The organism is Microbacterium suwonense, from assembly GCF_030296555.1.
Taxonomy (GTDB): Bacteria; Actinomycetota; Actinomycetes; order Actinomycetales; family Microbacteriaceae; genus Microbacterium; species Microbacterium suwonense.
In genome coordinates, this window is sequence record NZ_AP027728.1 from 862,727 (window position 1) to 920,397 (window position 57,671).

Consider the following 57,671-nt stretch of genomic DNA (forward strand, 5'->3'; position numbering starts at 1 on the left):
CTGATCGGCGAGGCGCTGGTCACCGGCGATCCCGTCGCGACCCTGAACGCATTCCTCGCCGCCGGCGATCTGCCGGTGCGCGACGGAGAGGAGTGAACGTGGGACTGCGAGACCAGCACGGCCCGTTCTTCGGCGAGTTCGGCGGACGGTACATGCCGGAGTCGCTCATCGCCGCGATCGACGAGCTCACCGAAGCGTACGAGAAGGCGATTGCCGACCCGGGCTTCCGGGGGAGCTGGCGACGCTGCTGCACTCCTATGCCGGGCGCCCTTCGCCGATCACCGAGGTGCCGCGCTTCGCCGAGCACGCCGGGGAGCCCGGGTGTTCCTCAAGCGTGAGGACCTCAACCACACCGGCTCGCACAAGATCAACAACGTGCTCGGGCAGGCGCTGCTGACCAGGCGACTGGGCAAGACGCGGGTGATCGCCGAGACCGGCGCCGGGCAGCACGGCGTGGCCACGGCCACCGCAGCCGCCCTGTTCGGCCTGGACTGCACGATCTACATGGGCGAGGTCGACACCGAGCGACAGGCGCTCAACGTCGCGCGCATGCGTCTGCTGGGCGCCGAGGTCGTGCCGGTCAAGACCGGATCCCGCACCCTGAAGGACGCCATCAACGACGCCTACCGCGACTGGGTGGCCACCGTCGAGACCACCAACTACATCTTCGGCACGGCTGCCGGCCCGCATCCGTTCCCGGCGATGGTGCGCGACTTCCAGAAGATCATCGGCGAAGAGGCGCGCGCCCGCTGCTCGCCGAGGCCGGCAAGCTTCCGGATGCCGTGGTCGCCTGCGTGGGCGGCGGGTCGAACGCCATCGGCATGTTCGACGCGTTCCTGGACGACGAGGGCGTGAAGCTCTACGGTGTGGAGGCCGCCGGCGACGGCGTGGACTCACCGAAGCACGCCGCGTCCATCGAACGCGGCCGCCCTGGCGTGCTGCACGGCGCGAAGACCTACGTGCTGCAGGACGAAGACGGGCAGACCGTGGAATCGCACTCGATCTCTGCCGGCCTGGACTATCCGGGCGTCGGCCCGGAGCACGCGTGGCTGTCCGACATCGGCCGGGCGGAGTACATCCCCGCCACCGACGACGAGGCCATGCAGGCGCTGCGGCTGCTCAGCCGCACCGAGGGGATCATTCCCGCCATCGAGTCGGCGCATGCGCTGGCCGGTGCGCTGCGGATCGGTCGCGAGCTGGGGACGGATGCCGTGATCGCGGTGTGCCTGTCCGGTCGCGGCGACAAGGACATGGACACCGCCGCGCGCTACTTCAGCCTGTACGACCAGGAGGATGCCTCATGAGCCGCGTCGAGGACGCCATCCGCAGAGCCCATGACGCCGGGCGTGGCGCCTTCGTCGGCTACCTGCCGATCGGCTTCCCCGATCTGCAGACCAGCATCGATGCGGCACTGACTCTCGCGCGGAACGGCGTCGACGTCATCGAGCTCGGTCCGCCGTACTCGGATCCGGTCATGGACGGCGAGGTCATCCAGCAGGCCACCCAGCAAGCGCTGGCGAACGGCTACCGCACGCGCGACCTGTTTCGCGCCGTGCGCGAGATCACCGCGCAGACCGATGTGCCCGTGGTCGTCATGACGTACTGGAACCCGGTGCTGCAGTACGGCGTCGACCGCTATGCCGACGACCTGCTCGCGGCGGGCGGCGCCGGGCTGATCACGCCCGACATCACCCCCGAGTCTGCGGGGGAGTGGATCCAGGCGAGCACCCGCACCGGCCTGGACCGCATCTTCCTGGCCGCCCCCACCTCCACCGACGAGCGCCTCGACCTGGTGATGTCCTCGTCCACAGGCTTCGTGTACACGGTCTCCACCATGGGGATCACGGGTGAGAGAGCAGCGCTGGATCGCGCCGCCCGAACGCTCGTCGAACGGATGCGCGCGCGCGGCGCGGTCTCGGCCTGCGTCGGAATCGGCATCTCGAACGCGCAGCAGATCGCCGATGTGGTCGAGTACGCCGACGGCGCCATCGTCGGGACGGCGCTGGTGAAGGCGCTGCGCGACGGCGGACTGGAACGCCTCGCCGAGACCACCCGAGCCCTTGCCGGCGGCACCCCGTCGGCGCGATTCGCGACAGGAAACTAGACTCTCTCTCATGTCCCTTGCGCTTCACAGCCTCATCTCGGGCGTGCCCGCCAGCATCCCGAGCCCGCCGGTCAGCACCTTCCCGATCTTCGGTCTCACGATCCACTACTACGCGCTGTGCATCATCGCGGGGATCATCGCGGCCACGCTGATCACGAACCACCGCCTCACCAAGCGCGGTGCCGAGAAGTGGGTCGTCATCGACATCGCGATCCTCGCGGTGCCGCTGGCCATCATCGGGGCGCGCATCTTCCATGTGCTCACCCACCCGAACTTCTACTTCGGCCCCGGCCGGAACACCTGGAACCCGTTCGAACCCGGCTCGGTGTGGGCGATCTGGGAGGGCGGCATCGCCATCTTCGGGGCACTCCTCGGTGGTGCCGTCGGTGCGTACTTGGGCTGCCGGTGGACCGGCATCCGATTCTGGACCTTCGCCGATGCTCTTGCTCCCGGACTGCTGCTCGCGCAGGCCATGGGCCGGTTCGGAAACTGGTTCAACCATGAGCTGTTCGGCCTGCCCACAGACCTGCCGTGGGGACTCGAGATCGAGTCGACGAATCCGGCGTTCCCCCTGGGCTTCCCGATGGCACCCTGTTCCACCCCACCTTCCTCTACGAGGTGATCTGGAATGGCCTCGGCGTGCTCGTGCTGCTGTGGCTCGGGCGCCGACTGCGCCTGCAGTGGGGCAGGCTCTTCGCCGTGTACCTGATCTGGTACGGCGCGGGTCGAATCGTGTGGGAGTCCATCCGCATCGACCCCAGCGAGGTCTTCTTCGGCCTGCGCAGCAACGTCTGGGCAGCGATTCTCGGCGTACTCGTCGGGGTGGTCATCCTGATCGTGCAGACCCGCCGTCACACGGGCTTCGAGGCATCGCCCTACCGAGATGGTCGGATTCGCGCCGACGCGGAGGTAGAATCTGAGCACGATTCCCACGATTACGTCGATCTGAGCGCCCCTCCGGCCGACGAGGTCGACGCAGGAGCACCCGCCACAAGCACGGCTCCCTAATACGCGTGCGTCATTCGACTCGCACGTGATCATCCGATACTGAACGAGCGGGCCAACGCTGTCCCCGGTTTCACTCGACTCTGAGGACGGTGACTGGTGTACTTCCAGCCTCCCTACGGCGCCTCCGGCGCCTACCCCCGAAGCAGGGGATGTACAACCCCGCGTTCGAGAAGGACGCCTGCGGCCTGGCCATGGTCGCGACGCTCCGCGGGGAACCCGGCCACGACATCATCGCGCTGGCGCTCGAGGCGCTGCGCAACCTGGAACACCGCGGTGCGATCGGCTCTGACGCCGGCACAGGCGATGGCGCCGGCATCCTGACCCAGATGCCGGACGCGTTCCTCCGATCGGTCACTGAATTCGAACTTCCGCCCGCAGGCGAGTACGCCGCGGGCCTCGCGTTCCTCCCACGGGAGTCGAGCGCACGCCGCGAGCAGAAGGCGGGCATCGAGCGCATCGCCGCTGACGAGGGCCTCACCGTGCTCGGGTGGCGCACCGTCCCCACGGCCAACGAGCACCTCGGAAAGCTCGCCGACGAGGCGCGTCCCGCCTTCGAGCAGCTCTTCGTGTCGGCATCGGGCGGGGCATCCGGGATCGCCCTGGATCGCGTCGCGTACCGGCTGCGCAAGCGCGCCGGCCATGAGCTCGACGCCTACTTCGTCTCGCTCTCCGCTCGCACACTCGGCTACAAGGGCATGGTCACCACCCTGCAGCTGGAGCCGTTCTACCCCGACCTGCAGGACGAGCGGTTCGCCTCCGAACTCGCGGTGGTGCACTCGCGGTACTCCACGAACACGTTCCCGTCCTGGCCGCTCGCGCAGCCGCTGCGGATGCTCGCGCACAACGGCGAGATCAACACCGTCGGCGGCAATCGCAACTGGATGCGGGCACGCCAGTCCCAGCTGGCCTCCGAGCTGCTCGGCGACATCACGCCGCTGCTCCCGATCTGCACCCCCGGCGCCAGTGACTCGGCGTCCTTCGACGAGGTGCTCGAACTGCTCACCCTCACCGGTCGCAGCCTGCCTCATGCCGTGATGATGATGGTTCCCGAGGCCTGGGAGAAGCAGACCGGGCTCGACCCGGATCTTCGCGCCTTCTACGAATATCACGCCAACCAGATGGAGCCGTGGGACGGGCCGGCGGCACTGATCTTCACCGACGGCGTGCAGGTCGGCGCCACCCTCGACCGAAACGGACTGCGGCCCGGGCGCTGGACCGAGACCACCGACGGCCTGGTCGTGATCGGCAGCGAGACGGGAGTGCTCGAGTTCGCCCCCGAACGCATCAAGCGACGCGGCCGCCTGCAGCCGGGACGGATGTTCCTGGTCGACACCGCGCAGGGACGCATCATCGAAGACGAGGAGATCAAGCGCGACCTCGCCAGCCTGCATCCCTGGCAGAAGTGGCTCGACGAGGGTGCGGTGCAGCTGAGCGACCTGCCCGAGCGGGAGCACATCGTGCATCCGGCCGCCTCCATCACCCGCCGCCAGCGCACCTTCGGATACACCGAGGAGGAGGTGCGGATCCTGCTCACGCCCATGGGGCAGAATGGTGCCGAACCGCTCGGCGCCATGGGCAGTGACACGCCGATCGCCGCGCTGAGCGAGCGTCCGCGACTGCTGTTCGACTACTTCGTGCAGCAGTTCGCGCAGGTCACCAACCCGCCCCTCGACGCGATCCGCGAAGAGGTCGTCACCAGCCTGCGTCTCGGACTGGGTCCGGAGCGCAATCTGCTGGATTGGGGGCCCGAGCACGCGCGCACCGTGAGCCTGGACTTCCCGGTGATCGACAACGACGAGCTGGCCAAGATCCGGCACATCGACCGGGCGCTGCCCGGTCGATCGAGCGCCACGATCAGCGGGCTCTACCACTTCGATGCCGGCCCGCACACCCTGCAGGAGCGGCTGACGCAGATGTGCGCCGAAGCCGATGCCGCGATCGAACGCGGCGCGGAGTTCCTGATCCTGTCCGATCGGGACTCGAACAAGGACCTGGTTCCGATCCCGTCACTGCTGATGGTCGCCGCGGTGCATCACCACCTGATCCGCCGAGAGAACCGCATGAAGGTCGGTCTCGTCGTCGAGGCGGGTGACGTGCGCGAAGTGCATCACGTCGCGACCCTCATCGGGTACGGGGCATCTGCCGTGAACCCCTACCTGGCGATGGAGACCGTAGAGCATCTGGTGCGCACCGGCTACATCACCGGGATCTCTCCCGAGCAGGCGGTGTACAACGTCATCCATGCGCTCGGCAAGGGCGTGCTCAAGATCATGTCGAAGATGGGCATCTCCACGGTGTCGTCCTACGCCGGGGCGCAGGTGTTCGAGGCGATCGGCCTGAGCCAGGAGCTGGTGGATGCCTACTTCACCGGCACCGAGACCAAGCTCGGCGGCATCGGGATCGAGGACGTGTTCGCCGAGAACCAGGCGCGGCACGACTTCGCCTATCCCGAGGACGAGGCCGCACGGGCCCACGAGCGCCTCTGGACCGGAGGCGAGTACCAGTGGCGCCGCGACGGATCACCGCACCTGTTCAACCCCGATACGGTCTTCCGGCTGCAGCACTCCACGCGTACCCGCCGGTACGACATCTTCCGCGAGTACACCGCGCTGGTCGACGATCAGTCCCGTGAGCTGAAGACGCTGCGCGGCCTGTTCGAGCTGCGCGTCGGAGAACGCCCTCCCGTGCCGCTGGACGAGGTGGAGCCGGTCAGTGCGATCGTGAAAAGGTTCTCGACAGGTGCCATGAGCTACGGCTCGATCTCGCAGGAGGCGCACGAGACTCTCGCGATCGCGATGAACCGCCTCGGCGGCAAGTCCAACACCGGCGAGGGCGGTGAGGATGCCGAGCGTCTGGTCGATCCGGAGCGTCGCAGCGCCATCAAGCAGGTGGCATCCGGGCGGTTCGGCGTGACCAGCCAATACCTGACCGAGGCCACCGATCTGCAGATCAAGCTCGCGCAGGGCGCCAAACCGGGGAGGGCGGGCAGCTGCCGCCGCAGAAGGTGTACCCGTGGGTGGCGCGCACCAGACATGCGACACCCGGGGTGGGACTGATCTCCCCGCCGCCGCACCACGACATCTATTCGATCGAAGACCTCAAGCAGCTCATCTTCGACCTGAAGCGCGCCAATCCCAACGCACGGATCCACACCAAGCTGGTCAGCCAGTCGGGTATCGGAGCGGTCGCCGCAGGGGTCGCCAAGGCGCTCAGCGACGTCATCCTCGTCGCCGGCCATGACGGCGGCACCGGGGCGAGCCCCTGAACTCGCTCAAGCACGCGGGCACGCCCTGGGAGCTCGGCCTGGCCGAGACTCAGCAGACGCTCATGCTCAACAGCATGCGCGACCGCGTGGTGGTGCAGGTCGACGGTCAGCTCAAGACCGGACGCGACGTGATCATCGGCGCGCTGCTGGGCGCCGAGGAATTCGGCTTCGCCACGGCGCCGCTCGTGGTCAGCGGATGCATCATGATGCGGGTGTGCCACCTGGACACGTGTCCGGTCGGGGTCGCGACCCAGAATCCGGTGCTGCGGGCGCGGTTCACCGGAAAGCCGGAGTTCGTCGTCAACTTCATGGAGTTCATCGCGGAAGAGGTGCGAGAGCACCTCGCCGCGCTCGGATTCCGGTCGCTGGACGAGATCATCGGCCGTGTCGACCTGCTGAGGACGGATGCCGCGGTGCACCACTGGAAGAGCGCTGGGCTCGACCTCGCGCCGATCCTCGAGGGCCCGGTGTTCCCCGCCGCCGAACCGCGCAAGAGCAGCCGCCCGCAGGATCATGAGCTGCACAAGCACTTCGACGCCGAACTGATCGCGATGTCCGGTGACGCGCTCGAGAACGCCGATCCGGTGCGCATCGATCTGCCGATCCGCAACACCGAACGCGCTGTGGGGACGATGCTCGGCCACCACGTGACGACCCGCTACGGCGCCGCCGGGCTGCCCAGGAGACGATCGACATCACCCTGCGGGGGACCGCGGGACAGTCCCTCGGCGCCTTCCTGCCCGCCGGCATCATCCTGCGGCTGGAAGGAGATGCGAACGACTACGTCGGCAAGGGACTCTCCGGGGGCGACATCGTGATCCGCCCGCCGCGGGAGGCCGCCTTCGAACCGCAGCTGAACGTGATCGCCGGGAATGTGATCGGCTACGGGGCCACGGGTGGTTCGATGTTCATCTCCGGGGTCGTGGGGGAGAGGTTCCTGGTGCGCAACTCGGGGGCGACCGCCGTCGTCGAGGGCGTGGGCGACCACGCGCTCGAGTACATGACCGGCGGCGTCGCGGTGATCCTGGGCCGCACCGGCCGCAACCTCGGAGCCGGCATGTCCGGCGGTGTCGCATACGTGCACGGACTGCAGGAGGAGCAGGTCAACGCAGAGGCGCTGCACAACGGCGAACTGCGCCTCGAGGGGCTGGACGACGACGATGCAGCAGCCCTGCGCGCGCTGCTCACCGAGCATGTCGAACGCACCGGGTCGCCGCTGGCATCCGATCTTCTGAACGCCGCCGACGCGCTGCGCACCGCTTTCGTCAAAGTGCTGCCGCGCGACTACGCGGCGGTGCAGGAGATCCGCCGTGAGGCGCAGGCCGCCGGCGACGATCCCGACGGCGACAGAGCATGGAACCGGATCCTGGAGGTGACCCGTGGCTGACCCCAAAGGCTTTCTGAAGACGACGGAGCGCGAGCTGCCGGCCCGCCGGCCGGTGCCGGTGCGGATCATGGACTGGAAAGAGGTGTACGAGCCCGGTGACCGCACGGTACTGCGCCGGCAGGCGAGTCGCTGCATGGACTGCGGCGTGCCGTTCTGCCATTCCGGATGTCCACTCGGCAACCTCATCCCGGAGTGGAACGACCTCACCTGGCGTGACGAGGCCCGATCCGCCAGCGAGCGACTGCATGCGACGAACAACTTCCCGGAGTTCACCGGGAGGCTCTGCCCGGCGCCGTGTGAGAGCGCCTGCGTACTGAGCATCAACCAGCCCGCGGTCACGATCAAGCACATCGAGCAGTCGATCGCCGACTACGCGATCGAGAACGGCTGGACGCAGCCGCAGCCACCGCAGCGGCTGACCGGCAAGACCGTCGCCGTGGTGGGTTCGGGACCTGCCGGGCTCGCGGCGGCCCAGCAGCTCACGCGTGCCGGGCACACCGTCGTCGTGTACGAGCGGGATGACCGCATCGGTGGCCTGCTGCGCTACGGCATCCCGGACTTCAAGATGGAGAAGCGACACGTCGACGCCCGCCTGCAGCAGATGCGCGAGGAGGGCACTCGCTTCCGTGCGGGGGTGGAGATCGGCACCGACCTGTCGTGGAGCGATCTGCGTGCACGGTACGACGCGGTCCTCGTGGCGACCGGCTCGACCGTGCCTCGCGATCTGCCGATTCCCGGCCGCGATCTGGACGGCGTACATTTCGCGATGGACTACCTCGTGCAGTCCAATCGCGTCGGTGCCGGTGACGAGATCCCTGACCAGATCACCGCGAGAGACAAGCACGTGGTTGTCATCGGCGGCGGCGACACCGGCGCGGATTGCATCGGCACCGCACATCGTCAGGGAGCGCGGAGCGTGACGAACCTTGCCATCGGGCGCCGCCCGGCATCCGAACGGACGGCGGAACAGCCCTGGCCGACCCAGCCGACCCTGTTCGAGGTGCAGTCCGCACACGAGGAGGGCGGAGAGCGCACGTATCTCGCTTCCACCGTGGAGTTCCTGGCCGATGACGCGGGCGCCCTGCGTGCGCTGCGTGTGGCGGAGACCGCCTTCGTCGACGGGAAGCGCGTGCCGCAGAGCGGAACAGAGCGGGAGATCCCGGCCGAGCTGGTGCTGATCGCGATGGGCTTCACCGGCACCGAGGCGAACGTTCTCGGCTCCGAAGCCGTGCCTGCCGTCACCCGGCGGGGCGTGTTCCAGCGCGACGCACGCTTCGCCTCATCGGAGCCCGGCGTGTACGTGGCCGGCGACGCCGGGCGCGGACAGTCGCTGATCGTGTGGGCGATCGCCGAGGGTCGTGCCGCCGCGGCGACGATCGACCGCGACCTGATGGGCACGACTGCGCTGCCCGCGCCGGTCGCTGCAACGGATGTCGCACTCAGCGTCCAGCCCGCGTAGGCTGAGCGCGGCAGCGTCGCCGATTTTTCTGTTTACCCCCTACCCTGGAGATGCCGTTGAGACGCGCGAAGATCGTGGCCACGCTCGGCCCTGCAACCTCGACCTATGAAACGGTCCGTGCACTGATCGAGGCGGGAGTCGACGTCGCACGACTCAACCTCAGTCATGGTGACTACTCCGTGCACGAGGCGAACTACGCGAATGTGCGCCGAGCAGCCGACGATGCCGGTCGTGCCGTGGCCGTGCTGGTCGACCTGCAGGGACCGAAGATCCGACTCGGCCGGTTCGAGGACGGCCCCTACGATCTCGCGGTGGGCGACATCTTCAAGATCACCACCGAGGACATCGTGGGCAACCGTGAGATCTGCGGGACGACGTTCAAGGGTCTGCCCCAGGACGTCAAGCCGGGTGACTACCTGCTGATCGACGACGGCAAGGTGCGGGTGGAGGTCGTCGAGTCCGACGACACCGTCGTGACCACCCGTGTGATCGTGGCGGGCGCTGTCTCGAACAATAAGGGCATCAACCTGCCGGGCGTCGCCGTGAACGTCCCCGCGCTGAGCGAGAAGGACGAGGACGACCTGCGGTGGGGTCTGCGCACCGGCGCCGACCTGATCGCCCTGTCGTTCGTGCGGAACGCCTCGGACATCGAGCGGGTTCACGAGATCATGGCCGAAGAGGGTGTGCGCATCCCCGTCATCGCGAAGATCGAGAAGCCGCAGGCGGTCGACGCCCTCGAAGGGATCGTGGACGCCTTCGACGGCATCATGGTCGCACGCGGCGACCTTGGCGTCGAGCTGCCCCTGGAAGCCGTTCCGATCGTCCAGAAGCGCGCGGTCGAGCTCGCCCGTCGCATGGCCAAACCGGTGATCGTCGCCACGCAGATGCTCGAGTCGATGATCTCCAGCCCCGTTCCGACCCGCGCGGAGACCTCCGATGTCGCCAACGCCGTGCTGGACGGCGCGGATGCGGTGATGCTCTCGGGCGAGACCAGCGTCGGGGACTACCCGGTCGTGGTCGTGGAGACCATGGCGCGGATCGTCGAGTCGACCGAGGAGCACGGGCTGGAGCGCATCTCGCCGCTCACGAACAAACCCCGCACCCAGGGTGGCGCGATCACGCTCGCAGCCCTCGAGGTCGCGGAGTTCGTCGAGGCGAAGTTCCTGTGCGTGTTCACGCAGTCCGGCGATTCCGCCCGCAGGCTGTCCCGTCTGCGCTCACGCATTCCGATGCTCGCGTTCACGCCCGAGCCCGGCATCCGTCGCCGCATGGCGCTGACCTGGGGAATCCAGTCGAAGCTGGTGGATCTGGTGCAGCACACGGATGCGATGTTCCACCAGGTCGACGAGTACCTGCTCGGCCAGGGACTGGCGCAGGAGGGAGATCGCGTGGTCGTGATCTCCGGATCCCCTCCCGGGATCATCGGCTCCACCAACGACATCCGCGTCCACAAGGTCGGGGATGCTGTCGGCGGAGCTGCTCCGATCTACAAGCACGGCGTCTGAGACGTGTCAGAAGGGGGCGAGCCTGCGGGCTCGCCCCTTCTCGTGCGCTAAAGTCGATCCGGGCCGGCGTGGCGGAATGGCAGACGCGGAGCACTCAAAATGCTTTGTCCGAGAGGACGTGTGGGTTCGAGTCCCACCGCCGGCACATGTACGACGTGGGCGCCCGCCGCTGACACCAGCGAGAACACGACTTCACCCCGATAGGATGTAACCCGTGACTGAAGAACAGCCTGAGCAGCCCACGGCATCTGCACCGCGACGCGTCGTCGTCGCCGAGGACGAATCGCTCATCCGCCTCGATATCGTCGAGATCCTGCGCGACAACGGATTCGACGTCGTCGGTGAAGCCGGTGACGGTGAGACCGCTGTGCAGCTGGCCACCGAACTGCGCCCCGATGTGGTCGTGATGGATGTGAAGATGCCGCAGCTGGACGGCATCAGCGCGGCCGAGAAGCTGCACAAGGCGAACATCGCCCCCGTCGTGCTGCTGACCGCGTTCAGCCAGAAGGAACTCGTGGAGCGCGCCAGCGAGGCCGGCGCGCTGGCCTATGTCGTCAAGCCCTTCACCCCGAACGACCTGCTTCCCGCGATCGAGATCGCTCTGGCTCGTCACGAGCAGATCATCACGCTCGAGGCCGAGGTCGCCGACATGGTCGAGCGATTCGAGACCCGCAAGCTCGTCGATCGCGCCAAGGGCCTGCTGAACGAGAAGATGGGCCTGAGCGAGCCCGAGGCGTTCCGCTGGATTCAGAAGGCGTCGATGGATCGCCGGCTGACGATGCAGGATGTCGCCAAGGCGATCATCGAGCAGCTCGCGCCGAAGAAGTGAATCGAGCGCAGCGCGTCGAAATCGCACTGCTCGATGACACGCTGCCTCACTTCTGAGGCAGCGGCTTAATCATGTTCGTGATGCGGATCGTCGAGCAGCGCCGCCCCTGATCGTCGGAGACGACGATCTCGTGCACCGCCATCGACCTGCCCAGGTGGATGGGTGTGCAGACGCCGGTGACGATGCCCGAGGTGGCGGAGCGGGTGTGCGTGGCGTTGATGTCGACGCCGACGGCGAGCTTTCCGGGCCCGGCGTGCAGATTCGCGGCCATCGATCCGAGCGACTCGCCCAGCACGACATACGCGCCGCCGTGCAGCAGCCCGACCGGCTGCGTGTTGCCCTCGACGGGCATCGTGGCCACGCTGCGCTCGATCGAGAACTCGGTGAGAACGATCCCCATCCGCTCCGCGAGCGCGCCCAATCCGCGCTGAGTGGCCCACTCCATGCCGGTCATCTGAACCTGATCCGTCACATATCCTCCTCGGCGAGTGTCCGTCCCGCTGGTTAGGCTTGCAGGGTGACGGACTCCGCAAAGCCTACCCTCATGGTCGTCGACGGCCACTCGCTCGCCTACCGGGCCTTCTTCGCCCTTCCGGTCGAGAATTTCACAACCAGGGACAACCAGCACACGAACGCCATCTACGGCTTCCTGTCGATGCTGGTGAACCTGATCAAGGCCGAGAAGCCCTCGCACATGGCGATCGCCTTCGACACCTCGCGGCACTCGTTCCGCACCGAGGAGTACCCCGAGTACAAGGCGACGCGCTCGGAGTCACCGCAGGAGTTCCGGGGGCAGATCCCGCTGCTGCAGGAATGTCTCGCTGCGATGTCGATCCCGGTGCTCACGAAGGAGGGCATCGAAGCGGACGACATCCTCGCCACCCTTGCCAGGCAGGGCACCGAGCAGGGCTACCAGGTGCTCGTCGTCTCGGGCGACCGTGACTCGATCCAGCTGGTGAACGACGAGGTGACGCTGCTGTACCCCTCGGTGCAGGGCGTCTCGCAGCTCAAGCGCTACGACCCGGATGCCGTGCTGGAGCGCTACGGCGTGCGCCCGGAGCAATACCCCGACATCGCTGCGCTGGTGGGGGAGACCAGCGACAACCTCCCGGGCGTTCCGAAAGTGGGGGAGAAGACGGCGGTGAAGTGGCTGACACAGTTCGGCTCTCTCGATGAGCTGCTGGAGCGCGCCGGGGAGATCAAGGGCGTTGTGGGCGGCAACCTGCGTGAGCACATCGAGGACGTACGCCGCAATCGCCGCCTGAACCGGCTGCTGAACGATGTGGAACTGCCTCTGGGGCCGGCCGAGCTCGCCGTCGCGCCCATCGATGCGCAGGCGCTGCGTGACGTGTTCGCCAGGCTGGAGTTCCGCACGCTGCTCCCACGCGTGTTCGAAGCGGTCGGCGCGACCGACGAACCCGTGCACGACGAGCCCGCCGTGTCGATCCCGGAACCGACGGAGGCCTCGGCATCCGAGATCGCCGCGTGGCTGTCCGGCCACACCGGCGAGACGGGGCTGACGCTGGTTCTCGAGGGCACCACGATCACGCGGATCGGTGTTGCGCACGGCGATGAGCTGCGCGAGGGCGATTGGAGCGATGACACCGCCGCGGCGCTGCGCGCCTGGTTGGAGTCCGATTCCCCGAAGGTGCTCAACGACGCCAAGCCGCAGGTGAAGGCGCTCCTGCGGGTCGGCATCCGTCTGGGCGGGCTGTCGTACGACACGCTGCTGGCCGGCTGGCTGATGCGCCCCAGCTTTCCCGACAAGACCCTCGCGCACCTGGTCGGACGCTATCTCGACGAGAAGCTTCCCGAGGCCGACCCCACCCAGCTCGTCCCCGAGACCGACGGCGCGACGCCCTCCCAGGAGGCGTGGTTCACGCTGCGTACCGCCGCTGCCCTGCGTGAGGCGATGCCCGCATCCGTGGCATCCGTGCTCACCGACATAGAGCTTCCCACCCTGATGACGTTGGCCGACATGGAGCTCGCCGGCGTCGCGGTCTCGCACGACGTGCTCTCCACCTTCTCCGGCGAGCTGCTCAGCCGCACCGACCGCCTCGCCGCTGAGGCGTTCGAGTTGGTCGGGCGCGAGTTCAATCTCGGCTCTCCCAAGCAGCTGCAGGAAGTGCTCTTCGAGGACCTGCAGCTGCCCAAGACCCGCAAGACCAAGACCGGGTACTCCACGGATGCCGCAGTGCTGGCCGACCTGCAGGAAACGAATCCGCATCCCTTCCTGGACCTGCTGCTGCAGCACCGCGAGGCCACCAAGCTCCGCCAGATCATCGAGTCGCTCGACACGGCGATCGGCGAGGATCACCGCATCCACACCACCTATGTGCAGACGGGCAGCCAGACCGGTCGGCTCTCCAGCACCGATCCGAACCTGCAGAACATCCCTGTGCGCACCGAGGAGTCTCGTCGCATCCGCAGCGCCTTCGAGGTGGGCGACGGCTACGAGACACTGCTCACGGCCGACTATTCGCAGATCGAGATGCGGATCATGGCACATCTCTCCGGCGACGCGAATCTGATCCAGGCGTTCAACTCGGGTGAGGATCTGCACCGCTTCGTCGGCTCCCGCGTCTTCGGCGTGCAGCCCGAGGAGGTCACCTCGGCGATGCGCACCAAAGTGAAGGCGATGTCGTACGGCCTGGTGTACGGTCTCAGCGCGTTCGGCCTGTCCAAGCAGCTGCGGATCGAGCAGTCCGAGGCCAAACAGCTCATGCAGGAGTACTTCGCCCGGTTCGGGGCGGTGCGCGACTATCTGCGCGCGTCGGTTCTCCAGGCGAAGGAAGACGGTTACACCGAGACGATCTTCGGCCGGCGGCGCCCGTTCCCCGACCTGTCCAGTCCGAATCGGGTGCTGCGCGAGAACGCCGAGCGGGCTGCTCTGAACGCCCCCATCCAGGGAAGCGCGGCCGACATCATGAAGCTCGCGCTGTTCCGCATCCATTCCGACCTGCGCGATGCGGCGCTCCGCTCACGCGTGCTGCTGCAGATCCACGACGAGCTGGTCGTGGAGATCGCCCCGGGGAGTGGGAGGCCGTCGAGGCGATCGTACGCGAGCAGATGGCGGGTGCGGCGGAGCTCTCCGTTCCGCTGGATGTTCAGGTGGGACGAGGCCGGGACTGGAACGAGGCGGCGCACTAGGCTCGAATCCATGACTGCACAACCGCGCACCCCGTCCGCGATCGACCAGGTCGCCGAGCGCTGGGTGGACACGCTCGTCGACCTGTCTCCCGTGCTGGCGACCTACATCGGACGCAACGAGGCCAACGGCAGGCTGGACGATCTGAGCCCCGAGGGGCATGAGCGCTCCGTCGCCGCCGCGCGGGAGGCTCTCACGGAACTGGATGCCCTGGATCCCGCCGACGAGATCGATCGCATCACCAAGACCGATCTGTCTGCCGAACTGCGCCTGCAGATCGAGCTGCATGAGGCGCAGTGGCACCTGCGCGACCTGAACGTGATCGCCTCGGCACCGCAGGATTTCCGCCAAGCGTTCGATCTCATGCCCACCGCACAGGCGGAGGACTGGGGTGTGATCGCCGAACGGCTCGCCGCGCTGCCGGCGGCGCTGAAGGGCTACACGCAGACCCTGCGAGAGGGCATCCGTCAGGGCATCATGCCCGCCCGGCGCCAGGTGACCGAGGTGGCCGCGCAGATTGCGCGCTACACCGCCGACGATGGCTTCTTCGCCTCGTTCGTCGCCGAGGCGGCACCTGAGGAGGGTCAGCTTCCGGCATCCCTCGCGAAGGACCTCGCCGATCTCTCCGGTGCGGCGCGCGTCGCCTACGACGAGCTGCGCACATTCCTCTCCGGCGAGCTCGCGGCCGCCGCTCCCGAGCAGGATGCCGTCGGGCGCGAGCTCTACGCACTGAACTCCCGCCGATTCCTGGGTGCCACGATCGACCTGGACGAGACCTACGAGTGGGGGCGCGAGGAACTCGATCGGATGATCGCCGAGCAGAACTCGATCGCGAACGAGATCCTTCCCGGGGCGACCGTCGAAGAGGCCGTCGCGCACCTCGAAGCCGATCCCTCGCGCAAGCTGCACGGCACCGAGGCACTGCAGCAGTGGATGCAGCAAACCAGCGACAGGGCGATCGCCGACCTGGGCGCCAGCCACTTCGACATCCCGGAGCAGATCCGCGAGCTGGAATGCATGATCGCCCCCACGCAGGAAGGCGGCATCTACTACACGGGCCCCACCGATGACTTCTCCCGTCCGGGACGGATGTGGTGGTCGGTGCCGGAGGGCGTGACCGAGTTCGACACCTGGCGCGAGCTGACCACCGTGTACCACGAGGGCGTTCCCGGCCACCATCTGCAGATCGCGCAGGCCACCTACAACCGTGCCGAGCTGAACACCTGGCGGCGGGTGCTGGCCGGCACCTCCGGACACGCCGAGGGCTGGGCCCTGTACGCCGAGCGTCTCATGGAGCAGCTGGGCTACCTCGACGACCCCGCCGACCGGCTGGGTATGCTCGACGGTCAGCGCATGCGCGCCTTGCGCGTGGTGCTCGACATCGGGGTGCACCTGGGCAAGCCGCGCCTGGAGGGCGATGGCATCTGGGACTACGACTACGCGATCGAGCTGATGCGACGCAACGTGAACATGCCCGACGAGTTCCGCCGCTTCGAGGTGAACCGCTACCTGGGCTGGCCGGGGCAGGCTCCCTCCTACAAGGTCGGTCAACGGATCTGGGAGCAGGTGCGCGATGCGGTGCGCGCGCAGGAGGGCGAGGCCTTCTCGTTCAAGGCGTTCCACAAACGCGCGCTGGACCTGGGCGGTGTGGGCCTGGACACACTTCGGTCGGCGTTCCTGGGCTGACCCTACGATGAGAGCGTGCCTGATACCTCGCTGACGAGCCGTTCGTCGCTGGCTGCCCGCCTCGACGCGCTTCCGTTCACCCGATCCCACCTGCGCGTCCTCACCGGCTCCGGCGTGGGCTGGGCCCTGGACGCGATGGACGTCGGGCTGATCTCGTTCATCATCGCGGTTCTTGCGAAGCAGTGGTCGCTGGAGCCGGCGGTCACCGGCTGGATCGCGTCGGTGGGTTTCGTGGGCATGGCCATCGGTGCCAGTCTGGGTGGCCTGCTCGCCGATCGCTTCGGTCGACGACACGTATTCGCGATCACGCTGCTGATCTACGGGGTGGCGACCGGCGCCAGTGCTCTCGTCGGCGGCGTGGCCGTGCTGCTCGTGCTGCGGTTCTTCGTCGGCCTCGGGCTGGGGGCCGAGCTGCCGGTGGCGTCCACCTATGTCAGCGAGTTCGCACCGGCTGCGATCCGGGGGCGGTTGATCGTCATCCTCGAGGCCTTCTGGGCTGTCGGCTGGACGGCGTCGGCTCTGATCGGCTACTTCGTCATCCCGGCATCCGAGAGCGGTTGGCGATGGGCGTTCGCGCTGGGGGCGATCCCGGCCGTGTATGCACTCGTCGTGCGCTGGGGGCTGCCGGAGTCGCCGCGCTGGCTGGCATCGCGCGGTCGCCTCGCCGAAGCCGAACGGGTCGTCGTGAGGCTCGAGACGGATGCCGATCTGCAGCGCACGCGGGCTCCGCAGCGGGAGCCGGTGCGCGAACCGCTCGCGGCCACGGCATCCGCGCGCATGCGGATGCTGTGGGCGCCGGAGTTCCGGATGCGCACCATCAGCGTGTGGGCGGTGTGGTTCTGCGTGAACTTCGCCTACTACGGCGCCTTCATCTGGATCCCGTCGATCCTCGTCCAGGCCGGTTACGATCTGGTGCGCTCGTTCGGGTTCACGCTGCTGATCACCCTCGCGCAGCTGCCCGGCTATGCTGTGGCGGCATGGCTGATCGAGGTGTGGGGCCGGCGCGTCACCCTGTCGGTGTTCCTCGCCGGCTCCGCCGTCTCGGCCGTGCTGTTCGGCATCGCCGACACCGAGACGATGATCATCGCGGCCGGAATGGCGCTGTCGTTCTTCAACCTCGGTGCCTGGGGTGCGCTGTACGCCGTCACCCCCGAGATCTACCCGACCTCGCTGCGGGGGACCGGTGCCGGGTGGGCGGCGGCAGTGGGTCGCATCGCCTCGATCGTGGCACCACTGGTCGTGCCGGTTCTGCTGGCACAGGGCGGAGCGCCGCTTGCCTTCGTGGTCTTCTCCGCGTTCTTCGCGATCGCGACGGTCGCGTCCTGGGGGCTGGTGGATCGCCGGGGCGAAGCCCTCGACGATCGCTGAGGTGGCGCTGCGGCATCCGCAGCGGTTCTAGGCTGGGACGATGGCAGAAGTGCGATTCGTGGCGATCGGAGACTCGTTCACCGAGGGCGTCGGCGATGAGCTGCCCGACGGCAGCGTCCGCGGGTGGGCCGACATCGTCGCACAGGGATGGGCGGATGCCGGTGGTCACACCGTGCAGTACGCCAACCTCGCGATTCGTGGAAAGCTGGCCTGGCCGATCGTCGAGCAGCAGCTCGAACCGGCGCTTGCGCTGCAGCCCACGCATCTGTCGTTCAATGCGGGTGGGAACGACATGCTCCGCCCGAATGCCGACATCGAGCACATCGCCGACGCGTTCACCCGAGTGCTGCGACGATGCGACGAGGAGGGCGTGCGGCTGATCGTGCTGTCGGGTGCGAACCCGAGTGGGCGTCTGCCGATGGGGAGGATGGTGCAGCGGCGCGGCGATGAGCTCTCCGCCGCGGTGCTGCGCAGAATCGATGGTCGCCCGGATGTCGCGCGCGCTCTGAACTGGCCGGATTCCGAGCTGTCGCGTCCGGTGTACTGGTCGGAGGATCGGCTGCATATGAACGCCTACGGGCACCATCGCGTTGCCGCCCGCGTGCTGGAAGCGCTCGGTCACGAGGCGCCGGGGGAGTGGTGGAGGGCTCCCGAGCATCCGTTTGTCGGCCCCGACGGCTACGCCTACTACCGTCAGTTCGTCGCGCCGTGGATCAGACGGCGCCTGACCGGAACCTCGTCCGGTGACGGTCGGACCGCGAAGTTCGGCGCATGGGTCGAACGGGTGCCGCAGTGAGACGTCTGACCGGACGCCGACTGTGGCGTCGGGTGCCGCAGCTGCTGGTCGGGCTGTTCCTGTACGGCATCGGCATCGCGTTCATGATCCGGGGTGTGATCGGCGCCGCTCCCTGGGATGTGCTCGCGCAGGGCATCGCCACGCACGTGCCGCTCACCTTCGGGACGATCACGATCGCTGTGAGCGGCGTGGTGCTGCTGATGTGGATCCCGCTGCGGCAGAAACTCGGAATCGGCACGGTGCTCAACGCGCTGCTGGTCGGACCGTCGGCCGATATCGGATTCCTGCTGATTCCCGAGATCGACGTGCTCTGGGTGCGCGTGGTGTTCTTCGCGATCGGCTTGACGGTGCTGGCAGCGGCGACCGGACTGTACATCGGCGCACATTTCGGGCCTGGTCCTCGCGACGGCCTCATGACCGGGCTTCACCGCGTGACGAAGCGACCGATCTGGGTAGTCCGCACAGCGCTGGAGGTCACGGTCGTCGCCATCGGCTGGCTGCTCGGCGGCAATGTGGGCGTGGGAACCGTCGCCTTCGCGCTGCTGGTCGGCCCGATGTGCCAGTACTTCATGCAGATCTTCGATGTGCGCCCGGCTCCACAACCGACACGCGCCCGCGCATGAGCGACATCTCACGACCCGGATGCGCCGTGAGGTTCTGCGGTATCGATCAGGAATCGAGAAGGACTGTGCCTGCGACGCTTCTAGCCTCGAATCATGAACATTCACAGCATCACCATCGAGGTCGCCGATAACGAGGATGTGGCGGCCACCGAGCACTTCTATCAGGACGCCTTCGGCCTGGACGACCGGATCAGAGTGGGCGTCTCATCGACGTCGACCAGTGGCTTCCGTGGCTTCGCTCCGTCGCTGATCTTCACACAGCCTGCCGACGTCGACGTTCTCTTTCACAAGGCGATCTCTGGTGGGGCTGAGGTCCTCAAACCGGTCGCAAAGAGTCTGTGGGGCTATGGCGGGTCACTTCGAGCCGCAGACGGCACGGTGTGGCAGATCGCGAGTGCGAGCAAGACCGGTGATGGGCGGCCGACGGGCACGATCGAGAAACTGGTCCTGCTGCTCGGCGTCGAGGACGTCAAGGCGAGCAAACGCTTCTATGAGGAACAGGGCGTGAAGGTGTCCAAGAGCTACGGCAGCAAGTATGTCGAGTTCGATTCCGGCCGCATCGCACTGGCGCTCTACAAGAGCGCCAACCTCGCCAAGCAGGTCGGGGTCCCGCCGGAGGGGAGGGGTCACACCGTCTCACCGTGAACGCTGACGGCACCTTCACGGACCCCGACGGTTTCGCCTGGGATCTGAGTGCTGTCGTCGCCTGACGGACGCTGCGCCGACGAATCCGCTCTGGGCTCGGCTGGGGCTGCGCCCGGACGTCAGCGGCGGCGCCGTTCGGGGTCGAGCCCCATACGGATGCGAGTCCTCTTCCGCTCGATCACGATCATCGTCATCCCGAGGGCCCACAGCGGCAACTGGGTGAAGAACGCCCAGCGGAAGGCGCCCAGCGAGTAGGTGCCGGGAGTGCCGGCGCCCTGCAGGTCGAGCGTGAGGCCGATCAGGAAGATGGCCGTGAGTGCCGCGAGGAAGCCGCCGGAGTTCGTCACGCCGGTCGCCGTGCTCAGCCGATGAGCCGGGTTGTGCGTGCGGGCGTGATCGAAGGCGATCATGGATGCCGGGCCGCCTGCGCCCAGGCAGACGACGAGCACGGTGAGCAGCCAGAGCGGAGCGGGCCCGGGCCAGAAGATCACCAGCATCCAGGCGACGACCTGCACCGCGATGCTGGGCAGCACCAGTGCCAGCGAACGTCGTGTGGGGATGCGGCGGGAGAGCTCGCCCAGGATGGGACCGAGAACCATGGCGACCACGACGTTGAGGGACACCAGTCCGGCGGCTGCCGCGCTGGATAGTCCTTCGCCCTCGGTGAGGTAGGGCATGCCCCACAGCAGCAGGAACGCCGTACCGGCGAACGGCGTGGTGAAGTGCGACCAGAAGGCCAGTCGGGTGCCCGGGTGTGCGAGTGCGGCACGGATGCCGACGCCGGTATCGATCGACGAGGTCACGACCCGGATCACACCGGTCTCGGTGTTGACCGTGACGTCTTCTTCGCGCTCGGGCGGGCGATTGCGCACGAAGGTGAAGACGAGCACTGCGAAGAGCACTCCGAGGCCCGCGATGCTGCCGAACGTGATGGTCCAGGTCGTCGAATGCAGCATGACGGCAAGCGGCAGCAGCGCCACCAGCTGCCCCGCCTGACCGGTGATCCCGGTCAGCTGCACCATCAGCGGGCCGCGCTGGGCGGGGAACCAGGTGGCAACCAGTCGCAGCACGGCCGGGAAGATCGCGGCGTCACCCGCGCCGAGCAGCACGCGTGCGACGATGGCGACGCCGATGCTGGGGGAGACCGCCATCACGAACTGCCCGATGCTCATCAGCAGCATGCCGATGACCATGATCGGGCGGGAGCCGTACCGGTCCAGCAGGATGCCGATCGGTATCTGCATGCCGCCGTACACGGCAAGCTGCACGACGGCGAAGAGCGAGAGTGTCGCGGCATCCGCGTGGAAGCGCTCTGCGGCATCCACACCGACCGCGCTCAGCGAGCTGCGGTTGGTGATCGCGAGCACGTAGGCGGCGACCGCGACCGTCCAGATCAGCCAGGCGCGCCAGCCTGATGTGGCACGGGGGAGGAGGGGATGTCACTCGTCCCAGAATAGTCTTAGAGTCGTCTGATGGTGCAGGACTCATCGCCGCGCGGCCGCATCTCGGCGGCGGCCCAGCGCTGCGGCGAGGGGCTCCTCGTGCAGCGTTGCATCGATCTGCTCTCCGGGAGGAATCCGGTCCCGGAGGCGGCTCTTCTGGACGTGCTCGGCGGCAACAGTGCTCGAGCGGTCATGGCCGGCCACGAGGGCGGCGTCGACGGGCATTGGCCGCGAGTCTGGGCTCTGCGGACCTTCCTGTACGTATGGGATCCGCGCGCCGAGCATGAGGTGGCCGCTGCCGGCGGTGATGACCACTGGCGTGTCAGGGAGATGGCGGCGAAGGTCCTGGCGGCGAGGAGAGCGACGTCGGGGGAGTCGGAGCGCCTTCTGCATCGCCTTCTGACCGACTCGCACGAGCGTGTCAGGGCAGCAGCCGCACGAGCACTAACGGTCGTCAGTCACGGGAACTGCTGAGGGCAGCAGGAGCGCGACTCTGGTTCCTGACTGGATATCTGGCTTATCGCTTCGAGGAATTATTCGCCCTCAATCGCCCGCCGGGATGAGCGTTGAATACTGAGGTCCTTCAGGATCGACGTCACCAGACCTTCGGTCGAAGCGTCGCCGCCTACGCGTGTTTCGTCGTGCCAGGGGAGCGGCTGCCACCCGTCATACCAGTCGCGGATCTTGTCCTCGCCGCACTCCTTCGACAGCGGCCGTCCTGCGTGGCGTCGGATCGTCTCGTCTAATCCGATGTCGAACTGGTAGATCCGAGTCTGGCCGCGGTGGTCGTCGTGCAGGCGTTTGAACAGCACTGAGTAGTCGCGCAGATTGAAGATTCCGTCCAAGATGACGTCGTATCCGAGGTTCAGAGCGTCGCGTGCAGCGCCGACGATCAGGATGCTTGCATCGCGGGAGCGCTGCTGCCTGTCGTCGTTGCTCAAGATCTCGCGGCGGAAGTAGTCCTGGTGGATGAGTGCGACGTTCGGCCCGAGCTTTTCGCGTAGCGCCAGCGCTGTCGTCGTCTTGCCTGAGGCAGAGTCTCCTCGAAGGATCACGAGACGAGTGGATTCGTTGCCAACGGGTGTCACGCCTTCATCTTGTCAGCTCACGGGACGGTCAAGACCGTATGTAATGGTGACATGGCCAGGCACGACGAAGATGTTCTTCCTGTTATGCCCCGAGGGGCGGCCGCCCCCGAGCTGATGCTGTTTGGTGGCGGGGTAACTGCCCATGATGCGGACAAGACCCGGCTGGGCTCGCGCGAGCGGTAGTCGGGCGCGGCGATGGTGTAGACACCAGTGGTCGACGCGTGGTCGTGTCCCAGTTGGATCCGGACAAAGCCGACGTCAAAACCGAGCTCGGTCTGCAGGTGGGTGGTGTATGACCGGCGGAGGGAGTGAATGTCCAGGCGGAAATCCCAGCTCATCGACAAGCGCGTGAAACTTGCGGCGCAGTGCGCCGCTGTCGGCCATGGTCTCGTTGTCGGTCGGGAACAGGGCAGCGGCGCGGTGTCCGCCGAAGCGGGGAGTCTGACTCTGGACCAATGCTCGAGCACGTCGACGGACCAATCGAACACCGTCAGGGTTGTGCGTTGCTTCGGCGGTGAGCACTTCTTAGCCCTTCCATGGCGAACACGTAACAGACCCCGTTCGCCGAAGCCGGGGCGGCGAGTATTGCGAGAGAAGTCTGCGGGGATCGAGAGAAGTCTGCGGGGATGAGGTGGCGAGCTTCGTTGAAGCGGAGGCTCCAGCCGTAGATCGTCTCGAACATCACTGCGTCGCGCCAGGCGGCAAGGGCGAGCCATCCTTTCACAACCTGACATAATGTGCATTATCGGCGTTACTCTCCGGCAACGGCGGCGGAGCCGCGGCGCCTCTGCACGACGTCGCGCACCGCGCCGAGTACGCGAACGGCAGCCGTGCGATCTGCGGCGGACGTCACGCGCTCGATCTCAGCAGTGACCTCGGAGATCGCGTCGCGGGCGCGCTCGAGCTCGGCTCTCGCATCATCGTGCAGGCGCAACGTCGCGTCGCCACGCTCGACGATGCCGTCGTCAACCAATCGGGATGTCACGGCGTCGACGCGCGCTTCGCTCGCCGTAAGCATCTCGACGAGCGCCCGTCGCCACTCATCCAGGTCGCGTGGTGCTTTGCGGTCGATGACGTTCACGGCGACCCATTCGTCGTTCGTGTCGAGCGACGTGTCGCCGAGGATGTTCTCCCGCAGTAGCGCCGAAAGCGCCTGCTCTGTTCGACCGATCTCCTGTTGCAGTGAAGTTGTCATACGGGTCCCCAATCGTTGTCGTGGAATCTATACTCGTTGGTGGGACTACCAGACCGGCGGGTCGCTGCGTCAGAGCGAGCTCGCCCGAGAACTCCGCTGGGATAGGACCCGCCTTTCGCACCTTCTCACTCGCATGAGCCGGCGGGGCTACATCCACAGACTCAAAGGCGTTTCCGGAATCAGCGTCGAGATTCTCCCGCAGGGCACGGAACTTATCGAGACGGCCGCCCCGGGCCTGGAGGCAGCGGTCCAGCAACATCTGATCGACCAGCTGGGGGACGCGGACGCTCACGCGCTTCGCGCGCTTCTGCAGCGGCTCGACACCTCGGATTGACCCCCGCCGCCCCGCCTCCTCCACGCCACGGAACGCCTGAGGGTTCAGCGCGCTTCACTGGTCGATTCGCGAAGTGCCGCGCGCGCCCTTTGTTGAATCGATGGTGAGGAGCGGATCGAGCGCGTCGATCAACGCCTCGCGTTGAGCGAGCGGCAACGAGCCGAGGGCTGGTGCCAGGATCCCCGCCAGTTCCGCGTACAAACGGGCAGTGAGGGTATGTCCGTCCTCAGTGAGGTACACATCGACCGCCCGCGCATCATCGCGGTTCCTTCCCCGCGCGAGCAGCCCGCGCTTCTCGGCCCGATCCACCAACCCGGAGATCGTGGACTTGTCGAGCCCGAGGTGAGCGGCAAGCTCGGTGAGGCGCGGCCGGCGGTCGCGCAGGATGCCGAACACCCGCAACTGCGTGAGGGACAGATCGTTCTCGTTCCCGATTCGGGTCAGAAGGCCGGTCACCTGGAACGTCACCTGGACGAGAGCGTTCATGACGTCATCGACGGTCGCGCCGCGCTCCCCCGCCGGGGCCTGTCCGTCACCTCTTGACATAGTTGGGATTCCCCACCATTCTTTTTATAGTTCGTATTCCCAACTATACAGGAGTTCGCCATGTATGCAGCAGTTCTCTCTGCCCCCGATCGCCTCCCGGTGTACCAAGAGCACCTCGAACCCGTTGCCCGCCGCGAAGGTGAAGCTGTTGTGGAGGTTCTCGCCGCAGCGCTCCACCACGTGACACGTGCGCGGGCGACCGGGGCCCACTACAGTACTGCTGCCGCGTTCCCTCTCGTGCCCGGCATCGACGCCGTAGTGCGCGACGACGCCGGCGACCTCCGCTACGCCGTCCTCGACGACACCGCGATGGGCACGTTCTCCGAGCGCACGGTCATCGAGCTTGCGCGCAGCATCCCGATCCCGTCCAATGCGGATCCCGTGCAGATCGCGGCGGCGATGAATCCCGCCATGTCCTCCTGGCTTGCCCTACGTAGCCGAATCACCATGGCACCCGGCAGCCGTGTTCTCGTGATAGGCGCCACGGGCAACGCCGGTCGCATGGCTGTGCAGCTCGCAAAGCTCCTCGGGGCTTCACACGTGATAGCAGCCGGCCGTGACCGAGGGCGTCTCGCGCCGCTGCAAGCGCTGGGAGCAGATGAGCTGTGCACACTCGACGAGCTCGACAGAGCAGCGGACGCGGATATCGTTCTCGACTACATCTGGGGCGATCCCATCGCGAACGCACTCATCCCGATGCTCACTGCCCGCCGAGACCGCTCCACGCCGCTGACCTGGATCCAGATCGGGACGGTCGCAGGTCCCACCGCGGCCATTCCGGGAGCCGCGCTGCGTTCGTCCGGCCTCGAGATCATCGGGAGCGGGATCGGATCCGTGCGAGCGCGGGATATCCTTGCCGCCCTGCCGTCGCTCGCCGAGACGCTCGTCTCTGGGGCCGTCGAGGTCCGCGCTCGAGCTGTACCGCTCGCTGAGGTGGCCTCGGCGTGGACCAGCACCTCGGAGGAGCGGATCGTGTTCGTCCCGTGACACGGCTGGCACCAGCTCGCTGAGACTGCGAACAGATTCTCGTCGAGCGGGCGGTTCCGCGCCGTCGCCGGGGTCAGGCGCCCACGTACTCCGCGAGGTGTTCCCCGGTCAGCGTCGAACGCGCGGCCACGAGGTCGCGCGGAGTGCCCTCGAAGACCACGCGTCCGCCGTCATGACCCGCACCGGGACCGATGTCAATGATCCAGTCGGCGTGCGCCATGACCGCCTGATGATGCTCGATCACGATCACCGTCTTACCGGACTCAACCAGGCGATCGAGCACCCCGAGGAGCTGCTGCACGTCGGCCAGATGGAGTCCGGTCGTCGGCTCGTCGAGCACATAGACCTCGCCCTTCTCCCCCATCTGGATCGCCAGCTTCACGCGCTGACGCTCCCCGCCGGAGAGCGTCGACAGGGGCTGACCGAGCGAGAGGTACCCGAGTCCGACGTCCTCGAGGCGGCCGAGGATCGCAGTCACGGCGGGTATCTTCGACTCCCCCGACGCGAAGAACTCGCGCGCCTTCGAGACGGGAAGATCCAGCACCTCGGTGATGTCCAGACCCGCGAGCCGGTACTGCAGCACGGTGGCTTGGAAACGCTTGCCGCCGCAGTCCTCGCACGGCGTCTCAATGGTGTCCATGAACCCCAGTTCGGTGACGATCACACCGGAGCCCTTGCAGCTCGGGCAGGCGCCCTCGGAGTTTGAGCTGAACAGCGCGGGCTTCACGCCGTTCGCCTTCGCGAAGGCCTTGCGGATCGGCTCCAGCATGCCGGTGTAGGTCGCCGGGTTGCTGCGACGCGATCCCTTGATCGCGCTCTGATCGATCGGCACGACACCGTCGCGCGGCGAGACCGAGCCGTGGATCAGTGAGCTCTTGCCGGATCCCGCAACCCCGGTGACCACGGTGAGGACGCCCGTGGGGATGTCGACGTCCACATCCTGCAGGTTGTTCGCCGTCGCTCCGCGCACCTCGATCGCACCTGTCGCGGCGCGCACGGCATCCTTCAGCGCAGCCCGGTCATCGAGGTGCCGCCCGGTAAGCGTCCCGCTCGCGCGCAGGCCCTCCACCGTCCCTTCGAAGCAGATCTCGCCACCGGCGCTCCCCGCGCCGGGACCGAGGTCCACGACGTGGTCGGCGATCGCGATGGTCTCGGGCTTGTGCTCCACGACCAGCACCGTGTTGCCCTTGTCGCGCAGCTGCCGCAGCAGGCCGTTCATGCGCTGGATGTCATGCGGATGCAGACCGATCGTCGGCTCGTCGAACACGTAGGTCACGTCAGTCAGCGAGGATCCCAGGTGCCGCAGCAGCTTGATCCGCTGCGCCTCTCCCCGCTGAGCGTCCCCGACGGCCGATCCAGGCTGAGATATCCCAGCCCCAGCGCGACGAACGAGTCCAGGTTGGCGCTCAGCGCCGCCAGCAGTGGACCGGCACCTGCCAGATCGAGCCCGCGCACCCAGTCGGCGAGGTCGGTGACCTGCATCCGGCATGCGTCCGCGATGCTGACGCCGTCGATCTTCGAGGAGCGCGCCCTCCGTCAGCCGCGTGCCGTCGCACTCCGGGCAGGTCGCGAAAGTCGCGACCCTCTCCACGAAGCGCCGGATGTGTGGCTGCAGCGCATCCAGGTCCTTCGACAGCATCGATTTGGTGATCTTCGGGATCAGACCCTCGTAGGTGATGTTGATGTCGTTGATCTTGACCTTGGTCACCTCGCCGTACAGGAACAGCTGCCGCTGCTTCTCCGTGAACGTCTCGATCGGCTTGTCAGCAGGATAGAAGCCGGAGCCAGCGAACTGCTTCACCATCCACCCGTCGGCCGTATACCCCGGCACCATGATGGCGCCGTCCTGGAGCGACTTCGTCTCATCGACCACCTGCGCCAGATCGATGTCGGACACCGCTCCCCTGCCCTCGCAGCGCGGGCACATCCCGCCCAGGTAGATCGCGTCCTTCACGATCTTCTTCTCGCCCTTCGGCCCGGTCATCACACCGCTGGCCTTCTGCGTCGGGATGTTGAACGAGAACGCCGTGGGACCGCCGATGTACGGCTGCCCCAGCTTGGAGAAGAGGATGCGCAGCATCGCGTTCGCATCCGTCACGGTGCCCACCGTGGAGCGCGGGTTGGCACCGAGACGCTCCTGGTCGACGATGATCGCCGTGGTCAGCCCCTCCAGCACATCGACGTCAGGGCGCGGCACCGAGGGCATGAAGCCCTGCACGAACGCGCTGTAGGTCTCATCGATCATCCGCCGAGACTCTGCGGCGATCGTGTCGAACACCAGCGAGCTCTTGCCTGAGCCGGACACACCGGTGAAGACCGTCAGCCGCCGTTTGGGCAGCACGACGCTGACGTCCTTCAGATTGTTCTCACGTGCCCCCTCGACCCGGATGCTGTCGTGCGCGTCGGCGATATGCGCCATCGTGAACCTCTCGCTCAAGCGGACTGCTGCAGACGCACCATATTGCCAGCCGGATCACGGAATGCGCAGTCACGGATGCCGTAGGGCTGGTCGATCGGCTCCTGCACCACATCCGCCCCCTTGGCCTCGATCGCCGCGAACGCGGCATCCACATCCGGCGTCTCCAGCACGATACCGCCGTAGCTGCCCTTCGCCATCAGCTCCAGGATCGTCGTGCGCTCGTCGTCGCTGATGCCGGGATCGACGGCGGGCGGGGTGAGGACGATGGCCGTGTCGGGCTGCCCGACCGGGCCGACTGTCACCCAGCGCATCCTGCCCTGGCCGACGTCCATGCGCACCTCGAAGCCGATGATGTCGCGGTAGAAGACGACCGATGCCTCGGCATCCGTATACGGGAGAAAACTTGCTTTGATCGTGATGTCCATGACGGCGACGCTACCCGTCGATGGGCCCGGGCACTTCTCGATTCCTGATCGGTCTGCTGGCCTGCTTCTCCAGCCACGAGGGGATGCCGGGGCCGTGCCGCGGGTTCGCGCGATAGGCACTCGGCGACATTCCCACCAACTCTGAGAACCGCGTGCTGAACGTGCCCAGCGACGAGAAGCCGACCTCGAAGCACGCCTGCGTCACGGTCACGTCACCCCGGCGCAGCAGGGCCATGGCCCGTTCGATGCGTCGGGTCATCAGGTATGAGTACGGGGCCTCGCCGAAGACCTGCTTGAAGCGTCTGCTGAGGTGACCGGCCGACATATGAGCACCCTGTGCCAGAGCCTCGACGTCCAGCGGATGTGCGTACTCGCGGTCGATGCGATCTCGTACCCGCCGCAGTGCCACCAGCTCTCGCAGCCGATCATCGGCGCGCATCGGATCGTCGACCACCCTCCGATGTTCGCATGCGCACCCGCCCGCACTCCAGTCAGCACCGGATGATCACCTGCCGTGCAGCGACAGGAGCCACTACGCTTGCCGGTATCTTCGCGACGGCGAGATACTCCGAAAGGTCGTATGAAATGTCAGACGCATCATTCCCGGCGAAGGGCGTCTTCTCCGCCATCCGTACCTCACTGGCCATCACCGGTGTCATCATGCTCGTGCTGGGCCTGTTCATTCTCATCTGGCCGAGCAAGACCGCAATGTTCTTCGCAGGGATCATCGCCGCGTACCTGATCGTCCAGGGGCTGATCTACATCGGCTCCGGCGTCTTCTCGCAGGGTGGCGAGGGCTGGGCTCGAATCGGGCATGTCGTTCTCGGTGTGCTCTACGTCGTCGGCGGTGTGCTCGCCTTCGTCAACCTGTTCGCCTTCACCGCGACGCTCGTGATGTTCTTCGGCATCATGCTCGGCATCACCTGGATCATCGACGGAGTGGTCGCGCTCTCCGTCCTCAACCGGGGCCGTTCGCGCATCTGGACGATCGTCTACGCGATCCTCAGCATCGTCGCCGGTGTCGTCCTGCTGCTCTCACCGTTCTACGCCGTGATCTTCTGGTGGCTGATCGGCATCTCGCTGACGGCACTCGGGATCGTGCAGATCGTTCGAGCGATCACCCTCAGGAAGGATGCCGCGGCCGTCGCGGAGGCGATTCGCGCCGACCAGACGAGCTGAACGCACTCCGCTACTCGGCGACGAAGCCGGAAGTGTCGCCGATGAGCCGCGTGTTGTCGGCGGGAACCGGATCGACCGCAGCCTGGGCGACCTCTGCGGCGAACTCCGACACGTTGTAGAGCTTGCCGGCGGCCTCGCGGCGTCCGGCGATGGCGCCCGGGTTCATGCGCTCCAGCAAGGTGGCCGTGATGGTCCCCTCGATCATGTCGCCCGAGACGACCGTGAAGCCGATCCCCTTCTCGGCGAGCCCGGGGATGAGCTCACGGAGCGCGTCCTCACCGGCGCGCTTCGACGTGGCGACGGCCTCATACTCCGGCATCGTCGGCGTGGTGCGGATGAAATGCGCCTGGTGACTGGTGACGAACACGACCCGGGAGCCGTCGCCCATCAGCGGCTCGGCGGCCGTGAGCACACCCACCTGCGCGTCGCGGTTGAGCTTGAGTGCGTAGTCCTCAGCCATGCCGCCCTCCATGCCGCCCGAGGCGTTCAGCACGAGGATGTCGAGCCTGCCGAACTCCTCGCGCACCTGCGCGAACATGCCGGCGACGGAATCCGAGTCTGTGAGATCCGCTCCCACGACGAGGGTACGCACGCCGAGCGCACGCAGCTCGGTCGCGAGCTTCTCGGCGCGCGGTGCCTTGTTGCGAAAGTTGATGACGACGTCTGCGCCGGCCTGGGCGAAGTAGCGGACGGTGTCGGCGCCGATGCCCCGTGACGAGCCGGTGACGAGCGCCACCTTGCCGTCGAGGGATCCGGCCGGGAGAACCTGGGTCATTCCTGACTCCTCATCATGCGCGGAAGATCGCCCGGATGGCGACGTCCCAACCCTACAATGCGAGCGGCGCCGCGCCGCTGCGGACACCGCGTGGTAGGTTGACCGCAGGAGGGCGCATGGACGGTTTCGCGACATTCATCACCGGCATCGAGCAGTGGGCGTGGATCGGCTGGCTCGTGCTGATCGCGCTGTTCCTGGTGATCGAGATGATGACCCTCGACTTCACCTTCCTGATGCTCTCCTTCGGCAGCGCCGTCGGCCTGATCACCGACCTGGTCGGCCTTCCGCTCTGGGCGCAGGTCATCATCGCAGCAGCCGCCGCGGCCCTGTTCATCTTCTTCCTGCGCCCACCGCTGCTGCATCGCCTCCGCCGCGGCGAGGATCCCACCAAATCGAACGTCGCGGCGCTGATCGGTCTGCGCGGCACCGCACTGCAGGACATCACCAAGATCTCCGGCCAGGTCAAGCTCAGCAATGGCGACACCTGGACTGCCCGCAGTCTGGACGGCACCCCGATCATCGAGGGCAGCCGCGTGGCCGTCGCCGAGATCAGCGGCGCCACAGCCATCGTCCGCCCCGTCATCGAATAGGAGCACTGATGGACGACTCCTCGTTCATTCCCGCCGCCATCGCCTGGATCCTGGCGATCGCCGTCATCATCTTCGTGCTGGTCACGATCGCCCGATCCATCAGGATCATCCCGCAGGCTACGGCCGGCGTCGTCGAGCGTCTCGGCCGCTATCACAAGACGCTCGAGCCGGGTCTGAACCTGCTCGTGCCGTTCATCGACCGGCTGCGCCCCCTGATCGACATGCGCGAACAGGTCGTGTCGTTCCCGCCGCAGCCGGTGATCACCGAGGACAACCTCGTCGTGTCCATCGACACGGTGGTGTACTTCCAGGTGACGGATGCCAGGGCTGCGACCTACGAGATCGCGAACTACCTGGGCGCGGTCGAGCAGCTCACCACGACCACGCTCCGCAACGTCGTCGGCGGGCTGAACCTCGAAGAGGCACTCACCAGCCGTGACGAGATCAACGGTCAGCTGCGCGTGGTGCTCGACGAGGCCACCGGCAAGTGGGGCATCCGGGTGTCGCGCGTCGAGCTGAAGGCGATCGACCCGCCGGTGTCCATTCAGGACTCCATGGAGAAGCAGATGCGCGCGGAGCGCGAGCGCCGGGCCACGATCCTGACCGCCGAGGGTTCGAAGCAGTCGCAGATCCTCGAGGCCGAGGGGCAGCGTCAGGCCGCGATCCTGAAGGCGGAGGGTGACAAGCAGGCGGCGGTGCTGCGTGCTCAGGGTGAGGCGGAGGCGATCCAGAACGTGTTCGCCTCCATCCACCAGGGAGCTCCGGACGACAAGCTGTTGGCGTACCAGTACCTGCAGATGCTTCCGAAGATCGCCGAGAGCTCGTCGAGCAAGCTGTGGATCATCCCCAGTGAGCTCACCGAGGCCCTCAAGGGGATCGGCACTGCCTTCACGCCACGTTCCGGAGGCGGCGCCCCGGACGGCCCTCAGCACGGCGCGTGACCCACCCGTATCTCACCGGAGCACAGCACCCCCGGATCCTCGCCCACCGCGGGCTGGCCTCCGCGCTCGACGTGGATTCCGGATGCTGGGAGAACACGGCTGCCGCCTTCGCCGCCGCGCAGGCCGCCGGAGCCGAATACATCGAGACCGACTGCCAGGTGACCGCCGACGGCGATGTCGTGCTCATCCACGACCCCACCCTGGAACGACTCACCGGGGATCCTCGCCCGGTGTCGGAGGTGCGCACGGCGGAGCTGTCCCGGCTGTTCGCCGATCACGGCGGACTCATGACCGTCGCCGATGCCCTTGAGTCCTTTCCCGACACGCGGTTCAACATCGATGTGAAGACCCTGGCGGCCGCCGAGCCGATCGGCGCGCTGCTGGCCCCGCACGCGCACCGGGTTCTGCTGACGAGCTTCTCCGAACGCTACCGGCGCGCGGCGCTGACGTCGGTGATGCGCGCGGGTGCCAGCATCCGTCCTGCCACTTCCGGGGGCCGCTCGACGATCCTCACCCTGCGCTCCCTCTCGTCTCTGCGCCTCTCCCCGCTCGCGCCCTGCGCGGCATCGACGCCGTGCAGATCCCGGAGCGGCACGCCGGCATCCGGCTGCTCACCCCGCAGCTCATCCGGGCCGCCCAGCGGTGCGGCACCGAGGTGCACGTGTGGACGGTGAACGACCCCGAGGACATGAGACGATTGGTTCAGGCGGGCGCAGACGGCATCGTCACCGACCGCGCCGACCTCGCCCTGCAGGCCCTGTGATTCCCGGGGCTGCGGCCCTGAGATTCCCCTGTGAGTTCCACGGTGATGACGCCGGTGTGGATGAAGCGCACAGGCGCGAGCGTTATACCTGACAGCGACGAGAGGACCACACAATGGCAGATCGCAGCCTTCGCGGCATCCGGCTGGGTGCCCAGAGCCTACAGAGCGAAGAAGGCGTCGTCTTCATGGAACGACGCGCAACCAATTACAAGTGCGAGACGTGCGGTCACGAGACGACCCTGATGTTCGCGGCCGACGCCGAACCCCCGCAGACCTGGGAATGCCGCAGCTGCAGCGCCGAAGCGGTGCTGCAGGTCGACGGCACGTCTGTGAAGCTCGAGGAGACCGACGAGAAGGCCGCCCGCACGCACTGGGACATGCTTCTGGAGCGGCGCAGCCGTGAGGAGCTCGAGGAGCTTCTGGCTGACCGTCTCGCCTATGTGCGAGCCCGCCGCGGCTCGGGGGACGACCCCACACGCGAACGCATCGGCGCCTGAGTCACCGCCGCCGCCGAGCCACCGCGCCGGCGACGACGAGTGCCCCAGGGCCCGCCACGATTAGCGCCAGCTGCAGCCACGGGCCCAGCAGCACACCCGCCGTGAGGCCGGAACGCAGTTCGACATCCTCGAGCAGCGCTCCGGCCTCATCCGCGTCCAGGCCGGCAACGGTCGATCCGTCGGGTCTCATGATCTGGCTCGTGCCGACGGTGGAGACGTTCACCACGCTGCGCCCGGTCTCGATCGCTCGCATCCTGGCGAACGCGAGTTGCTGAATGTTCTCGTCCGTGCCGCGGAAGTCGGCGTTGTTCGTCTGGAAGACGAGCACCTGGGCACCGTCCTGAACGCTCTCGCGGATCACCTCGTCGTAGATCACATCGAAGCAGATCGCCAGGCCGACGCCCACATCGCCCACCTTCATGAACGGAGGATTCGATCCCGGCGTGTACTCGCGCTGCAGCAGCCCGATGAGGTCGGGCGCCAGCGCATTGAAGAACGCCCGGTCTGGCACGTACTCGCCGAACGGCACCGGATGCCGCTTGTCGTGCAGCTGTGTGGCGGTGCCCTCATCGGTCCACAGGAATGATGTGTTGAAGAACTCACCGTCACGCTCCGTAGCGGTGTTCGCCAGCAGCGGGGCATCCATCTTCGCAACGATGCGGGTGAGACGCCTGGCCGTCGACGGGTCCTGGAACGGGTCGTAGTCGACGCCGCCCTCCGGCCACACGACCAGGTCGGCGCGTTCGCCCACCAGCGGCTCCGTGGCGGCCAGCTGTGCATCGATCACGCTGTACTGCTCCCGCTGGTCGAAGTAGCCGGTCGGACCGTTGCCCTGCACCGCTGCGATGCGCATGCTGCCGACCGCGGTCGTCGGGAACAGCGGCAGGAACAGCAGCACCAGCACCGTGACGGCAGGGACGACGAGTCTCAGAGGACGCAGTCGGCGCCCCATCCGAGCCGCCTCGATCAGCAGTGCCACCGCAAACACCATCAGGAACCCCAGTCCGCTCACGCCCACCCACGACGCCACGGGTGCGAACGGCCCGTCGGCCTGCGTCATCCCCAGTCGCGCCCACGGGAACCCGCCATAGGGCCAGTTGCCGACGAACAGCTCCTGCACGATCCACAGCGCTGCGACGATCGCGGGCAGCAGCACTGGGCGCGACCTCGGCCACGCCCGAGGAATCCAGCGGTATGCCAGCGCAATGAGTAGCACTGCGACCGCGCTCAGCACGCCCTCGACGATGGTCAGGGCGATCCACGGCACCGGACCGAGATAGCGGGCGGTCCACGAGACGAGCAGTGAGAAGAACACCAGCCCGTAGATGCTGCCGACCAGCAGCGCCCCACCCAGGCGGCGTCCATCGAGGCAGATCAGCAGCGTCGCGACGGCGACCGGCGCCAGGATCCAGATCCCGGTGGACGGGAATGCCAGGCTCATCATCAGCCCTGCCACCGCCGCGAGCCATGCAGCGAGCCACAGCGGCACGATGGGGCGTACGGATGCCGCGCTGCGCACCTTCCCGACCATCACACGCCCGCGTAGGCGACGATGCCGCGTCGCACGCCGTCCAGGGCACGCCGGGCCGTACGTGCCAGTTCTGCGTCGTTCGAGACGATGGAGAGCTGGTCGAGAAGGTCGATCGTCTGCTTCGCCCAGCGCACGAAGTCACCGGCTGCCATGTCGGCGTCGATCAGCACGCGATCCAGGGAGCCGCCGCGCGTCCACGAGTGCATCGCTGCGGCCAGTCCCGGGGCGAGCGGTTCGGTGCGCGGCAGAGAATTGTCGTGCTCGATGTCGTCCAGCTCGGCCCACAGCCGCATCGTGGCGTCGTAGGCGATGCGGAAGGCACCGCGCGGCAGGCCCTCTCCCCCATGCCCTGCTCGTCACGGCGAGGCTCGTAGACCAGGCAGCTCGCCATCGCAGCGAGAGAGGGCGCGTCGAGATTGCGCCACAGCCGCTGCCGCAGCGACTCCGCCACCAGCAGGTCGCGCTCTCCGTAGATACGTCGCATGGTCTGCCCGGCATCCGTCAGTGCCAGGTCGTCGCCGTCGCCCTGCAGGTAGTCCACGATCTGCAGCACGTCGATCACGCGGTCGAAGGTGCGCGCGACCGTACCGGTGCGGTTCTCGATCTGTCGGCGGATGCGATCGGTGTCGCGCTTAAGGCTGTAATAGCGCTCCGCCCAGCGCGCGTGCGCCTCGCGGTCGGGACAGCGGTGGCAGGCGTGACGCTGCAGGCGCGTGCGCAGCGATTGGATCTTGCGCATCCGCTTCTCGCGCGCCGCGCGGGGCCCAGCGGCATCCCTGCGGTTCTTCTTCTCCAGATCGCTGAGCTCCCGCCTGATGCCTGCGTAGTCCAGGAAGTCGCCGTGCTCGCAGTGCATCGCCTTGGCGTAACCCGCCAGCGACTCCTCGGCATCTTTCACCTTGCGGGCAAGGCCGACCACGGCCCTGTCGGCCTGAAACTGCGCGAACGAGGACTCCAGGATCTCTCGGGCGCGGGCACGGCCGAAGCGATCGATCAGGTTCACCGCCATGTTGTAGGTCGGACGGAAACTGGAGTTCAGCGGGTAGGTTCTGCGCGATGCCAACGAGGCGACCGCCTGCGGATCCATCCCGTCCGACCACTGGACGACGGCATGCCCCTCGATGTCGATGCCGCGGCGCCCGGCCCGACCGGTGAGCTGGGTGTACTCCCCCGACGTGATCGGCACCCTGGCCTCGCCGTTGAATTTCTCCATCTTCTCGAGCACGACCGTGCGTGCGGGCATGTTGATGCCCAGCGCGAGAGTCTCCGTGGCGAAGACGACCTTGACGAGCTTGCGCCGGAAGAGCTCTTCCACGACCTCCTTGAACGCGGGCAGGAGACCCGCGTGGTGGGCGGCGACGCCGCGCTCGAGATCGTCACGCCACTGCCAGAACCCGAGCACGTCGAGGTCCTCGTCCTGCAGCGAGCGGGTTCTCTCGGCGACGAACGCGCGGATCTCGTTGCGCTCGTCCGACGTGGTCAGACGGATGCCGGAGCGACGCACTTGCTGGACGGCGGCGTCGCACCCGACACGGCTGAAGATGAAGAAGATCGCGGGCAGCAGGTTGGAGCGCTCCAGCAGACGCACCGCCTCGGGGCGGTCCATGCGCTCGCTCCGACCTGGGCGCGGTCCGCGCGGTGCGTGGCGACCGTCATGGCGACCTCGCCCTCGGCCTTGCCGCCCAGCAAAGCGTTCGCTGCGGGAGTCGCGGGAGGAACGGATGCGGAACAGCTCTCTGTTCACCTGCGCGGCAGCCGTACCGGCTCGCTCGTCGAACAACGGCAGCAGCCCGTCGGGCACCAGCACGTGCTGCTCCAACGGCACCGGCCTGGTCTCGGAGACGATCACGTCGGTGTCGCCGCGGACCGTGTCCAGCCAGTCGCCGAACTCCTCGGCGTTGGACACGGTCGCGCTCAGAGAGATCAGGCGCACCTCCTGCGGCAGATGCAGGATGACCTCCTCCCAGACCGGACCGCGGAACCTGTCGGCGAGGTAGTGCACCTCGTCCATCACGACATAGCGCAGACCGCGCAGCGTGTCCGACCCGGCGTACAGCATGTTCCGCAGCACCTCGGTGGTCATCACCACGATGCGCGCGCCGCCGTTGATGTTGGTGTCGCCGGTGAGCAGACCGACCTGGTCGGCCCCATACACCTCGACCAGCTCGCGGAACTTCTGGTTGGACAGTGCCTTCATCGGTGTCGTGTAGAAGGCCTTGTCGCCTGCGGCCTGCATGGCCAGGTGGATGGCGAACTCGCCGACGATGGTCTTGCCCGCGCCGGTCGGGGCCGCGACCAGCACACTGCGGCCGCGTTCGAGCGCCTGGCAGGCGTCGACTTGGAACGGATCAAGGCCGAACCGTTGCCCCGCCGCGAAGGCCTGCGTCTGAGGATGCTGGGCCGCGTGCTGTGCTGCTGCGTGGCGCTCAGCCGGCGAGCTCATACGGCAGTGGCGTCGGGATCGAGTCCGGCGGCGATCGTGCGCTTGCGCTTTCTTCGATCGAAGAAGAGCGAGAGGAACGCTGCGGCGAAATACAGCACGATCAGGATGCCCGCGAGCAGCAGCATCGATCCGATGTCGGCGGCGGGCGTCGCGATGGCGGCGAACAGCGCCGCGACGAGCACTGCCACACGCCAGCCCTTCAGCATGGTCTTTCCCGTCATGATGCCTGCGAGGTTCAGCGCCACCATGAAGACCGGCAGCACGAACGAGACTCCGATCACGAGCACGAATTTGAGGATGAAGTCGTAGAAGTACTCGGCGTTGAGGAAGTTGTTCCCGATATCGGGCACGAAGTTCGACATCACCTCGATCACATGCGGGGCGACCAAGACCGCCACATAACCGCCGGTGAAGAACAGCGGGATCGCGCTGCAGACGAAGGCGACCGTGTACCGGATCTCCTTCTTCGTGAGACCGGGGACGATGAACGCCCAGATCTGCCACATCCACACCGGTGCAGACAGGAGCAGGCCGATCGACAGCGCCATCCGGATGCGCAGGTTGAATCCGGACGAGATCTTGTCGAAGACCAGCTTGGTGAACTCTGCCCCACGCTGCTCATTGATGATGGTGATCGGCTGGGTGAGGAAGTTGATCACCGGATCCGTGATGATGAACGCGATCACCATTCCCGCGGCGAGCCCGATCACCCCGATGATCAGCCGACGGCGAGCCTCGCGAAGGTGCTCGCCGAGCGACATCCGTCGATCGCGCTTCCCCTCTGAAGGCGCGTCGACGCTCAGTTCCGTCACGACCTACGAGGCGCGGGGCGGCGTGTCCTGATCGGCAGGACGCTCAGCCGCTGATGTCGCGGTTCCGGCCGAGGGTGCGGCATCGGCGCTGGGGACGTCATCCGTCGCGCCGTCTTCCTTCATCGCCTTCATCTCGCCCTTGAACACACGGGCCGACTGGCCCAGGCTCTTCGCCAGCGCCGGCAGCTTCGCCGCGCCGAACAACAGCAGGATGATGATCAGAATGATCCACAGGTGCGGGCCTGCGAAAAGATTACCCATGGATTTCTCCTCTTGGTGGGTCGAATTCCGTTCAGTCTACCTGTGCGAAACGCGTGCCGGGGACGTTGTAGAGATCGAGTGCGGCCGACGCCCATTCCCTTGTCGCCGAGCGTGCCAGCGGCGGATCCAGCACTTCCAGCGCGCCACCGAAACGGCCTGCGATCCGCTTGATCCCCCGCGGGTCGGCCATGCTGATCCGCACGGTGACCGTGGAGTCCGCCCGGTCGATCTCTTCGTGAGGGAACCCGCCCAGCAGCGGGAGCATGCGTTCGGGCAGACGAACGGTGACGGCTCCGGAGACCGTCCCGCTTCCGAAGTCAGTGGGCACCGGAGCGTCGGCGTGCGTGATCGGGATGTCGGTGAGCTGAGCGTCACTGACACGGTCGAGGTGGAACGTGCGCATGGCCTGGCGCAGATGGCACCACCCCTGCAGGTACCACTGACCGTTCGTCATCAGAATCTGGCGCGGATCGACGGTGCGGGTGGTCGGCTCGGCATCCGGTGCCTGATAGCGGAACGCGACCGCGACGCGCTCATGCAGCGCGCGCGAGATCACCCGCTGCACTTCAGTGACCTCGACGGGGGCGACCAGCAGATCGGGCGGTGCATCGGCGGACCCGTGCGACAGCTTGGCCATCAGCCCCGAGACCAGACCCGAGTCGGCGACCGCGGGTACCGATGCCACCAGCTGCAGCCCCGCCAGCAGTGCGGCCGCCTCGCGTGCCGTGAAGCGCGGCACCCGGCGCAACGCCACATCGTTGGTGATCTCGATGATGTCGTGCTCGTCGAGCAGATCCCAGTCGATGTCGAACATCTCCTGCGGCAGCTGCCAGTAGCCCGAGTCCCCCGGCAGCCCGATCACGGTCAGCTTCTCGACCATCGTGCGCATCTGAGCGGGGGTCACGCCGAACTCTGCTGCCGCCTCGTCGAGCGTGACCTGGCCCCGTTCGAGCAGGTAGGGCACCAGGGTCAGATACAGCCGCACGCGGTCGGCGGCCAGAAGAGGGGCAGAGCTCATGAGACCACTCCCCCGGCGGGATGGGCATCGACGATCGCCTGCAGCCGCTGGATCACGCTCTCGCGCAGCTCTGCCGGCTCGACCACTCGCACCTCTGGCCCGTAGGTCGCCAGCTCGTCCGCGAAGATGTGCCGGTCGACGTACGGCACCAGGATGCCCTGCGTCGCCGGAACGGCGCGTCGCCCCAGGCGCAGTGCCGCCTCAGTGCCCGGTGTGATCTCCAGCAGTGCGCGCTGCGAGGCGGCGACCCGGGTGAGCCCCGCCAGAGCACGGTCCGCCGCACCGTCGCGCAGGGCGGGATCGAAGGTCTGTCCTGTCACCTTCACGTCGCTGATGATGCGGCTGAGCAGGAAGGTCCGCTCGCCGTCGGCATCCAGATCGATTCCGAACAGATGCCACCGTGCCTCGTACTCGACCAGAGCGAGCGGGCGGACACGACGTCGCGTGGAGGCGTCCTCACCGGGTTTGAGGTAGTCGAACACGACCACGCGGCTGCGCTCGATGCCCTCCTGCAGTGCGGGGAACGCCGCATCGCGCACGCTGATGCGGGGAGCGAAGCCGATGATCGGCTCATCGCCGTCGATTCCCAGTGCACGGATCTTGCGCACCCCGGATTGCGCGTCGGATGAGACGGACTCGCTGCTCCAGACGCTTCCCGCCAGACGCAGCACGGCGAGCTCGGCATCGGTGAACTCGATGTCGGCGGGCAGGTCGTACTCCGCCTGAGGGATGCGGTACCGTGCTTCCCTCAGATCCTGCGGATCCGCAGGATCTCCGATGGTCTCCACCGGCATCCCCAGTGCCCGCAGCTCGTCCTTGTCGCGCTCGAACATCTTCTCCAGCGAGTCCGACGAGGCACCCGCCTCGCTGCGCTGTCGGTAACCGGAGACGTTATCGAGGATCTGCTGCTTGGTCAGGCCGATCTCCGTGGCCATCAGCGCCACGACGAGATTCGTGAGGCGCTCCTCCGCAGGGATCTGCGACGGTGTCATCCCCGGATCAGCTCCGGAGGGACGATGCCGAGCACGTCGACGACGTAGGCTGTGGCGTCGCGGGAGTCGGAGGCATCGTCGGAGTCACCGGAATCGTCCGGAACCACCACAAGCAGTTGCGAGCCGACGGTCGCCTTCGCGACCTGCGTCATAACCGCCTCGGGAAGGGTCGTCGCATCGGAGACGACCCGGGAGTCCCAGGATGTGCTCTTCATCGACCGGCTGTTCCAGTCGACGGAGGTGTAATTGAACATCGCCACGTCGTCGCCGACCTTTTGGCCAGCACCCTCGATGAGAGTCTGGACCACGGTCTTCGCCGGTGCGGCGCTGCCGGGAATGATGATGCCCGGACGCCCGTCAGCGGCCCGGACCACGGTCGGCAGACCGCGCGCATCGTTGAAGACATCGCGGCCGGTCGCCCTGGGCAGCAGGACCTCCTGGATGTCGATGGAGCCGACGACGCTGCCGTCTGCGCTCAGGCCCGCCTGGTCGGCCAGCCCCTCCGGAAGATCGGATGCGGGGATCGCGAAGGCGACGCGGGATCCCTCCGTGGCGCACAGCAGCGCCTCTCCGTCGCCGCCCAGCTGTGTGCTCATGGTGTCTGCCGACCACACGACGGCGGCGGTCTGCAGCGCCTGACCCGTCTCGCCGTTGAGGAGCGTGACCGTGCCGACCACGTTCTGCGCCGACTCCCGCACCGCGGGACCGTCGCCGACGATCAGGTCGTCGTAGATGGGTTTCGAGGTCACGACCGGCGCGCTCAGACCCACCTGCGGCGAGCCGATGTCACCGCTGGCGTTCACCGACATCCCCAGAGCGGCTGAGTCACTCCGCTCACAGCCGGCCGTGCTGGATCCCGGCGCGCTCGAGCACCCGGTCAGTACGAGAGCGGACAGGGCGAGGGCTGAGAAGGCTGCGGTCGTTTTACGCACGCGCCCCAGTCTATTCCGAAGCCGCGTCGCCCTCACGCGACGCGGCCGCAGCGCGCGCACCGGAGGCGGCCTTCTGCGCCTCCCGCACGCGCTTGCGAAGATTCTTATCGGTGATCTCACGGTCGCCGACCGCTCCCGGCGTCCACAGCTCCACGTCCTCGTCGCCGTAGCTGGACTTCGACGCCCGCCGACGCACCTCGGGCGGCACCGCTCCCGGCGCCAGTCGGCGGGCTGTCAGCAGGAAGCCGGTGTGCGCCACCATTCGATGGTCGGGGCGCACAGCGAGGCCCTCGACGTGCCAGCCGCGCACCATGGTCTCCGAGGCCTCGGGGTCGGTGAACAGTCCCGTTCCACGGATGTACTCTGCGACCCGAGAGAGCTGCGTCGCCGTGGCGACGTAGCAGATCACCACGCCGCCGGGCGTGAGCGCGTCGGCGACGACATCGAGGCACTCCCAGGGTGCGAGCATGTCCAGCACGACGCGATCCACCGTTCCCGGGCCGTGCTGCGCGGGAAGCTTCTCGACAAGGTCGCCGACGACCACGTTCCAGGTGTCGGGTGTCTCGCCGAAGAAGGTCTCCACATTCGCGCGGGCGACATCGGCGAACTCCTCGCGCCGTTCGAAGGAGGTCAGGGCGCCGTCCGGCCCGATCGCGCGCAGCAGAGCGAGCGAGAGCGCACCCGACCCGACGCCGGCTTCGACGGTGACGGCGCCCGGGAAGATATCGGCCTGCATCACGATCTGCGCCGAGTCCTTGGGATAGACGATGGCGGCGCCGCGCGGCATCGACATCGCAAAGTCGCGCAGCAGAGGGCGCAGCGCCAGGTAGTCGTGACCGCTGCTGTTGGCGACGACAGAGCCGTCGGGCTGTCCGATCAGATCGCGGTGCATCAGCACGCCGTGATGGGTGTGCAGCTCGCCGTCGGCGCGAAGTGTGATGGTGTGCAACCGTCCCTTCGGACCGGTCAGCTGAACGCGGTCTCCCTCGCGGAACGGACCGCGGGGCCGGTGAGCGCTCATCGGGAGTCCTCCTTCGCGAGACGACGATGCAGCGCTCGGATGTCGGTGGTCGTGCGTCCGACGAGTGACGGCCACAGCTCGTGCGCCCCGGCCCCGTCGAGCGGGAGGATGTGCGGCACTCCGAGCGTGACAGCACCTGACGCGCGCCCGGCTGCCACGCCGGTGGCGGAGTCCTCGATCACCACCGCGTCGGCGATGTCGACGCCGAGCAGCTCGGCGGCACGCAGATACGGGTCTGGGAACGGCTTGGGTCGGGGCACTTCGTCGCCGCCGAGCACCAGATCGAAGGCGGTGAACCCGATCAGCGACACCACGTCCAGCGCCATGCGCTTCATCGACATGGTCACCAGCGCGGTGCGCACCCCGTTCGCTCGCAGATCGGCGAGCAGTTCGCGCGCACCGGGCCGGAACGGCACGCCATCCGCCCGGAGCCGGGAGGCGACGTCGTCGGTGAGACGCTGCACGATCGCATCCGCCTCCATCCGCACCCCGTACCGCTGCAGCACCCGTGCACTGTCCACGAGGCCGTTGCCGACCAGCTGCAGAGCGTCGTCGTCGGTCCAGGAGCCCCCATAGGACTCGACGAGTGCGGTCTCGGCGTCCATCCAATAGGGTTCCGTGTCGACGACGGTGCCGTCCATGTCCCAGAGGACCGCAAGGGGTTCGCTGCTCATTGCACCCATGCTAGCCGTGCACGCGCGCGTTGCCGGTGTCAGCCGGTTAGCCTGGAAGGATGACGGCGCGGGCGCACGGTCCGCACGCAGAAGGGGGAACGGTGGACGCTCTCGGGTCACGGATCATCGTCGCCGCGTTCGACGGCTGGAACGACGCCGGCGAAGCCGCGAGCGGGGCGATCGCTGCGCTGCGTGACGCGTATTCCTACGAGCCGGTGCACTCCGCCGACCCTGAGCTCTACTTCGACTATCAGTACACCCGCCCGTCGACCCGGATGGATGCCGAGGGGCGCCGGGAGCTGCAGTGGCCGGAGGCCACGCTGTGGCGCCCCACTGTTCAGGTGGACGGACCCGAGCTGTGGCTTCTGGCCGGGTCTGAGCCGGCACGCGCATGGCAGGCCTTCGCGACCGAGTTCATCGATGTCGCACTGCGCGATGATGTGACCGGTCTGGTGACCCTCGGTGCGATGATGTCGGACGTACCGCACACTCGGCCGATCTCGGTGTTCGCATCGAGCCAGAACGACCGGGTGCGCGAAGCCCATGGACTCGAGAAGAGCGCCTACGAGGGCCCTGTCGGCATCCTCAGCGTCTTCGAGCATTTCGCTGAGAACGCGGAGATCCCGACCGCGAGCCTGTGGGCGAGCGTCCCGCACTACGTGGCATCCGCGTCGCCTTCCCCGAAGGCGACGCTCGCGCTGCTCGATCGCCTCGAGGAGCTCACCGCCGTCGGTCCAGCCCGTGAGCACCTGCGCACCGAGGCGGCCGCATGGGAGGCGTCCATCGACGCCGCTGCGGCCGAAGACGAGGACATGACGGAATACATCCGTCAGCTGGAGCGCACCCGCGATACCTGGGACTCGCCGGATGCCTCGGGCGATGCGATCGCGCAGGCCTTCGAGCGCTACCTCCGCCGGCGCGGCGACGGCCCCGACAAGCGCTGAGCTCAGCGCGGGGTGAGCACCCCGGTCGACAGCAGCACGATCAGTGCGGTGCCAAGCAGCACGCGGTAGATCACGAACGGCAGGAAGCTGCGCTTGGAGATCCAGTTCATGAAGAACGCGATCACGCCGAGCGCGACGACGAAGGCGATGCCGGTGGCGGCGAAGGTCTCCCCAGTCCGAAGTACTGGTTCTCGTCGCCGCCGTGCTTGAACAGCTGGTAGAAGCCGCTGCCGAACACCGCCGGGATCGCGAGCAGGAACGCGTAACGAGCCGCTGCGGCGCGCTCGTAGCCGAGGAACAGCCCCATCGTGATCGTTCCGCCCGAGCGGGATACACCCGGAACCAGCGCGAACGCCTGAGCGATGCCGTACGCCACGCCGTGCGGGTAGGTGAGCTGATCGAGCTTGCGCCGCTTGGCCCCCATGTAGTCGGCGATGCCCAGCAGCAGGCCGAATCCGATCAGCATGATCGCCACGATCCACAGTGATCGCAGTGTGGTCTCGATCTTGTCCTGGAACAGCAGCCCGAGCACGACGATCGGAATGCTGCCGAGGATGATCATCCACCCCATCCGGGCATCCGCGTCATCACGCGGGACCTTGCCTGTCAGCGACCGGAACCACTGTCCGATGATCCGGACGATGTCGCGCCAGAAGAACACCACCACCGCGGCCTCGGTGCCGATCTGCGTGATCGCCGTGAATGCCGCTCCGGGATCCTCGCCCGATGGCAGCAGGGCCCCCACGATCCGCAGGTGCGCGCTGGAGGAGATCGGGAGGAACTCGGTGAGCCCCTGGACGACGCCGAGGAAAAGTGCTTCGAGCAGATTCATGCGGTGCTTTCTGAGGGTGGAGCGGCAGTGTCCCCGGACGGATGCCGGTCAGCAGGTGCGCAGCAGATCGGCCAGCACGCGCTGACCGAAGACAAGTGATTCTACGGGGACGCGCTCGTCCACTCCGTGAAACATCCCGGTGAAGTCCAGGTCGGCAGGCAGGCGCAGCGGTGCGAATCCGTAACCGGTGATGCCGATCGACGCCAGCGCCTTGTTGTCCGTGCCCGCACCGAGCAGGTACGGGATCACCGGCACGCCGGGGTCGTGCCGCCCCAGCGCCGCCACCATCGTGTCGACGAGCTCCCCTTGGAACGGGGTCTCCATGCCGATGTCGCGGACGACGGTCTCGATCCGGATGTCGTCGCCCACGATGCGCTGCAGCTCGGCGAGCACGTCGTCCTCGGTACCGGGGATCACCCGCACGTCGATCAGCGCTTCGGCCGTCTCGGGGATGACATTGTGCTTGTATCCAGCGTTCAACACTGTCGGGTTCGCGGTCGTGCGGAACGTCGACCGCAGAAAGGCCTCGGCGGGCCCTGCGGCGCCGGCCAGTGCGTCCGGATCGTCGATCGGACGACCGGTGAGCTCGCTCAGACCCTCGAGCAGCGCGCGGGTGGTCGGCGTGAGACGGATCGGCCAGTGCGTGCGTCCGATGGCCGCCACCGCCTCGGACAGCCTCGTGATCGCATTCTGCTCGTGGTAGCGACTGCCGTGGCCTGCACGGCCCCTGGCGACCAGGCGCAGCCACATCAGCGCCTTCTCCCCCACCTGCAGCAGATAAGCGCGGTGATCGTCGACGGTGATCGAGTAGCCGCCCACCTCGCTGATCGCCTCGGTCGCTCCCGCGAACCACTCCGGCCGGTCGCGGACGACGAGCGATGAGCCCTCGACACCGCCGTTCTCCTCATCGGCGAAGAACACCAGGATCAGATCGCGCTCGGGCTGCTCCCCCGCGCGGATCAGGTCGGCGACGGCGGTGAGGATCATGGCATCCATGTTCTTCATGTCCACCGCACCGCGGCCCCACAGCATCCCGTCGCGGATCACGCCTTCGAAAGGATCGACCGACCAGTCCTCCGCCATCGCGGGAACCACGTCGAGATGACCGTGCACGACCAGCGCCGGTCGCTCGGGATTCCGCCCCCGCACGCGTGCCATGACGTTCGTGCGCTGTGCGATGGGCTCGTAGTACTCCACCTCCAGCCCCAGCGATGCCAGGTACCTGCCGACGTACTCGGCGGCCTCGCGCTCGCCGTTCGAACGCCCACCGCCGTAGTTGGTGGTGTCGATGCGGATCAGGTCACGGGCGATCCTGGCAACCTCGGGCAGGGACGATTCGGGCATGACCCCAGGGTATCGAAGCACGATGCCACGCCCGGATGTCGGATCGGTTCGTTGGGTGGTAATCGAGCGTGCTAGAGTCGTTCTTCGGTCGGCAACGATCACCATCACCTGCGCGGGTGGCGGAATGGTAGACGCGCTAGCTTGAGGTGCTAGTGCCCGAATAGGGCGTGCGGGTTCAAGTCCCGCTCCGCGCACGGAATCACGAAGGCCCCGGATCTCAGGATCCGGGGCCTTCGTCGCGTCAGCAGGCACGCGGTGCGCTCGCGCCAGAGTGCTACCGAGTCATACCGGCACGCTGACGCCGCCGAGTTCGATCAGCCGCCCCCACACGTACTCTGCCAGCCCCCGGGAGGGGCCAGCCGTGTGGGGACTGGGTTCGATCCGCACCGGGTCGCCTCGCGTGCCATCCGCGGGTGCGTAGTACTCGCCGCCCTTGGCCTCCGGGTCGAGCAGCGCACGCACCCCCGACCACGCGGCGGCATCCTTCCCCTGCGCCCAGGGCGTGAACGGGTTACGGCGATAGGGGACGGTCTCGTCGCGGATCCCCGGCCGCCGAGGCGTCTTCGCATCCACGCCGATCCCCGGCCGGGTGATGATCGACTCGACCGGAAGTCCCTCCCGCCGGACCCGGCGATCGAGTTCGAAGGCGAACACCTCCGTCGCGGTCTTCGCCTTGGTGTAGGCGCCGATGCCGGTGCGCGGCGTGCGATCCAGATCGCTGACGTCCATAGAGAACCGTTCGACGAAGCCGGTCGAGGCGTGCACGACGCGCAGGGGACGATCACGCTCCCCACCCTCGACGTCGGACAGCAGGCCCGCCACGAGTGCGACGTTGGCCACCGTGTGCGCTCCCAGCATCAGCGGCAGATCATCCTGCGTGCGTGCACGCGTGGAGAAGTGCATCGGACCGCCGTTGAGGAAGATGCCGTCCAACCTGGGCAGCATCCGCAGTTCCGCGACCGCAGCGGCCACAGATGCGAGGGAGGTCAGATCCAGCAGCACCGGGCGGGTTGCCGCTCCGGGAACGCGAGCTCGAATCGCCGCACTCGCCGTCTCGAGTTTCGCCGTCGACCGGGCGACGAGAACGACCTCCGCCCCGGCCGACGCCAGTTGCTCGGCCGCGAAGTAGCCGATGCCTCCGGTGGCTCCTGTGACGGCGAACACTCTTCCGGTCTGATCGGGTAGCAGATTCGGGTTCCAGTTCATGAACTCTCCTTGAAGTGGATGGGTTATCCTTTTCCGCTCAGACTACATGGATAGGTCATCCATCTTGCTATCATGACGAGATGCAACCGCTCCGGGCCGATGCGGCCCGCTCTCGTGAACGCATCCTGGCGGCCGCGCGCGGAATCGCCAGCGATGAGCTGCGCCTGAACGATCTCGCACGAGAGGCCGGGCTCGGTGTCGGCACCGTGTACCGCCACTTCCCGACGGTGACGGCCCTGCTCGAAGAACTCCATGCCGACACGCTGAACGAGCTGGTGGGCATCGCCCGGCGCACCGCGCAGTCGGCCTCACCCGGCTCCGCATTCGTCGACCTGGTGCGTGCGGGCGCGGAACTGCAGCTCTCATGCGACGGCCTGCAGACCGTCCTCATCGCCGATGACGTCTCGGCGCACACGCGCGCGCTGCGAGACGAGTTCCTCCGTTTCGCCCAGAGCTCGCTGCAGGCGGCGATCGACGAGGGCCTGGTCAGGCCCGAGATGACGATCTCAGCGGTCCAGCGCCTGGTGTGCGGGGTCGAGCATGCCGTCCGTCTCGGCAGCGGCGCTGACCGCTCGCTGCTGATGGACGTCCTGGTCGCGGGGCTGCGCCCGCAAGCAGGCTGACTGCCCATCGGCTCCTGGTTCAGCCGCAGCGCGTCACACGACGCCGACGCCGAACAGCAGGCCCAGCCCGTAGGTGATGGCTGCCGCCGAGAAGCCGATCGCCAGCTGGCGCAGCGCGCGCTTCAGCGGCGGACCGCCGGAGAGGATGCCGACCATCGCGCCGGTGCACAGCAGCGCCACGCCCACGAGGATCAGCGCCAGCGCGATCGCCGTGATCCCGCTGAGGCCGAATATCCACGGCAGCACCGGCACGATCGCGCCGGAGGCGAACAGCAGAAAACTGGAGATCGCTGCAGTCCAGTCGCTGCCGACGATGTCGTGATCGGTGCGCACGCCGATCGGCCCGGTCGCCCCGCTGCGGATGCCGGCCCGCGCCGCGCGGACCACCCGCTGCGCACGGAGGAGCGACTCGTCCTGGCTCATTCCCCGTGCCCGGTAGACCAGCGCTAGCTCGTTCGCGTCGATATCCAGGTCGCCGGCGGTGGCGTCGGCGTCGCCGCTCTCCTCCGTCGAGGCGAGCAGCTCGCGCTGCGAACGCACCGAGACGAACTCCCCCGCTCCCATCGACAGCGCGCCCGCGAGAAGGCCGGCAATGCCGCTGAACAGCACCAGTCCTGAGCTGACCCCGGTCGCGCCGATGCCCAGCACCAGCGCGAGGTTGGAGACGAGCCCGTCGTTGGCGCCGAACACCGCTGCACGGAACGATCCGGACAGCCGACGTCGGCCTCGGGCCGCCAGACCCCGCACGACCTCGTGGTGCACCTTCTCGTCGGCACGCATCGCCGGGGTGGCGAACTTCTCGGCATCGTAGGGCGAGCGCGCTTCGGCGCTCTGTGCCAGAGCGAGCACGAAGATCGAGCCGAACCGTCCCGCCATCCAGCCCAGCAGCCGCGACCTCAGCCCGGCGCGCGGGAGCCGCTCGGGCTCCTCTCCCCGAGCAGATCGAGCCAGTGCTGCTCATGGCGCCTCTCGGCCTCGGCCAGAGCCAGCAGGATCTCACGCTCCTCGCCCTCTCGGCGCGCCGCCAGCCGCGAGTAGACCGCGCCCTCCGCACGCTCCTCGACCAGATATCGAGCCCACTGCTTGCGATCGGCGGCCGTGTGGGGGGCGGGGGCAGGCATGCATCCTCCGGGTTCGGGGTCGACAGTCAACGCTATCCAGTCGTGCGCCGTGAAACCGCGTCGGGACGACGATTGACAGGTTTTCGGATGCCCTTAAGCGCACCGTCGGTTCAGGAGTGCACGCGCTTGCGGAGCAGATCGATACGGGACTGCAGCTGTGCGACGGTGGCCTGGGCGACGGCCGGACCGCCGCACATCCGGCGCAGCTCGGCGTGGACCGCCCCGTGCGGCTCTCCGCTTTGCCGGGCGTACAGACCGACCAGGCTGTTCAGCAGCTGACGCTGTTCACGCAGGGTGCGATGCAGCGGCGCCGGCAGACTGGTTGCCTCTACGGGAGTCGCGGCCTCGCGGGCCTGACGCAGCCTGCTCTGCCGCGCCTGCCGCTGCATCAGCAGCTCGTGCACGTGCTCCGGCTCGAGCAGTCCCGGGAATCCGATGAACTCCTCCTCCTCGGGCGTGCCGGGTTCGGCGAGCTGGCCGAACTCCGCTCCCTCGAACACGATGCGATCGAAGTGCGCGAGCGACGAGATCGCCTGGTAGCTGAACTCCTGGGTGAGAGCATCCGAGGCGTCTTCCTCGCGATTCGCGCTCTCCAGCAGCGAATCCTCGAGCCCGTCCTCGTCCTTGCTCTGCCGATCCAGCGCATGATTGCGCTGGCGCTCCATCTCGTTCGCGAGCGTCATCAGCACAGGGACGTTGGGCAGGAAGACACTGGCCGCCTCACCGCGACGGCGCGCTCGCACGAACCGGCCGATCGCCTGGGCGAAGAACAGCGGAGTCGACGACGATGTCGCATACACCCCGACGGCGAGACGCGGAACGTCGACGCCTTCGGACACCATCCGAACGGCCACCATCCAGCGGCGCTCGCTCGCGCTGAATCTCTCGATCCGTTCAGATGCCGAGGCATCGTCGGAGAGCACCACGGTGGGCTGCTCACCGGTCAGGCTGTGCAGGATCTTCGCGTAGGCGCGGGCGACGGTCTGATCCGTGGCGAGCACCAGGCCGCCGGCATCCGGAACATGGTGTCGGATCTCGGTCAGCCGACGATCCGCCGCCGACAGCACCGCCGGCATCCACTCCCCTCCGGGTCGAGGGCGGTGCGCCAGGCCTGCGAGGTGACGTCCTTGGTGTTGTCCTGCCCCAGGTGCGCCTCGAGCTCGTCGCCGGCGCTGGTGCGCCAGCGCATCTTGCCTGCGTACATGTGGAACAGCACGGGACGAACTACGCCGTCGGCCAGTGCACGCCCGTAGCCGTAGCGGTAGTCGGTGCGTGAGACGCGTGCGCCGGACTCATCGGGGTGGTACTCGACGAACGGGATCGGCGCGGTGTCGCTGCGGAACGGCGTTCCCGAGAGCAGCAGGCGCCGGCGTGCGGGCGCATAGGCGTCGCGGATCGCGTCACCCCAGCTGAGGGCGTCGCCGCCGTGATGCACCTCATCGAGGATCACCAGGGTCTTCGCATCCTCGGTCAGATGCCGGTGCACGCTCGACCGGGCCGCGACCTGCGCGTAGGTGACCACCACTCCGTGGTACTGCCGGGAGGGCGCCCAGTGACTGTTGCGGAATCGCGGGTCCAGCCGGATGCTGACCCGCGCCGCCGCGTCGGCCCACTGCGTCTTCAGATGCTCCGTCGGCGCGACCACGATCACCCGGTTGATCTCGCCCATCCGCAGTAGTTCGACGGCCAGCGTCAGGGCGAAGGTGGTCTTTCCAGCACCCGGGGTGGCCGCGACGAGGAAGTCACGCTGATCGGCCTGGTAGTAGGCGTCCAGTGCCTCCCGCTGCCACGCCCTCAGCTTGTCGGCGGTGCCCCACGGGGCGCGCTGGGGGAAGGACGGAGAGAGCATCGTCACAACGATAATCCAGCCCGCCGACAATCGCTCCGCACGGCACCCGGCCGACGCGGGTAGGCTCACACCGGCACTCGCACCCCCGAGCCACGGACTGCCGAAGGAGAAACCGATGGTCGACGAGGAATCGCCCCGCACCCCGTACGTCGCCAATGAGGGTCCGCACCCGTGGCGGCGGTTCGTCGCGATCGGCGACTCCTTCACCGAGGGCATCGGCGACCCCGACCCGGCGCTGCCCGGCGGCCATCGCGGCTGGGCCGACCGGGTGGCCGAGGTTCTCGCGCAGGATGTCGACGACTTCGCCTACGCCAACCTCGCTGTGCGGGGCAGGCTGATCGCGCAGATCGTCGACGAGCAGATCGAACCCGCCATCGCCCTCAACCCCGACCTCATCTCGATCTGCGCGGGCGGGAACGACGTCATCCGTCCCGGCACCGACCCGGATCACATCGCATCGCTGCTGGAGGATGCTGTGGCGCGATTGGCGAGCACGGGCGCGGCGGTCGTGCTGTTCACCGGCATCGACACCGCCTTCACCCCGGTGTTCCGCCCGTTCCGGGGCAAGGTGGCGATCTACAACGAGAATGTGCGTGCCATCGCCGAGCGGCACGACTGCATCGTCGCCGATCAGTGGGCGCTGAAGGTGGTGCAGGATCCGCGGTTCTTCGACGATGATCGCCTGCACTACAACGCACTCGGACACCACGAGGTGGCGCGGATGGTGCTGCGTGCGCTGAACGTGCCTAACGATCTGCAGGCCATGCACCCCGATCCGGTGCCGGTGCGCACCTGGCGCGAAGCACGTGCGGAGGACATCGGCTGGGCCCGCGAGCACCTGGTTCCCTGGGTGCTGCGCCGGCTGCGACACCAGTCCTCGGGCGACAACATCGCGGCCAAGCGCCCCGATGCCTCACCGATCCGGCTGCGCGAGGCGGAGACCGACGCCGAGAGCTGATCCGCGCGCCGGCCGGCTCGATCGCGTCCGGCTCGCTCAGCGGTCGAGAACTCCGTCGCGGGTCAGCGCCCACAGGGCGACGGCCGCTGCGGATGCCACGTTCAGCGAATCGACTCCGCCGCGCATCGGAATGGTCACGACGCTGTCCGCGGCCGCGATGGCCTGCGAGGTCAGACCGTCTCCCTCGGTTCCCATCAGCACGGCGACGCGCTCCGGTCGGGCTGCGGCGTAGGCGTCCAGTGCGATCGCCCCGTCGCTGAGGGCGAGGGCCGCGAGCTCGAAGCCGAGTCCGCGCAGCGCCGGGCCGGCATCCGCCCACTCCCCGATCCTCGTCCACGGCACCTGGAACACCGTTCCCATGCTCACCCGCACACTGCGGCGGTACAGCGGATCCGCGCAGCGCGGGGTGACCAGCACGGCGTCGGCGCCGAGGCCCGCCGCCGCCCGGAATGCCGCTCCGACATTGGTGTGATCGGTGATGTCCTCGAGGATCAGCACCAGGCGTGCGCCGCGAAGCACGTCTGTGAGCGCAGGCTCCGCCGGGCGATGCATCGCGGCCAGCGGTCCGCGATGAATGGCGAAGCCGGTGACCTGTTCGGCGATCTCCGCGGATGCCACGTACACGGGCGCCGGCACCCCGCCGAGAGCCTGCTGCACGGCATCCAACCACTTCTCCTGGGTGAGCACCGAGCGCGGGCGGTGCCCGGCCTGCACAGCACGCGCGATGACCTTCGCCGACTCCGCCATGTACAGTCCGCCGACCGGCTCCGTCCTGCGGCGCAACGTCGTATCGGTCAGCGATCGGTAATCGTCCAGACGTGGATCGGATGCGTCTTCGACGCGCTGCACGTGCATGCCATCCACTCTGACAGGTACGGCACCGGCTGGACGAGCCGGAACGTCATAGACTGCGGATCGTGCGGGGTTACAGCGGGGGCGACACATCCGATCAGGGTCGTGACCTGCGCGGCGGACTCGAACGTGCGGCGGCGCTGCTCGACGGACGCCGCGTGGCCGTTCTCACCGGTGCCGGAATCTCCACCGATTCCGGAATCCCCGCCTACCGCGGCGTCGGCGCGCAGACCCGCGCGAATCCGATGACCATTCAGACCTACCTCGCCGACGAGGCCGCACGCCGGCGCTACTGGCTGGGCGGCCATCTCGGGTGGCGAGCCTTCACCTCCCCGCCCCCAACGACGGTCATCTCGCCCTGGCACGCCTCGAACGCGCCGGAAGCGTGCACGGCATCGTCACGCAGAACGTGGACGGACTGCATCTTCGCGCCGGCAGCACTCGCGTCGTCGAGATCCATGGCACGATGCACCGGGTGCTCTGTCTGCACTGCGGGCAGGTGTTCGACCGGCGTGCGGTCGCCGAGCGGCTCGAGGAGCTGAATCCGTGGGTGCGCTCGCCCGAGAGCATCAAGCTGAACCCGGATGGAGACGTGACCCCAGCGAGCATCGAGGGGTTCGTCATCCCGGTGTGCACACTCTGCGGAGGCATGCTCAAACCCGAGGTGGTGTTCTTCGGGGAGTTCGTCCCGGCCGCGCGATTCCGCGCCGCGGAATCCGTCGTGAATGCCGCCGACGCGCTCCTCGTCGCGGGAACCTCGCTCGCAGTGAACTCCGGCATCCGCATCATCGAGCGCGCACGCCGCGGCGGTATCCCTCTCGTGATCGTCAACCACGAGCCCACGCGGGCGGATGCGTGGGCCGACACCGTGATCGCCGGCGGCACCTCACCCGTGCTGAGCGGTCTCGCAGATCTGCTCGCGTAGGCTCGAGCTGTGACACTCATCTCTCTCGTGCGCCACGGCCAGACCGATTGGAACCTGGCGCGACGCATCCAGGGTGCCACCGACATCCCCCTGAACGACACCGGGCGCTCAGACGCGCTGGTCGCCGCACAGGCCCTGGAAGGCAGCACGCACCACGCCGTCTATGCCAGTCCGCTGGTGCGCGCACGGGAGACCGCGAGCATCATCGCCACGCACCTGGGCCTGCCGGCACCGGCGATCACCCGCGGTATGCGGGAGCGGGAGTTCGGCGTCGCCGAAGGCATCGAGGTCGACGAGTACATCACCCGGTACGGCGGCTGGCACTCCGAGGTGCCCGGTGCGGAGACTCTCGAGCAGGTGCGCGACCGCGCGCTGGACGCCCTCGACCGCATCGCGCGTGAAGCCCGCCGGCGCTCCACACCGAACGCCGAGTCGATCGTCGTGGTCACACACGGCGGCGTCATCCGCGCCCTGCTGCTGCATGCCTCGGGCGGAACGCTGCCGCGCGAGGGCGAGGCGCTGCGCAACGGGTCGGTGCACCGCTTCCTCGCTGAGCGCGGCACGCTGCGCCTGCTCGAGTCGATCACGAGCTGACGCGCGCGTCAGCGGTACGGCTCACGCCCTGGCGAGCACCGCTCTGGCATGCCGCAGCACCGGCTCGTCGACCATCCGCCCGTCGTAGCGGAACACACCCCGCTCGCCTTCTGCGGCGGCCAGAACCTCTCGCGCCCAGTTCACCATCTCCGCGGAAGGTCGGTACGCCGCGCGGATGGCCGCGACCTGCTTCGGATGGATGCAGGCTGTCGCAACGAAGCCGGATGCCGCAGCATCCTCGGCCTCGGCCGCCAGCCCCTCCTCGTCGTCGATGTCGAGGTGTACGGCATCGATGGCCACCTTTCCGTGCGCGGCGGCGGCAAGGAGGACGGATGCACGGGCCTGCCGGGCGAGGTCCCGATACCGACCATCCGGGAACCGACTCGCCGTGCCGCCGATCGACGCGACGAGGTCCTCGGCGCCCCACATCAGTGCCGCCACCCGAGGATGGGCGGCGATCTGCGCCGCGTGCAGCACACCTGCAGCGGTCTCGCACAGTGCGATCAGGTCGTAGATCTCGTCGAAGACGTCCAGCGAGCCGGCGTGCTCGGTCTTGGCGACCATGACCGTGCGGAACGGCGTGCGCGCCACCGCATCGAGATCGGCGGTGAACTCCGCCGACGCCGGGTCGTTCACCCGGACGATCACGCGGGCGGGGTCGAGGTCTGCAGTGAGCAGATTCTCCCTGGCCTGTGACTTCGCGGCGGGCAGCACCGCGTCCTCGAGGTCGACGATGACGGCGTCGGCCTTGGCGACTGCGCCGGCGAAGCGTTCGGGGCGGTCGGCGGGGCAGAACAGCAGTGCGGGTCCGAGCGCGAAATCCATCATTCCCCTTCCGGCATACATCGCATCAGCGCGACGCGTGTGGCTGTCGCGACCACCACCCCGTCTTGGTTGCGACCGGTGTGCGCGATCGTGCAGATCCCCTGCCCCGGTCGCGACGCGGACAGCCGCTTGTCGGTGATCACGCTCTCGGTGTAGAGCGTATCGCCGTGGAACACCGGATGCGGAAAAGAGATGTCGCTGAGACCCAGCTGGGCGACAAGCGTGCCCTGCGTCAGCTGCGCCACCGAGGAGCCGACCATGGTCGACAGCGTCCACATCGAGTTCATCAGGCGCTGCCCGAAGGGCTCCTGTCCGTCGGCGTACGCAGCATCCAGGTGCAGCGCCTGCGCGTTCATAGTGAGCGTGGTGAACAGCACATTATCGGCCTCGGTAGCGGTACGTCCGGGACGGTGCAGATACCGCGCGCCGAGCTCGAACTCCTCGAAGTACAGCCCGCGCTGGAGGATGTCGGTCATGATCGCACCTTAGCCTGCAAGACCCAGCGAGCGTGCGATCACCAGCAGCTGCACCTCGGTGGTGCCCTCGCCGATCTCGAGGATCTTCGAGTCGCGGTAGTGCCTGCCGACGGCGTACTCGTTCATGAACCCGTTGCCACCGAAGATCTGCGTGGCGTCGCGGGCGTTGTCCATCGCCGCTTCGCCGGAGACGAGCTTGGCGATCGCGGCCTCCTCGGCGAACGGCCTGCCTGCATCGCGCAGACGCGCTGCGTGGTGCCACGCGAGCCGTGCCGTGTGGACGCGGGCGCGCATGCGCGCCAGGGTGAACTGCGCGTTCTGACGGGTGCTCAGCGCGGCGCCGAACACCGTGCGCTGCTGCGCATAGTCGACGGCGGCCTCCAGGCATCCCTCCGCCGCGCCGGTCGCGAGGGCCGAGATGGCGATGCGTCCCTCGTCGAGGATGCTCAGGAAGCTGCGGAAGCCGCTGCCGCGTTCGCCGAGCAGGTTCCCCTTCGGTACCCGTACGCCCTGCAGGGTGAGCGGATGCGTGTCTGAGGCGTTCCAGCCCACCTTGTCGTAGGCGGGCTCCACGGTGAACCCGGGCGTGCCGTTGGGCACGATGATGGTGGAGATCTCCTTGCGTCCTTCACGCTGGCCCGTGACGGCGGTCACCGTGACGAACCGTGTGATGTCGGTTCCGGAGTTGGTGATGAACTGCTTGGTGCCATCGATCACCCACTCCTCGCCATCCAGGTGCGCGGTGGTACGGGTGGCGCCGGCATCGCTTCCGGCCTCGGGTTCGGTCAGCCCGAATCCGGCGAGGTGCTCGCCGCTCAGCAGCGACGGCAGGTACTCCTGCTTCTGCTCCTCGGTGCCGAACCTGTGGATCGGCATCGCCCCCAGGCTCACTCCTGCCTCCAGGGTGATCGCAATGGACTGATCGACCCGTGCGAGGGCCTCGATCGCGAGGCCCAGGGCGAGGTAGTCACCCCCTGCCCGCCGTACTCCTCCGGGAAGGGCAGCCCGAACAGACCGAGCTCGCCCATCTGACGCACCACATCCAGGTTCAGGGTGTGCGAGCGGTAAGCCTCGTACGCCTGGGGCGCCACCACCTGCTCGGCGAACTCGCGCACGAGGCTTGCGAGTTCACGCTGGTCCTCGTCGAGGCCGATGCTGCTGAGGTCGTCGGTCATGCTTCCTCCTGTTCGCTGACGCGGGCGACGGGTTGGTCGCGCCGCACCTGGTCGCCGAGTGCGACCAGCAGATGCACCGTGCCGTCGTGCGGCGCGAGCACCGGATGCTCCATCTTCATCGCCTCGATCGACACGAGCGGCTCCCCTTCGCGCACGGTGTCGCCCTCGGCGACATGCACCGCGACCACGGAGCCGGGCATCGGTGCTCGCCCCTCGGGGTCGCGCGGTCCGGCGGCTGTGGCGCGCGCATCGAGCCGGCGCTGCATGCGCGCACGCCGTGACAGCGGACGCAGCCGCATCGTCACGCCCTGCTCCGACACCCACACGGCACCGTCCCTGTCGATCGCGGCCGCCGTACCACCCAGCGCGGTCTCGCCCGGCGCCGTCACTGCCGGCGCGGTCTCATTCGCCGCTGCCAGCCCGATCTGCACGACCTCGTCATCGTCGGTGAGGAACGCCGTGGATGTCATGACGGAGGAGCCGCCCAGACGCCAGCCCGGCAGCGTGTGCCAGGCTTCTCCCACCCGGGGGCCCTCCTGTGCGGGTGTAGTCGCTGCGGCTGCGGCCAGCATCCGCTCAGATGGCTGCGGCGCGGCCATCGGCAGCATGGTCTCGATCAGTCCGGTGTCCAGATCGCCCGCGATGACGCGCTCCTGGCCGCAGAGGCTGCGCAGGAAGGCGAGGTTGGTGTCGACACCCAGTACGACGGTGCGGGCCAGCGCATCGTCCAGCCGATGCAGTGCGGTCTCGCGGTCGGGCCCGAAGGCGATGATCTTGGCGATCATCGGGTCGTAGAACCCGGTGACCTCCGACCCGCTCTGCACGGCGGCGTCCACGCGCACGCCACGGGGGGCGTCGAAACGCAGCACGCGCCCGGTCGAGGGCAGGAAGCCGCGCTCGGGCGACTCGGCGTACACCCGTGCCTCCACGGCATGTCCGCGCACCTGCGGCGGATCGGGCAGCGCACCCCCGCCGCGACCTGCAGCTGGAGGGCGACCAGATCCAGCCGGGTCACCTCCTCGGTCACCGGGTGCTCGACCTGCAGCCGGGTGTTCATCTCGATGAAGAAGAAGTCGTCGACGGAGTCGGCTTCCACGAGGAACTCGACGGTTCCCGCACCGACGTACTCGACGCTCTGTGCCGCCGCGACGGCCGCCTGCAGCAGGCGCTCGCGCACGCCCTCCGGAAGGTTCGCGGCGGGAGCCTCCTCGATCACCTTCTGGTGCCGGCGCTGCAGGGTGCACTCCCGCTCCCCCAGC

Annotated in this window: 44 protein-coding genes, 2 tRNA genes and 12 pseudogenes (2 of these 58 running past the window's edge); 30 read left to right on the forward strand and 28 right to left on the reverse strand. The window is 67.7% G+C overall.

All coding sequences use genetic code 11. The annotated features are described in order from the left end of the window. From trpC to QUE33_RS04395, 10 genes and pseudogenes are all read left to right on the forward strand, one after another. A protein-coding gene (trpC, locus tag QUE33_RS04350) for an indole-3-glycerol phosphate synthase TrpC (RefSeq protein ID WP_286302137.1) crosses the window boundary here: on the forward strand, positions 1-96 show its end. The gene continues 708 nt to the left of window position 1, outside the view; 96 of the gene's 804 nt are visible here — the last part of the coding sequence; its start codon lies off the left edge, out of view; its stop codon occupies positions 94-96. 56 nt (positions 97-152) lie between these two features. Beyond that, positions 153-1,304: pseudogene (gene trpB / locus QUE33_RS04355) on the forward strand (tryptophan synthase subunit beta). Continuing rightward, positions 1,301-2,104 carry a tryptophan synthase subunit alpha gene (trpA, locus tag QUE33_RS04360; protein ID WP_286302139.1) on the forward strand — a complete coding sequence of 268 codons (804 nt, stop codon included), beginning with the start codon at positions 1,301-1,303 and terminating at the stop codon, positions 2,102-2,104. The pseudogene trpB and the gene trpA overlap by 4 nt, the downstream one beginning before the upstream one ends. Positions 2,105-2,114: 10 nt before the next feature. Continuing rightward, positions 2,115-3,112: pseudogene (lgt, locus tag QUE33_RS04365) on the forward strand (prolipoprotein diacylglyceryl transferase). A gap of 191 nt (positions 3,113-3,303) precedes the next feature. After that, a pseudogene (gltB, locus tag QUE33_RS04370) lies at positions 3,304-7,195 on the forward strand (glutamate synthase large subunit). After that, entirely contained in the window at positions 7,114-7,764 is a 651-nt protein-coding gene (locus tag QUE33_RS04375; protein WP_286303042.1) for a GltB/FmdC/FwdC-like GXGXG domain-containing protein, read from the forward strand. The pseudogene gltB and the gene QUE33_RS04375 overlap by 82 nt, the downstream one beginning before the upstream one ends. Then, positions 7,757-9,223, forward strand: a complete 1,467-nt coding sequence (locus QUE33_RS04380; RefSeq protein ID WP_286302141.1) for a glutamate synthase subunit beta — start codon at positions 7,757-7,759, stop codon at positions 9,221-9,223. The genes QUE33_RS04375 and QUE33_RS04380 overlap by 8 nt, the downstream gene beginning before the upstream one ends. A 56-nt stretch (positions 9,224-9,279) precedes the next feature. Then, positions 9,280-10,728, forward strand: coding sequence for a pyruvate kinase (gene pyk / locus QUE33_RS04385; RefSeq protein WP_286303044.1), 1,449 nt, complete (start codon positions 9,280-9,282; stop codon positions 10,726-10,728). A 62-nt stretch (positions 10,729-10,790) separates the two neighbouring features. Beyond that, positions 10,791-10,873, forward strand: a tRNA-Leu gene (locus tag QUE33_RS04390). A gap of 69 nt (positions 10,874-10,942) precedes the next feature. Then, on the forward strand, positions 10,943-11,557 hold the full coding sequence (locus QUE33_RS04395; protein WP_286302143.1) for an ANTAR domain-containing response regulator: 615 nt from the start codon (positions 10,943-10,945) through the stop codon (positions 11,555-11,557). A gap of 46 nt (positions 11,558-11,603) precedes the next feature. Here QUE33_RS04395 and QUE33_RS04400 read toward each other — a convergent pair whose 3' ends face one another. Further along, complete coding sequence (locus tag QUE33_RS04400; protein WP_286303046.1) at positions 11,604-12,011, reverse strand: hotdog fold thioesterase; 408 nt, start codon at positions 12,009-12,011, stop codon at positions 11,604-11,606. A 63-nt stretch (positions 12,012-12,074) separates the two neighbouring features. Here QUE33_RS04400 and polA point away from each other — a divergent pair, with 63 nt between their 5' ends. From polA to QUE33_RS04425, 5 genes are all read left to right on the forward strand, one after another. Beyond that, entirely contained in the window at positions 12,075-16,391 is a 4,317-nt protein-coding gene (gene polA, locus QUE33_RS16350; protein ID WP_286302146.1) for a DNA polymerase I, read from the forward strand. 15 nt (positions 16,392-16,406) lie between these two features. Next, positions 16,407-17,759 carry an MFS transporter gene (locus QUE33_RS04410; RefSeq protein ID WP_286302148.1) on the forward strand — a complete coding sequence of 451 codons (1,353 nt, stop codon included), beginning with the start codon at positions 16,407-16,409 and terminating at the stop codon, positions 17,757-17,759. A 40-nt stretch (positions 17,760-17,799) separates the two neighbouring features. After that, positions 17,800-18,555: an SGNH/GDSL hydrolase family protein gene (locus QUE33_RS04415; RefSeq protein ID WP_286302149.1), complete on the forward strand. Its 756-nt coding sequence runs from the start codon at positions 17,800-17,802 to the stop codon at positions 18,553-18,555. After that, on the forward strand, positions 18,552-19,178 hold the full coding sequence (gene yczE / locus QUE33_RS04420; protein ID WP_286302151.1) for a membrane protein YczE: 627 nt from the start codon (positions 18,552-18,554) through the stop codon (positions 19,176-19,178). Before QUE33_RS04415 ends, yczE begins: the two co-directional genes overlap by 4 nt. Before the next feature lie 93 nt (positions 19,179-19,271). After that, positions 19,272-19,823, forward strand: a complete 552-nt coding sequence (locus QUE33_RS04425; protein WP_286302153.1) for a VOC family protein — start codon at positions 19,272-19,274, stop codon at positions 19,821-19,823. Positions 19,824-19,942: 119 nt separating this feature from the next. Here the strand turns inward: QUE33_RS04425 and QUE33_RS04430 are convergent, their stop codons facing one another. Beyond that, the gene (locus QUE33_RS04430) at positions 19,943-21,220 is read right to left on the reverse strand and encodes an MFS transporter (RefSeq protein WP_286303048.1); all 1,278 of its coding nucleotides are present in this window, start codon (positions 21,218-21,220) and stop codon (positions 19,943-19,945) included. A gap of 75 nt (positions 21,221-21,295) precedes the next feature. Between QUE33_RS04430 and QUE33_RS04435 the strand changes: the two genes are divergently transcribed. Further along, positions 21,296-21,739: a HEAT repeat domain-containing protein gene (locus QUE33_RS04435; protein WP_286302155.1), complete on the forward strand. Its 444-nt coding sequence runs from the start codon at positions 21,296-21,298 to the stop codon at positions 21,737-21,739. A 59-nt stretch (positions 21,740-21,798) separates the two neighbouring features. Here QUE33_RS04435 and QUE33_RS04440 read toward each other — a convergent pair whose 3' ends face one another. Then, on the reverse strand, positions 21,799-22,353 hold the full coding sequence (locus QUE33_RS04440; RefSeq protein ID WP_286302156.1) for an AAA family ATPase: 555 nt from the start codon (positions 22,351-22,353) through the stop codon (positions 21,799-21,801). A 751-nt stretch (positions 22,354-23,104) separates the two neighbouring features. Beyond that, entirely contained in the window at positions 23,105-23,548 is a 444-nt protein-coding gene (locus tag QUE33_RS04445; protein WP_286302157.1) for a hypothetical protein, read from the reverse strand. Positions 23,549-23,681: 133 nt separating this feature from the next. Here QUE33_RS04445 and QUE33_RS04450 point away from each other — a divergent pair, with 133 nt between their 5' ends. Further along, positions 23,682-23,882 (forward strand): hypothetical protein, encoded by a 201-nt coding sequence (locus tag QUE33_RS04450; protein WP_286302158.1) that lies wholly within the window; start codon positions 23,682-23,684, stop codon positions 23,880-23,882. A gap of 54 nt (positions 23,883-23,936) precedes the next feature. Here the strand turns inward: QUE33_RS04450 and QUE33_RS04455 are convergent, their stop codons facing one another. Next, positions 23,937-24,350 (reverse strand): MarR family winged helix-turn-helix transcriptional regulator, encoded by a 414-nt coding sequence (locus QUE33_RS04455; protein ID WP_286302159.1) that lies wholly within the window; start codon positions 24,348-24,350, stop codon positions 23,937-23,939. 315 nt (positions 24,351-24,665) lie between these two features. Between QUE33_RS04455 and QUE33_RS04460 the strand changes: the two genes are divergently transcribed. After that, on the forward strand, positions 24,666-25,415 hold the full coding sequence (locus tag QUE33_RS04460; RefSeq protein ID WP_286302160.1) for a quinone oxidoreductase family protein: 750 nt from the start codon (positions 24,666-24,668) through the stop codon (positions 25,413-25,415). 73 nt (positions 25,416-25,488) lie between these two features. On the opposite strand, the pseudogene QUE33_RS04465 reads toward QUE33_RS04460, so the two are convergent. The 3 genes and pseudogenes from QUE33_RS04465 to QUE33_RS04475 all read right to left on the reverse strand — a co-directional run bounded on the left by QUE33_RS04465 (position 25,489) and on the right by QUE33_RS04475 (position 28,698). Beyond that, positions 25,489-27,834, reverse strand: a pseudogene (locus QUE33_RS04465) (ATP-binding cassette domain-containing protein). Between the two features lie 14 nt (positions 27,835-27,848). Then, positions 27,849-28,259: a VOC family protein gene (locus QUE33_RS04470; RefSeq protein ID WP_286302162.1), complete on the reverse strand. Its 411-nt coding sequence runs from the start codon at positions 28,257-28,259 to the stop codon at positions 27,849-27,851. A 10-nt stretch (positions 28,260-28,269) separates the two neighbouring features. Next, a complete protein-coding gene (locus tag QUE33_RS04475) occupies positions 28,270-28,698 on the reverse strand; it encodes a helix-turn-helix transcriptional regulator (protein WP_286303049.1) in 429 nt (142 codons plus the stop codon). A gap of 146 nt (positions 28,699-28,844) precedes the next feature. Between QUE33_RS04475 and QUE33_RS04480 the strand changes: the two genes are divergently transcribed. Continuing rightward, positions 28,845-29,438, forward strand: coding sequence for an HdeD family acid-resistance protein (locus QUE33_RS04480; RefSeq protein WP_286302163.1), 594 nt, complete (start codon positions 28,845-28,847; stop codon positions 29,436-29,438). Positions 29,439-29,448: 10 nt separating this feature from the next. On the opposite strand, the gene QUE33_RS04485 is transcribed toward QUE33_RS04480, so the two are convergent. After that, positions 29,449-30,213: an SDR family oxidoreductase gene (locus QUE33_RS04485; RefSeq protein WP_286302165.1), complete on the reverse strand. Its 765-nt coding sequence runs from the start codon at positions 30,211-30,213 to the stop codon at positions 29,449-29,451. A gap of 116 nt (positions 30,214-30,329) precedes the next feature. Here QUE33_RS04485 and QUE33_RS04490 point away from each other — a divergent pair, with 116 nt between their 5' ends. The 5 genes and pseudogenes from QUE33_RS04490 to QUE33_RS04510 all read left to right on the forward strand — a co-directional run bounded on the left by QUE33_RS04490 (position 30,330) and on the right by QUE33_RS04510 (position 33,004). Further along, positions 30,330-30,803 carry an NfeD family protein gene (locus QUE33_RS04490; RefSeq protein WP_286302167.1) on the forward strand — a complete coding sequence of 158 codons (474 nt, stop codon included), beginning with the start codon at positions 30,330-30,332 and terminating at the stop codon, positions 30,801-30,803. Between the two features lie 8 nt (positions 30,804-30,811). Continuing rightward, entirely contained in the window at positions 30,812-31,744 is a 933-nt protein-coding gene (locus tag QUE33_RS04495; protein ID WP_286302169.1) for an SPFH domain-containing protein, read from the forward strand. Between the two features lie 71 nt (positions 31,745-31,815). Beyond that, a pseudogene (locus QUE33_RS04500) lies at positions 31,816-32,115 on the forward strand (glycerophosphodiester phosphodiesterase family protein); the annotation flags it as partial. 203 nt (positions 32,116-32,318) lie between these two features. Continuing rightward, positions 32,319-32,507 carry a glycerophosphodiester phosphodiesterase family protein gene (locus tag QUE33_RS04505; RefSeq protein WP_286302171.1) on the forward strand — a complete coding sequence of 63 codons (189 nt, stop codon included), beginning with the start codon at positions 32,319-32,321 and terminating at the stop codon, positions 32,505-32,507. A gap of 113 nt (positions 32,508-32,620) precedes the next feature. Further along, complete coding sequence (locus QUE33_RS04510; protein ID WP_286302173.1) at positions 32,621-33,004, forward strand: RNA polymerase-binding protein RbpA; 384 nt, start codon at positions 32,621-32,623, stop codon at positions 33,002-33,004. 1 nt (position 33,005) lies between these two features. On the opposite strand, the gene lnt is transcribed toward QUE33_RS04510, so the two are convergent. The 9 genes and pseudogenes from lnt to QUE33_RS04555 form a co-directional block, all read right to left on the reverse strand. Continuing rightward, positions 33,006-34,535 (reverse strand): apolipoprotein N-acyltransferase, encoded by a 1,530-nt coding sequence (lnt, locus tag QUE33_RS04515; protein WP_286303051.1) that lies wholly within the window; start codon positions 34,533-34,535, stop codon positions 33,006-33,008. Beyond that, positions 34,535-36,978: pseudogene (locus QUE33_RS04520) on the reverse strand (DEAD/DEAH box helicase). The gene lnt and the pseudogene QUE33_RS04520 overlap by 1 nt, the downstream one beginning before the upstream one ends. Beyond that, a complete protein-coding gene (gene tatC / locus QUE33_RS04525; RefSeq protein ID WP_350226505.1) occupies positions 36,975-37,790 on the reverse strand; it encodes a twin-arginine translocase subunit TatC in 816 nt (271 codons plus the stop codon). The pseudogene QUE33_RS04520 and the gene tatC overlap by 4 nt, the downstream one beginning before the upstream one ends. Before the next feature lie 3 nt (positions 37,791-37,793). Continuing rightward, positions 37,794-38,051: a twin-arginine translocase TatA/TatE family subunit gene (locus tag QUE33_RS04530; protein WP_286302175.1), complete on the reverse strand. Its 258-nt coding sequence runs from the start codon at positions 38,049-38,051 to the stop codon at positions 37,794-37,796. A gap of 31 nt (positions 38,052-38,082) precedes the next feature. Next, entirely contained in the window at positions 38,083-39,069 is a 987-nt protein-coding gene (locus QUE33_RS04535; RefSeq protein ID WP_286302177.1) for a helix-turn-helix transcriptional regulator, read from the reverse strand. Continuing rightward, positions 39,066-40,061: a helix-turn-helix transcriptional regulator gene (locus QUE33_RS04540; RefSeq protein WP_286302180.1), complete on the reverse strand. Its 996-nt coding sequence runs from the start codon at positions 40,059-40,061 to the stop codon at positions 39,066-39,068. Before QUE33_RS04540 ends, QUE33_RS04535 begins: the two co-directional genes overlap by 4 nt. After that, the gene (locus tag QUE33_RS04545) at positions 40,058-40,993 is read right to left on the reverse strand and encodes a peptidylprolyl isomerase (RefSeq protein ID WP_286302181.1); all 936 of its coding nucleotides are present in this window, start codon (positions 40,991-40,993) and stop codon (positions 40,058-40,060) included. The genes QUE33_RS04540 and QUE33_RS04545 overlap by 4 nt, the downstream gene beginning before the upstream one ends. Before the next feature lie 10 nt (positions 40,994-41,003). After that, positions 41,004-42,014, reverse strand: coding sequence for a tRNA (adenine-N1)-methyltransferase (locus QUE33_RS04550; protein ID WP_286302184.1), 1,011 nt, complete (start codon positions 42,012-42,014; stop codon positions 41,004-41,006). Further along, positions 42,011-42,688, reverse strand: a complete 678-nt coding sequence (locus tag QUE33_RS04555) for an HAD family hydrolase (protein WP_286302186.1) — start codon at positions 42,686-42,688, stop codon at positions 42,011-42,013. Before QUE33_RS04555 ends, QUE33_RS04550 begins: the two co-directional genes overlap by 4 nt. A 101-nt stretch (positions 42,689-42,789) precedes the next feature. Between QUE33_RS04555 and QUE33_RS04560 the strand changes: the two genes are divergently transcribed. After that, positions 42,790-43,632, forward strand: coding sequence for a PAC2 family protein (locus tag QUE33_RS04560; protein ID WP_286303055.1), 843 nt, complete (start codon positions 42,790-42,792; stop codon positions 43,630-43,632). A gap of 2 nt (positions 43,633-43,634) precedes the next feature. On the opposite strand, the pseudogene QUE33_RS04565 reads toward QUE33_RS04560, so the two are convergent. Next, positions 43,635-44,464, reverse strand: a pseudogene (locus QUE33_RS04565) (undecaprenyl-diphosphate phosphatase). A 48-nt stretch (positions 44,465-44,512) separates the two neighbouring features. Continuing rightward, complete coding sequence (locus QUE33_RS04570; protein WP_286302187.1) at positions 44,513-45,808, reverse strand: M20/M25/M40 family metallo-hydrolase; 1,296 nt, start codon at positions 45,806-45,808, stop codon at positions 44,513-44,515. A gap of 110 nt (positions 45,809-45,918) precedes the next feature. Here QUE33_RS04570 and QUE33_RS04575 point away from each other — a divergent pair. Continuing rightward, positions 45,919-46,002, forward strand: a tRNA-Leu gene (locus QUE33_RS04575). 88 nt (positions 46,003-46,090) lie between these two features. Here QUE33_RS04575 and QUE33_RS04580 read toward each other — a convergent pair. Beyond that, positions 46,091-47,014, reverse strand: coding sequence for an SDR family NAD(P)-dependent oxidoreductase (locus QUE33_RS04580; RefSeq protein ID WP_286302190.1), 924 nt, complete (start codon positions 47,012-47,014; stop codon positions 46,091-46,093). Between the two features lie 80 nt (positions 47,015-47,094). Here QUE33_RS04580 and QUE33_RS04585 point away from each other — a divergent pair, with 80 nt between their 5' ends. Continuing rightward, complete coding sequence (locus tag QUE33_RS04585; RefSeq protein WP_286302191.1) at positions 47,095-47,637, forward strand: TetR/AcrR family transcriptional regulator; 543 nt, start codon at positions 47,095-47,097, stop codon at positions 47,635-47,637. A 33-nt stretch (positions 47,638-47,670) separates the two neighbouring features. On the opposite strand, the pseudogene QUE33_RS04590 reads toward QUE33_RS04585, so the two are convergent. Further along, a pseudogene (locus tag QUE33_RS04590) lies at positions 47,671-48,758 on the reverse strand (VIT1/CCC1 transporter family protein). Between the two features lie 110 nt (positions 48,759-48,868). Further along, positions 48,869-50,607, reverse strand: a pseudogene (locus QUE33_RS04595) (DEAD/DEAH box helicase). A gap of 115 nt (positions 50,608-50,722) precedes the next feature. Between QUE33_RS04595 and QUE33_RS04600 the strand changes: the two are divergent. Then, a complete protein-coding gene (locus QUE33_RS04600; RefSeq protein WP_286302193.1) occupies positions 50,723-51,565 on the forward strand; it encodes an SGNH/GDSL hydrolase family protein in 843 nt (280 codons plus the stop codon). A 36-nt stretch (positions 51,566-51,601) separates the two neighbouring features. Here QUE33_RS04600 and QUE33_RS04605 read toward each other — a convergent pair whose 3' ends face one another. Then, positions 51,602-52,420: a TrmH family RNA methyltransferase gene (locus tag QUE33_RS04605; protein ID WP_286302195.1), complete on the reverse strand. Its 819-nt coding sequence runs from the start codon at positions 52,418-52,420 to the stop codon at positions 51,602-51,604. Positions 52,421-52,527: 107 nt separating this feature from the next. Here QUE33_RS04605 and QUE33_RS04610 point away from each other — a divergent pair. Together QUE33_RS04610 and QUE33_RS04615 are read left to right on the forward strand one after the other, a co-directional pair. After that, positions 52,528-53,342 (forward strand): annotated as a pseudogene (locus tag QUE33_RS04610) (Sir2 family NAD-dependent protein deacetylase). A gap of 9 nt (positions 53,343-53,351) precedes the next feature. Further along, positions 53,352-53,936, forward strand: a complete 585-nt coding sequence (locus tag QUE33_RS04615) for a histidine phosphatase family protein (RefSeq protein WP_286302196.1) — start codon at positions 53,352-53,354, stop codon at positions 53,934-53,936. 21 nt (positions 53,937-53,957) lie between these two features. On the opposite strand, the gene QUE33_RS04620 is transcribed toward QUE33_RS04615, so the two are convergent. From QUE33_RS04620 to QUE33_RS16355, 4 genes and pseudogenes are all read right to left on the reverse strand, one after another. After that, positions 53,958-54,761 carry an HpcH/HpaI aldolase/citrate lyase family protein gene (locus tag QUE33_RS04620; RefSeq protein WP_286303057.1) on the reverse strand — a complete coding sequence of 268 codons (804 nt, stop codon included), beginning with the start codon at positions 54,759-54,761 and terminating at the stop codon, positions 53,958-53,960. Then, complete coding sequence (locus QUE33_RS04625; RefSeq protein WP_286302197.1) at positions 54,761-55,237, reverse strand: MaoC family dehydratase; 477 nt, start codon at positions 55,235-55,237, stop codon at positions 54,761-54,763. Before QUE33_RS04625 ends, QUE33_RS04620 begins: the two co-directional genes overlap by 1 nt. Positions 55,238-55,246: 9 nt before the next feature. Further along, a pseudogene (locus tag QUE33_RS04630) lies at positions 55,247-56,412 on the reverse strand (acyl-CoA dehydrogenase family protein). Beyond that, positions 56,409-57,671: pseudogene (locus tag QUE33_RS16355) on the reverse strand (acetyl/propionyl/methylcrotonyl-CoA carboxylase subunit alpha); it runs 680 nt beyond the window's last position. Before QUE33_RS16355 ends, QUE33_RS04630 begins: the two co-directional pseudogenes overlap by 4 nt.

What these genes read in the sequence shown, in the direction of transcription:
- trpA (WP_286302139.1), top strand. Translation starts at nt 1,301, where the DNA reads ATGAGCCGCGTCGAGGACGCCATCCGCAGAGCCCATGACGCCGGGCGT.
- QUE33_RS04400 (WP_286303046.1), bottom strand. Translation starts at nt 12,011, where the DNA reads ATGACCGGCATGGAGTGGGCCACTCAGCGCGGATTGGGCGCGCTCGCG.
- QUE33_RS04415 (WP_286302149.1), top strand. Translation starts at nt 17,800, where the DNA reads ATGGCAGAAGTGCGATTCGTGGCGATCGGAGACTCGTTCACCGAGGGC.
- QUE33_RS04425 (WP_286302153.1), top strand. Translation starts at nt 19,272, where the DNA reads ATGAACATTCACAGCATCACCATCGAGGTCGCCGATAACGAGGATGTG.
- QUE33_RS04435 (WP_286302155.1), top strand. Translation starts at nt 21,296, where the DNA reads ATGGTGCAGGACTCATCGCCGCGCGGCCGCATCTCGGCGGCGGCCCAG.
- QUE33_RS04445 (WP_286302157.1), bottom strand. Translation starts at nt 23,548, where the DNA reads ATGACAACTTCACTGCAACAGGAGATCGGTCGAACAGAGCAGGCGCTT.
- QUE33_RS04450 (WP_286302158.1), top strand. Translation starts at nt 23,682, where the DNA reads ATGAGCCGGCGGGGCTACATCCACAGACTCAAAGGCGTTTCCGGAATC.
- QUE33_RS04470 (WP_286302162.1), bottom strand. Translation starts at nt 28,259, where the DNA reads ATGGACATCACGATCAAAGCAAGTTTTCTCCCGTATACGGATGCCGAG.
- QUE33_RS04475 (WP_286303049.1), bottom strand. Translation starts at nt 28,698, where the DNA reads ATGCGCGCCGATGATCGGCTGCGAGAGCTGGTGGCACTGCGGCGGGTA.
- QUE33_RS04480 (WP_286302163.1), top strand. Translation starts at nt 28,845, where the DNA reads ATGTCAGACGCATCATTCCCGGCGAAGGGCGTCTTCTCCGCCATCCGT.
- QUE33_RS04485 (WP_286302165.1), bottom strand. Translation starts at nt 30,213, where the DNA reads ATGACCCAGGTTCTCCCGGCCGGATCCCTCGACGGCAAGGTGGCGCTC.
- QUE33_RS04490 (WP_286302167.1), top strand. Translation starts at nt 30,330, where the DNA reads ATGGACGGTTTCGCGACATTCATCACCGGCATCGAGCAGTGGGCGTGG.
- QUE33_RS04495 (WP_286302169.1), top strand. Translation starts at nt 30,812, where the DNA reads ATGGACGACTCCTCGTTCATTCCCGCCGCCATCGCCTGGATCCTGGCG.
- QUE33_RS04510 (WP_286302173.1), top strand. Translation starts at nt 32,621, where the DNA reads ATGGCAGATCGCAGCCTTCGCGGCATCCGGCTGGGTGCCCAGAGCCTA.
- lnt (WP_286303051.1), bottom strand. Translation starts at nt 34,535, where the DNA reads ATGGTCGGGAAGGTGCGCAGCGCGGCATCCGTACGCCCCATCGTGCCG.
- QUE33_RS04530 (WP_286302175.1), bottom strand. Translation starts at nt 38,051, where the DNA reads ATGGGTAATCTTTTCGCAGGCCCGCACCTGTGGATCATTCTGATCATC.
- QUE33_RS04535 (WP_286302177.1), bottom strand. Translation starts at nt 39,069, where the DNA reads ATGAGCTCTGCCCCTCTTCTGGCCGCCGACCGCGTGCGGCTGTATCTG.
- QUE33_RS04540 (WP_286302180.1), bottom strand. Translation starts at nt 40,061, where the DNA reads ATGACACCGTCGCAGATCCCTGCGGAGGAGCGCCTCACGAATCTCGTC.
- QUE33_RS04550 (WP_286302184.1), bottom strand. Translation starts at nt 42,014, where the DNA reads ATGAGCGCTCACCGGCCCCGCGGTCCGTTCCGCGAGGGAGACCGCGTT.
- QUE33_RS04555 (WP_286302186.1), bottom strand. Translation starts at nt 42,688, where the DNA reads ATGAGCAGCGAACCCCTTGCGGTCCTCTGGGACATGGACGGCACCGTC.
- QUE33_RS04570 (WP_286302187.1), bottom strand. Translation starts at nt 45,808, where the DNA reads ATGCCCGAATCGTCCCTGCCCGAGGTTGCCAGGATCGCCCGTGACCTG.
- QUE33_RS04580 (WP_286302190.1), bottom strand. Translation starts at nt 47,014, where the DNA reads ATGAACTGGAACCCGAATCTGCTACCCGATCAGACCGGAAGAGTGTTC.
- QUE33_RS04585 (WP_286302191.1), top strand. Translation starts at nt 47,095, where the DNA reads ATGCAACCGCTCCGGGCCGATGCGGCCCGCTCTCGTGAACGCATCCTG.
- QUE33_RS04600 (WP_286302193.1), top strand. Translation starts at nt 50,723, where the DNA reads ATGGTCGACGAGGAATCGCCCCGCACCCCGTACGTCGCCAATGAGGGT.
- QUE33_RS04605 (WP_286302195.1), bottom strand. Translation starts at nt 52,420, where the DNA reads ATGCACGTGCAGCGCGTCGAAGACGCATCCGATCCACGTCTGGACGAT.
- QUE33_RS04620 (WP_286303057.1), bottom strand. Translation starts at nt 54,761, where the DNA reads ATGGATTTCGCGCTCGGACCCGCACTGCTGTTCTGCCCCGCCGACCGC.
- QUE33_RS04625 (WP_286302197.1), bottom strand. Translation starts at nt 55,237, where the DNA reads ATGACCGACATCCTCCAGCGCGGGCTGTACTTCGAGGAGTTCGAGCTC.